Raw genomic sequence first — 42,514 nt, 5'->3', positions numbered from 1 at the left:
GTACCCGCGCCCGGAGGTGCACGGCACCCTGCCCGCGCGGGTGGAGAGCCGGGAGAAGGGCGACATTTACGCCTGGCTGGACGAATACGGCCGCTACCGGGTGCGGCTGGACTTTGACCGCAGCATCGGGGAGCAGGGCTACGCCTACCTGTGGCTGCGGATGGCGAAGCCGTACAGCGGCGACACCTACGGCTGGCACACCCCGCTCATCGACGGCGCCGAGGTGGCGGTTGCCTTCAGCAGCGGCGACATCGACCTGCCCTATATCTCCCACGCCATGCACGACTCAGAGCACCCGGACCCGGTCAGCCGGGACAACCACACCCGCAACGTGCTGCGCACGCCGTCGAACAACAAGCTGCGGATGGAGGACAGGCGCGGGGAAGAGCACGTCAAGCTCGCCACGGAGTACGGCAGGACCCAGCTTAACGCCGGCCACCTGGTGGATAACCGGGAGGAACAGCGGGGCGCGGGCGCCGAGCTGCGCACCGACGAGTACGGGGTCCTCCGCGCCGGAAAGGGGCTGTTCATCAGCGCCGACGGCCAGCCGAAGGCGCAGGGCGAGGTGCTGGATATGGAGGCCGCCCTGAAGGAGATTGAGCAGCTTCAGGAACGGATGGCGCAGCTGGAGATGGCCGCAGAGCAGGCCAGGGCCCTGAAGGCCGATATTGACAGCCAGCGGGCGATGTTTGCGGAACGGCTGAAGCCGCTCAACCAGGCGCTGCTGCTCTCGGCACCGGAGGGGATGGCGCTGGCCAGCGGGGAGCACATGCAGCTGGCGGCCGCGCGGAACGTGGCGATTAACGCCGGTGGCGACATCAGCGTCGGGGTGATGGGCAGCATGACGGGGCTGGCGGGCGAAAAGCTGGGGCTGTTTGCCCGCACGGGGCAGCTGAGCCTGAAGTCGGGTGAAGGCCCGGTGGAGATGCAGGCGCAGAACGGAAAAATGCAGCTGTTTGCGCAGAAGAAGCTGACGGTGACCTCGACGGAGGACGTGCTGTTCGCGGGGAAAAAGCGGGTGACGCTGATTGGCGGCGGAAGCTACCTGCGGCTGGAGGCGGGGAAAATAGAGTACGGGACGGTGGGAAGCTATATCCGGCGGGTGCCGCGGACGTTTTTTTCGAAGCGCAATGAAATGTCCTTCCCGGCAGTGGCGGGTGGAGGAATATGCCTCAGCTGTTTAATGAAAGCTGTGATGAATGGAACCGCTTTTATTGTAAGGGAAAAGTAGTGGGGGAAAAGTAGTGGATAACAGTTCATATAACTTTGTTATGAGAAATTTAATCTCTTATCCTTTCAGTTCATTGTTTGCTCTTGTTGATGGGTTGCAATATGAGCGTCATTATGGTGAAGAGTTGAAATTTGAAAGAAACGTCGCAATGCCTTTTTTTAATACCTGGCCTGATTCACGTATTGCATTTGCGGGGCCATGGTTATTGCGGCTCAATACATCAGTGTTTCTCAGGGAGAGGATAAATGAGTTGTCATCAGCTTTGCCGTCAGTCTCATGGATTGTTTCATCTTTATCGTCAGGAAAGCTTGTAAAGCATATAAGTGAATTTTTAAATCTTCAACTTCCAGATGGACGGAATTCTTTTTTTAGGATTTACGATCCAAGAGTTCTGGCAGATATAAAAATTATTCTCGAAGAGGCTGATTATGATCGGCTTATCTCATGTTGCCATGAATGGGCTTCCTGCTCGAATGGAGTTTTAACTCTGCATAGAGCAAGTACATACAGAGAAGTTAACTGACATTTGGACAAGGAGTGAAGAATGTTGAGATTTACTGAAAAACAGCTTGCGATTTTATCTGAAAAAGAAACGGTAAATTATATAGATAACATATGCAGTATAATACGGAAAAATGCCCCCTCTCTTTCTGATAATGAGCAATTACCGATAATTTTGAAAGATGCAGATGAATTTGTTACTTTTCATGAATTTAAAGATAAGGGTGTTAGAAATGATTTTCTAATCCTAAGTGCTTTTGAGCCTTATTTTTACAAAACGGAAGAGATGCAGAGCTGGTTATTACATGGAAAGGAGAGTGTTGAAAGGGAATATATTAAGTATCGACAAATTAGTGATAATGTATTTAACAGACTAACGAGAGGCACTCATGAGTGATACAGGGGTAATATATCCTACGCCTTCAGGAAGGATAGGCATTTTCCCGCGAACTGGAAGAGGGCGTCTTGGTGGGATTATAAGCATTATCCAAGATATGGAAGTAAGGCGTGCTGCATATTTGAGCGAAATGGAGAAAGTGGAAGCTGAATCAAAATCCTTGATCAAGGAATTAAGTGAAGAAGGATGTGAGCAGTGTGTTTATACAAAGGGCGAAGTAACGTTACAGAATATTATTGGATGGTCAGAAGTAAGCATTGCTTATCAATATTATATCTGTCATTTTCCGATATATTTTCAGATTATGAAAGTAATGGAATGGACTTATGGTGTTGCATTTGATGGGTTTAGTCCAAAAGAATGTGTATTAAAAGAAACAAAAGCTAATTATGATCAGTTTTTCGATGAATATGGGGAAATGAAGTTTTTTATGAATTTGAAATATGGAAAGGAAGGTCCGTTTTTGAAGCAGGCAAAAGCACAAAATGCTGTTGCATTAGAAGGGATGCCGCCAGGAAGATTAGAATGGTACTTTATGCAGCCTATAAGCTATGCTCATGCCAAAAAGATTTTTTTGATGAATGGATTTAAAATTGATGTTTTCCATAAATCAATGCCTTCTAACTTTATAACGGAAATATTTCCTGAGTTTAAATGAGGTGCAGTGTTTATGTTTTATAAAATGCAATTTATTTTCTATAGGAAAAATGAGGCAAGTGCTATAGAAATATTTGATGAAGTATCTAAGTTCATCAATTTAATACCAAATTGGCCAGAAAAGCCCGCGGAATGGTTAATCGCACATCCGATGAATGAAATGATAGCTATTAAAAGTGAAAGAGTCACAGCAGAAGCTTTGAAGTATGTAGACACTCTTATGAATGAAGATGATGTATTTAATTTTGTGTTGGCCGATAAAAACAAAGATGACAGCGTGTTAACTATATGGGTGATGAATACGCCAGCGGTCTCAACTAAAAGATATTATTTGACGCTTACAATGAAATCATTATCGGGAACTCATGACAAAAATACATTTATTAATTTCATAATGCGCATTTTAACAATAAATGCTTGGGAGTTTAAGTTTGTATTGCTAGATACTGAACAATATGATCTAAGAATGAGATCTGTATTTGATGATAGATTATCAGTGGGGTGGATGTTATACTTACCAAAAATAATTAATAGAGATTGTTTGTTAAACGCATCAGAGGTTATTTATTGTAATAACAATCCCGGGACTCTTATTATTTCTAAAGATAATTTCAATGGAAATTTAACTGATGACATTAACATAGCAAATAATATTGAGATAGAACTCTCGTCGCATGGTGAACTACCTAAAATTAGTGAACTCTAACAGGCTCCCTGAGCGAATAATTCCGCTGAAGGATTGAGTTCACCACCGCCAGGGACAGTATATCCGGAAACGGGGGCCTTTTACGCCCGCATCCGCCACGAGCGGACGCTTAACGGCGCTGCCCGCATACACCTCTTCAGCAACGCCTCGCGCCTCGCGGGACTCCCGGCTGCACGTCTCCCTGTGGGGAATGCCCTACGCTGAAAACTACTGCTACCGTCCGGTGGCGTACCCGCGCCCGGAGGTGCACGGCACCCTGCCCGCGCGGGTGGAGAGCCGGGAGAAGGGCGACACCTGTGCCTGGCTGGACGAGCACGGCCGCTACCGGGTGCGGCTGGACTTTGACCGCAGCACCGGGGAGCAGGGCTACGCCTACCTGTGGCTGCGGATGGCAAAGCCGTACGGCGGCGACACCTACGGCTGGCACACCCCGCTCATCGACGGCGCCGAGGTGGCGGTTGCCTTCAGCAGCGGCGACATCGACCTGCCCTATATCTCCCACGCCATGCACGACTCAGAGCACCCGGACCCGGTCAGCCGGGACAACCACACCCGCAACGTGCTGCGCACGCCGGCGAACAACAAGCTGCGGATGGAGGACAGAAGGCAGGAAGAGCACGTCAAGCTCGCCACGGAGTACGGCAAAACCCAGCTTAACGCCGGCCACCTGGTGGATAACCGGGAGGAACAGCGGGGCGCGGGCGCCGAGCTGCGCACCGACGAGTACGGGGTCCTCCGCGCCGGAAAGGGGCTGTTCATCAGCGCCGACGGCCAGCCGAAGGCGCAGGGCGAGGTGCTGGATATGGACGCCGCCCTGAAGGAGATTGAGCAGCTTCAGGAACGGATGGCGCAGCTGGAGATGGCCGCAGAGCAGGCCAGGGCCCTGAAGGCCGATATTGACAGCCAGCGGGCGATGTTCGCGGAGCGGCTGAAGCCGCTCAACCAGGCGCTGCTGCTCTCGGCGCCGGAGGGGATGGCGCTGGCCAGCGGGGAGCACGTGCAGCTTACCGCCGCGAAGAACGTGGCGATTAACGCCGGGGGCGACGTCAGCGTCGGCGCGATGGGCAGCATGACGGCGCTGGCGGGCGAAAAGCTGGGGCTGTTTGCCCGCACGGGGCAGCTGAGCCTGAAGTCGGGCGAAGGCCCGGTGGAGATGCAGGCGCAGAACGGGAAGCTGCAGCTGTTTGCGCAGAAGAAGCTGACGGTAAGCTCCACGGAAGACGTGCTGTTTGCCGGGAAAAAGCGGGTGACGCTGATAGGGGGCGGAAGCTACCTGCGGCTGGAGGCGGGAAGGATAGAGTACGGGACGGTGGCGAGCTATATCCGGCGGGCGCCGAGGACGCTTTTTGCGAAGCGCAATGAGCTGCCGTTCCCCGCCGTAGCAGGCGGCGGGATATGCCTCAGCTGTCTGATGAAGGCCGCGATGAACGGCGACACGTTCGTTGTCAGGGGGCGGGAATGACCGGTCTCAGCGTCGGGTATGCCGTCCGGCAGCTTATCCATGCGACGAATATCTCACTCTATGCCCTGGTGGATGGCCTCCAGTATGAGCGCTGCTTTGGCGAGCCGCTCTTTTTTCAGCAACATATCACTGCCCCCCTGTTTGACCAACCGCCGGATTCCCGGATTGCCTTTGCCGGTCCCTGGCTCATCCGGATTGGTGATATGACCGGTTCTCAGGAAAAGCTCGCAGTCCTTGAGGCCGCGTTGCCCTCGGTATCGTGGCTGGCGACAGCAACAGCCGCGCAGACGCTGGTTATTCATCTGCAGCAAAACATGAATATCGTTCTGCCCGACGGGCAGGCCGCCCTGCTGCGCCTGCAGGACCCGCGCGTTCTGCTCAGGCTCGCCGGCACGCTCGACAGTCAGCAGCATCACAGGCTGACCGCCCCCGTTCAGGAGTGGACAACCACGGTGGACGGGAAGCCCTGGTCATTTAAACAAAGGACGTTTTTATGCTGAACCTGTCGCAGGCCCAGTGCGCGGGCATGGAAAAAATGGCGGATGAGGATTTTGTCCACGATACCGCCCGGCGGCTGAGAAAGAAATTTCCGGTGATGGATGAGGACGACAATACCTTTCACGCCCGCCTGAACGCAGCGCTCGCATATGCGAATACGTTACCGCTGAAGGAAAAAAATGTGCGGCGCGATTTTCTGATGCTGGAGGCGATTTATCCGGGTTTTTACCTGAAGCCGGAAGTGGACAGGTGGCTGAAAACGCCCAACGGTAACTCTCCGGACCAGCGTCTGGAGGATTTTAAGCATGTGGTGATAAACAGGGAAAGGAGAGGACGCTGATGGCATGGATTTTTGGTACGGGAGGCAGCGCCGCAGGCAGCGTCGGAGCCGCAGGTGGCGCGGTGGGCGCTCCCCGCTATCCGGGAGCAAAAAGCGACAGTGGGTGGGACGACGACGACATGTCTGACCCGTCATTCAGCGGTGCACGCGCCGGAGGAAGCGGAGGATTCACTTATCAGGGAAAACCTTACGACCCGGCCCTGAACGAGCCGATGGTGGTCAGCGCGGAAACCCACGGTGATTTCTGGGAAGACGATATGGATCATACCGAGGCCGTAAGTTATGAGGGGATTGAAATCAAAACCGGCGCACGGTCTGAAACAAATGAAGCGCGCTGCCAGATGTGTCCGCCGGAGGGTAAAGTCATGCCGATGGTCAGGCGCTGCGCGCGCTGGAGCAGGGTAACGATAAGCTACCAGACGCGCATCTGCGGCACGTTTTATAATCCTGAGACGCGGCAGATACAGGAGTTTAAATACTGCGGCGTATCGTTTGACGGCTGGAAGGATAAGCTGTGCCAGTTCTGGGAGGCAAAGGCGCGGTATGATCAGTTTTTTAATGTTGATGGGACCAAGAAGCGTTGGTGGACTGGTAATGTTAGCGCAATAAATCAAGCTTCTAGACATCAAGCCGTTGCAACAGTAAATCAGCCCTTAAAGGTCATCTGGATATTTATGCAGCCTTTAAGCGAAAAGTATTTTTCAGCACTATTTACTCCCTTTAAAGACATTACAACTAGGTGGATGCCATGAATACTTTATACAATACGGAAATAAATGTTTACTTCGAAAACGATGATGATATTCAAGTTAACGGATGTCTTAATGGCATGTTTGAAATTTCACAAGAAATGGAAAAGCTTCTAGAGAAAAGGAAAACATGGTTTTTCTCTGGCCACTCGAAAAAAGACGCCTTAGAAAATATAGCCTTTGATGATAACGGGCCAACTAAAAATGCAATTACCATAGTCAGCAAGCATTATAAAAAAAACAAACCACTAATTAATGAGAGTCTTTGGGATGGCGAGCAATATGGCGAATCTTGCTCTATTTCTCATTATATGATGTTCATTCTTAACCCTAAAAAAGGAATGTTTGTTATTGGCATGGATGAAAAGATGGAAAACACTGAAAAAATGATTTCCATGGTGATGTTTTTGGCGCGCACAAGAAACAAAGCATATGTGGCGGTAGACTCAAAGGGTTATAAACTCAATAAGTATAACGTATTTCCAGACAGAATTTATGTAGGGTGGATGCTGTATATTCCACACGTTGTTTTACCAAACTTGGTGCCACAAGCAGCTAAAGTTATTCCTGTTATGGATGGTGATAAACAGAAAGGTACTATAGTTATATCAACCGAAGATATTTTTGATGGCTCAAATAAAGAGCATATTGCCAAGGCAAATGATCTTGAAATTAGACTTTTGGATCTTGGTTTGTTACCGCTTATGACCGAACTGTGATAAAACATAAAATAAAATATCAAAATGTTATATAGAAAAATTAAGGTCACCAAAGCGTACCAGCCAGCAGCGTCACAGGCTGACCGCCCCCGTTCAGGAGTGGACAACCACGGTGGACGGGAAGCCCTGGTCGTTTAAACAAAGGACGTTTTTATGCTGAACCTGTCGCAGGCCCAGTGCGCGGGCATGGAAAAAATGGCGGATGAGGATTTTGTCCACGATACCGCCCGGCGGCTGAGAAAGAAATTTCCGGTGATGGATGAGGACGACAATACCTTTCACGCCCGCCTGAACGCAGCGCTCGCATATGCGAATACGTTACCGCTGAAGGAAAAAAATGTGCGGCGCGATTTTCTGATGCTGGAGGCGATTTATCCGGGTTTTTACCTGAAGCCGGAAGTGGACAGGTGGCTGAAAACGCCCAACGGTAACTCTCCGGACCAGCGTCTGGAGGATTTTAAGCATGTGGTGATAAACAGGGAAAGGAGAGGACGCTGATGGCATGGATTTTTGGTACGGGAGGCAGTGCCGCAGGCAGCGTCGGAGCCGCAGGTGGCGCGGTGGGCGCTCCCCGCTATCCGGGAGCAAAAAGTGACGGTGGTTGGGACGACGACGACATGCCTGATCCGTCATTCAGCGGTGCACGCGCCGGAGGAAGCGGAGGATTCACTTATCAGGGAAAACCTTACGACCCGGCCCTGAACGAGCCGATGGTGGTCAGCGCGGAAACCCACGGTGATTTCTGGGAAGACGATATGGATCATACCGAGGCCGTAAGCTATGAGGGGATTGAAATCAACGCCGGCGCGCGGTCTGAAACGAATGAAGCGCGCTGCCAGATGTGTCCGCCGGAGGGTAAAGTCATGCCGATGGTCAGGCGCTGCGCGCGCTGGAGCAGGGTAACGATAAGCTACCAGACGCGCATCTGCGGCACGTTTTATAATCCTGAGACGCGGCAGATACAGGAGTTTAAATACTGCGGCGTATCGTTTGACGGCTGGAAGGATAAGCTGTGCCAGTTCCGGGAGGCAAAGGCGCGGTATGATCAGTTTTTTAGGGCGGATGGCTCGAGGAAACCTTGGTGGACTGGTAACCAAAGTGCAATAAATCAAGCTTCCCGCCATCAGGCTGTTGCAACAGTAAATCAGCCATTAAAAGTTCTCTGGATATTTATGCAACCTGTAAGCTATGAATATTTCAAAAAAATATTCAAAGACTACAAGGATATTATTACGAGGTGGCAACCATGATTGAATTTTTTAACACGTCAATAAATATGCATGCAGTGAAAGAATGCAACATAACAATAGATGATTGTTTGAATGAACTATACAGAGGCACATTAGTAGTTAGAAAGTTAACACGATATGACGAAAAATGGTACTTAACGGGCCACTCAAGAAAAGATGCTTCAAAGCATGTCGTATTTAATGAAGGCAAGTCTAACCAAAATATCTTAGATGTTTTTGAGCGGCATTATAAAAAGAATCATCCTTTAGTTAATGAATCCATATGGAACGGTCAACCAGATGGACTATCTTGCTCGATATCTCATTTTATGAAGTTTATAGACAATCCTAAAAAATTAAATTTTATTATAGATATTGATCAGAGGGTTGCAAGTGCGGCAGACATGATTGATTCATTGGTGCTATTAGCTAGCGGAAAAAACAAAGCATGGATAAAGGTTGATTCAAAAGGCTATTGGCGTCATGATCGCAATGTTTTTCCTGACAGGATATATATAGGATGGATGTTATACATACCCCATATAGTCCGGTCTGAATTAATCCCCGAAGCAGCAAAAATCATACCGATTTTCGATGATAATAAGCAAAAAGGAACAATTATAGTTTCAACAGAAGAAATATTCGATGGAAGCAATAAAAATCACATCGAAAAAGCTAATGATATAGAAATAAGACTTCTGGATCTTGGGCTTTTACCACTAATGACGGAACTTTAGTTTCATACGCCGTATGAAATTATCGCCCAGTGCGGGAAACGGACTTGAAGATCATCCGGTGCGTTCAGTCTAACCTACAGTGATGGCTGACCGCCCCCGTTCATGAGTGGACTACCACAGTGGACGGGAAGCCCTGGTCATTTAAACAAAGGACGTTTTTATGCTGAACCTGTCGCAGGCCCAGTGCGCGGGCATGGAAAAAATGGCGGATGAGGATTTCGTCCACGATACCGCCCGGCGGCTGAGAAAGAAATTTCCGGTGATGGATGAGGACGACAATACCTTTCACGCCCGCCTGAGCGCAGCGCTCGCCTGGGCGAACACGCTGCCGTTGAAGGAAAAAAATGTGCGGCGCGATTTTCTGATGCTGGAGGCGATTTATCCGGGTTTTTACCTGAAGCCGGAAGTGGACAGGTGGCTGAAAACGCCCAACGGTAACTCTCCGGACCAGCGTCTGGAGGATTTTAAGCATGTGGTGATAAACAGGGAAAGGAGAGGACGCTGATGGCATGGATTTTTGGTACGGGAAGCAGTGCTGCAGGCAGCGTCGGAACCGCAGGTGGCGCGGTGGGCGCTCCCCGCTATCCGGGAGCAAAAAGTGACGGTGGTTGGGACAACGACATGCCTGATCCGTCATTCAGCGGTGCACGCGCCGGAGGAAGCGGAGGATTCACTTATCAGGGAAAACCTTACGACCCGGCCCTGGACGACCCAATGGAGGTCAGCGCGGAAACCCACGGTGATTTCTGGGAAGACGATATGGATCATACCGAGGCCGTAAGTTATGAGGGGATTGAAATCAAAACCGGCGCACGGTCTGAAACAAATGAAGCACGCTGCCAGATGTGTCCGCCGGAGGGTAAAGTCATGCCGATGGTCAGGCGCTGCGCGCGCTGGAGCAGGGTAACGATAAGCTACCAGACGCGCATCTGCGGCACGTTTTATAATCCTGAGACGCGGCAGATACAGGAGTTTAAATACTGCGGCGTATCGTTTGACGGCTGGAAGGATAAGCTGTGCCAGTTCCGGGAGGCCAAGGCGCGGTATGATCAGTTTTTTGATGTTTTTGGTGATCCCAAGGGCTGGTGGAAAGGTTATCGAAGTGGCCTAAATCAAGGTTCTCGCCATCAAGCTGTTGCGACGGTTAATCCACCTTTAAAGGTTGTATGGTTTTTTATGCAACCTGTAAGTTATCGATATTTTTCGAAAATGTTTAAAGACTTTAAAGATATAATAACAAGGTATAAGCCATGATGAGAATATCAGTGAGTGTTTACTATGAAGATACTCGATCTCCAGATGTTACACTATGTCTCGATGAGTTGTTTTATGTTTCTGAGTTAATAGATACATTATTAGAAAAAAAGAAAAAATGGTATGAGAAAGGATACTCAAGAAAAAAAGCACTTGAACATGTGGTCTTTAACCATATCAAGGCTGGCCCAGAGGTAGTTGAAAGATGGCGTAAACAATTAAAAAAAGACTACCCACTAATAATTGAGGGAATATGGGATGGTGAAACTGATGATAAACTATGCTCAATAAATTATATAAAAAAACACATTGAAGATATAAAAAAAACCAGTTTGGATATTATTATCACCTGTAATCAAAGTGAGATAATTACAAGTAAAGTGATTAAATTCTTATATTCTTTAGTTCATAATAAAAAAAATGCTTATGCATCAATAAATACAAATGGTTACTGGAATAAAATGAATAATGTTTTTCCTGACCGAATTTGTGTGGGGTGGATGTTGTATATTCCTCACGTTATTTTATCAAACCTAGCGCCACAAGCAGATAAAGTTATTCCTGTTATGGATGGTGATAAACAGAAAGGTACCATAGTTTTATCAACTGAAGGTATTTTTGATGGATCAAATAAAGAACATATTTCCAAATCTAATGATCTTGAAATTAGACTTTTGGATCTTGGTTTGTTACCGCTTATGACTGAACTGTGATAAAGCATAAAATAAAATATCAAAATGTTATATAGAAAAATTAAGGTCACCAAAGCGTACCAGCCAGCAGCGTCACAGGCTGACCGCCCCCGTTCAGGAGTGGACAACCACGGTGGACGGGAAGCCCTGGTCATTTAAACAAAGGACGTTTTTATGCTGAATCTGTCGCAGGCCCAGTGCGCGGGCATGGAAAAAATGGCGGATGAGGATTTCGTCCACGATACCGCCCGGCGGCTGAGAAAGAAATTTCCGGTGATGGATGAGGACGACAATACCTTTCACGCCCGCCTGAGCGCAGCGCTCGCCTGGGCGAACACGCTGCCGTTGAAGGAAAAAAATGTGCGGCGCGATTTTCTGATGCTGGAGGCGATTTATCCGGGTTTTTACCTGAAGCCGGAAGTGGACAGGTGGCTGAAAACGCCCAACGGTAACTCTCCGGACCAGCGTCTGGAGGATTTTAAGCATGTGGTGATAAACAGGGAAAGGAGAGGACGCTGATGGCATGGATTTTTGGTACGGGAAGCAGTGCTGCAGGCAGCGTCGGAACCGCAGGTGGCGCGGTGGGCGCTCCCCGCTATCCGGGAGCAAAAAGTGACGGTGGTTGGGACAACGACATGCCTGATCCGTCATTCAGCGGTGCACGCGCCGGAGGAAGCGGAGGATTCACTTATCAGGGAAAACCTTACGACCCGGCCCTGGACGACCCAATGGAGGTCAGCGCGGAAACCCACGGTGATTTCTGGGAAGACGATATGGATCATACCGAGGCCGTAAGTTATGAGGGGATTGAAATCAAAACCGGCGCACGGTCTGAAACGAATGAAGCACGCTGCCAGATGTGTCCGCCGGAGGGTAAAGTCATGCCGATGGTCAGGCGCTGCGCGCGCTGGAGCAGGGTAACGATAAGCTACCAGACGCGCATCTGCGGCACGTTTTATAATCCTGAAACGCGGCAGATACAGGAGTTTAAATACTGCGGCGTATCGTTTGACGGCTGGAAGGATAAGCAGTGCCAGTTCCGGGAGGCCAAGGCGCGGTATGATCAGTTTTTTCGGGCGGATGGTACAAAGAAAGATTGGTGGCGAGGGGATAACAGTGCAATTAATCAAGCCGGGCGTCATCAAGCTGTTGCGACAGTTAATCATCCATTAAAAATCGTCTGGATTTTTATGCAGCCGATGAGTTGCTACTATTTTTCAAAAATCTTCATAAGATTTAAATATATTATTGTTAGATGGGAGCCTTGATTATGGGCACACGTTTTGTAGTAAATTTTGATTTTCGTATCAAAGATGATGACATTAAGCTTTCACAAATAATTGAACACTTTATTTTTATCATAGCACAAATTAATAATTTGTCTCAGATGGAAAAGGATTGGTATGAAACGGGTTTCTCCAGAAAACAAGCTCTCAATCAGGTGGCATTTCAGAATGGAAGTATAACAGATAACACTCGTTTGAAATGGGAACGCCGATATAAAAAAATATGCCAATGTTTGTTGATGGCGTATGGGATGCCAATGATGATGAAAATAGCTGTGGTATCTCTTATAGAAAAATGTTTTATGATGAAAAAAATAGAGTTTCAGTGGAATTAAGTTTAGTTGTAAGTAATGAAGAGAACCTATTGTGTCGATTTATATCCTTCGTATCACATCTCGCTTTATTTTTTGATTGTTCCTATATGAGCATCGATTCAAATGGATACAATCTGTTGCGGCGGAATGTGTTCCCTGACAGACTGGCTGTAGGTTGGATTTTATACATTCCATACATAATCTTGACTGGGTTAATTCCAGAAGCAGTCCGAGTTGTGCCGGTAATGGAGGGCGAGAAACAGAAAGGTACTATCTTTGTATCTACTGAGAATATATTCGATGGTAACAATAAAGAACACATCGGCAAATCTAACGATATTGAAATCAAGCTTCTGGATCTTGGCTTGTTACCACTGATGACAGAGCTTTAATTCTGACAGGCACTGAATGGGCATTTACTGGCGCACGAAGATTGACGATACCCGTACCCGTCTCATCCTCATTGAACCTGAAGCTACGTCAGGAAATAGGCTCCTGTATATGCTGGGCCAGATCATTCACGGCAGCTTCATCGTACTGAGCTCCCATAACGCCGATAGCAACATAACAGAGCGAAACCTGCCATCCAGGTTTCGCTCATCTGTTAATAACCTACAGCGCCAAATCCACCACAATCCGCCCCTCAATCTTGCCGGCGTGCATGCGGGCGAAGATATCGTTGATATTGCTCAGCGGCTCGACGGCGATATTGGCCTTCACCTTGTGGCGGCCGGCGAAGTCCAGCGCCTCCTGCAGATCTTTGCGGGTACCGACGATAGAGCCGCGCACGGTGATGCCGTCCAGCACCATATCAAAGATAGAGAGATCGAATTTGCCCGGCGGCAGGCCATTGAGGACCATCGTGCCGCCCCGGCGCATGGTGCCGATGGCCTGCTCGAACGCCTTCGGCGAGACGGCGGTGACCAGCACGCCGTGGGCGCCGCCGAACTCCTCCTGGAATACCTTCGCCGGATCGACGTTTTTGGCGTTCGCCACCACGCTTGCGCCGAGGCGTTTGGCAAATTCCAGCTTAGCGTCGTCGATATCGACGGCGGCCACGTTGAGACCCATCGCCACCGCGTACTGAATCGCCATGTGGCCGAGACCGCCGATGCCGGAGATCACTACCCAGTCGCCGGGTTTGGTATCCGTCATTTTCAGCCCTTTGTAGACCGTGACGCCCGCGCAGAGGATCGGCGCAACTTCGTTGAACTCCAGGTTATCGGGAATGATGCCGACGTAGTTGGCGTCCGCCAGGCAATACTCGGCAAAGCTGCCGTTAACGGAATAACCGGCGTTCTGCTGAGAGAGACAGAGCGTCTCCCAGCTGTCGAGGCAGTGCTCGCAGTGGCCGCAGGCGGAGTAGAGCCACGGAATGCCGACCCTGTCGCCAAGCTTCAGGTGTTTGACGCCGTCGCCGACGGCGACCACATTGCCCACGCCTTCGTGGCCGGGAATAAACGGCGGGTTAGGCTTCACCGGCCAGTCGCCCTCCGCCGCGTGCAGGTCGGTATGACAGACGCCGGTGGCGGCAATTTTGACCAGCACCTGTCCCGGTCCGACCGAGGGTACCGGCACCTCTTCAATCACTAACGGTTCGCCAAACGACTTCACAACTGCGGCTTTCATGGTGGTTTTAATTTTCATATTCATCATCATGCTCCGTAAACAGGGTGAGGTTTAAAACAGACCTAACGGTTCCACGCTGTAGCTGACCAGCAGGTTCTTGGTATTCTGATAGGCGTCGAGCGCCATCTTGTGGGTCTCACGTCCGACGCCGGACTGCTTGTAGCCGCCGAAGGCCGCATGCGCCGGGTAGATGTGGTAGCAGTTGGTCCAGACGCGTCCCGCCTTGATCCCGCGCCCCATGCGGTAGGCCAGATTGCTGTCGCGGGTCCAGACCCCGGCGCCGAGGCCGAACTGGGTCTGGTTGGCGATAGCCAGCGCTTCCGCTTCATCCTTAAAGGTCGTGACGCCGATCACCGGGCCAAAGATCTCCTCCTGGAAGCTGCGCATCTCGTTGGTGCCTTTGATCAGGGTCGGCTGGATGTAGAAACCGTTATCCAGATCGCCGGCGATCTTCGCGCGATCGCCGCCGGTCAGGATCTGGCCGCCCTCCTCCTTCGCTATCTGGATGTAGGAGAGGATCTTGTCGAACTGCTGGCGGGAAGCCTGGGCGCCGATCATGGTGTCGGTATCAAGAGGATCGCCGCGGCGGATCGCCGCCACTTTGTCCATCACCCGCGCCATGAACCGCTCATAGATGGACTCGTGGATCAGCGCCCGCGACGGGCAGGTGCAGACCTCGCCCTGGTTGAAGAAGCCGAGCACCAGTCCCTCAACAGCTTTATCAATAAACGACTCTTCGCCGTCCATGACGTCGGCAAAGTAGATGTTGGGCGACTTGCCGCCCAGCTCGACGGTGCAGGGAATAATGTTCTCCGCCGCGCAGGCCATGATGTGGCGGCCCACCGGCGTGGAGCCGGTAAAGGCAATCTTGGCGATGCGCTTGCTGGTCGCCAGCGCCTCGCCGGCCTCTTTGCCAAAGCCCTGCACCACGTTGAGCACGCCCGCCGGGAAGATGTCGCCAATCAATTCCAGCAGGAAGGTGATGCTGAGCGGCGTCTGCTCGGCGGGCTTGAGCACCACGCAGTTGCCGGCCGCCAGCGCCGGCGCCAGCTTCCAGGCGGCCATCAGCAGCGGGAAGTTCCAGGGAATGATCTGTCCGACGACGCCCAGCGGTTCGTGAAAGTGATAGGCGACGGTATTTTCGTCGATCTCGGCGGTGCTGCCCTCCTGGGCGCGCAGGCAGCCGGCGAAGTAGCGGAAATGATCCACCGCCAGCGGCAGGTCGGCGTTGAGGGTTTCTCGCACCGGCTTGCCGTTGTCCCAGCTCTCAACCACCGCCAGCAGTTCGAGATTGGCCTCAATGCGGTCGGCAACCTGCAGCAGCAGATTGGCGCGCTGGGCCGCCGGGGTTTTGCCCCAGGCCTCGGCGGCCCGGTGCGCGGCGTCGAGCGCCAGGTTAATGTCGCGGGCATCGGAGCGCGGGAACTGACCAATCTCGCTGCCGTCTACCGGCGAAGTGTTCATAAAGTAATTGCCGCTGAGCGGCTCGATGAACTGGCCGTTGATAAAATTGCCGTAGGTGGCCTTGAGGCTGAACAGGGCACCGGGCTGGCCGGGATGTGCGTAACGCATCGCAAACTCCTTCTGTAGGGTTAAGGAACGGCGGCATATTCATTTTTGCTTTCGCGCGCCTTGAGTAGGGAGTGCATCCGTCGTGCCAGCTTTTTTCGTTCAAAAATAAATTATTATTTATTAATAAGTTAAATAAATTCACGTTCAAGAAACGTGCCCTTCATGAACAAAATATCGCCTTCTGTGTTGCGTATCGCAACACGAATAAAACCTTATGGCTACAATGTCGCAACACTTCCTTTTCAGCCCTGAGGTGAGCAATGCAGGATAACGGTTCAGCCACCCCCGCCGGTCGCGACACGCCGCTGCTGAGCGACTCCTGGTCGCGCAGCCAGCTTTATGGGCTGGAGCGCACGGCGGACGACTTCCCCCGCCTTGCAAAGGGAGAGCTGGTGGATCTGATCGCCAGCAACGCCCGCCTGCAGCAGCTTTCTCAGCCGGTGATGAACGGGCTGGCCCGGCGTATGGCCGATAAACAGGCCGTGGTGGTCCTTTCAGACGCCACCGGCTGGGTAATGCACACCTTCGGTAATCTGCACGCCATGCAGAAAGCGCAGCGCGTGGCGCTGGCGCCCGGCAATCTGTGGAGCGAGTGCGGCCGCGGCACCAACGCCATCGGTACCGCGCTGGCCATTGACGATAGCTGCGAAATCGAAGGTCGCCAGCACTTCCTCGCCAGCAATCAGGACCTCTACTGCGCGGCAATGCCGCTGCAGGCGCCCGACGGCCGCGTTGCCGGCGTGCTGGATGTCTCCGGCCCGGCGCATTTCGCCCACACCGACACCCTGGCGTGGGTGCAGGCCGCCGCGAAGCAGATTGAGTACCTGTGGGTTAAGCAGAGTCTGCACCCGCAGCAGTGGCTGGTGAGCGTGCATCCGCAGCTCGGGAAGCTCGACAGCGCCGAAGAGGGACTGCTGGTGTTCTCCGATAATCTGCTGACTGCCGCCAACCGTCAGGCCCTGATAGCCCTGGGGATAAGCAGTGAGCGGGTCGGCAGCGCGACCTTCAGCCAGCTCTTTCCGACGCTGCAGCAGAGCCCCAACAGCGTGCCGCTGCCGGTTGATAGCCCCCGCCACGGTCGCCTCTATGTCCGCCTGCGGGCGCCGGCGCAGCGCGCGGTCAGCGCCGCGCCGCCCGCTGCCGGACCGGTGTTTCCCTTCTCCGGGGGCCGCGACGGCGAAAAGATGGTGCGCCTGCTCAACGCCGGCGTATCGCTGTGCATTCACGGCGAAACCGGCTGCGGTAAAGAGTTCATCAGCCAGGCCCTGCACCGGCACAGCCGCTGGCGCGAGGGCAAATTCGTCGCCATCAACTGCGCGGCGATTCCGGAGTCGCTGATCGAATCCGAGCTGTTTGGCTACCAGCCGGGCGCCTTTACCGGCGCCAGCAAAAATGGCTATATCGGCAAGATCCGCGAAGCCGACGGCGGCGTGCTGTTCCTCGATGAGATCGGCGATATGCCGCTGGCGCTGCAGACCCGGCTGCTGCGCGTGCTGCAGGAGAAAGAGGTTGCTCCGCTGGGCGGCAGCCGCAGCTGGCCGGTAAACTTCGCGGTAATTTGCGCCACCCACCGCAATCTGGCGCAGCGCGTGGCCGACGGCGAGTTTCGCGAGGATCTGCTCTACCGCCTGCAGGAGTTTGCCATGACCATCCCGCCGCTGCGGCAGTGGCCCGCCCTGCCCGCCTTTATCCAGCGGCTGTGGCACGAGCTGGGAGGCGATGTGCGCGGTATCACCCTAGCCCCGGCGCTGGTCACCACGCTGGCGCGCCACCCCTGGCCGGGCAACGTACGCCAGCTGCGCAGCGTGCTGAAGGTGCTGCTGGCGCTGGCGGATGACCATACGCAGCTGGACAATGACGACCTGCCGGCGGAATACCGTGAGACGGAACACGACGCGGGAGGAGAGCGGCAAAAGCAGGATGAACGGCTGATTGCGGAAACGCTGGCGCGCTATAACGGCAACATCAGTAAAGCGGCGCAGGCGCTGGGCGTCGCGCGCAGTACCCTCTACCGGCGCGGCGCCCGGGCCGGCGGCGAGTAGCTACTCCCGCTCCACCGCCAGGGCTACGCCCTGACCGCCGCCGATGCACAGCGTTGCCAGCCCCCGGCGGGCCTTGCGCTTGATCATCTCATGCACCAGCGATACCAGAATGCGGCAGCCGGAAGCGCCGATCGGGTGGCCGAGGGCAATAGCGCCGCCGTTGACGTTAACCCGGCTCTCGTCCCACTCCAGCTCGCGGCCGACGGAGATTGCCTGGGCGGCAAACGCCTCGTTGGCCTCAATCAAATCCACCTCGCTGAGCTGCCAGCCGACCCGCTCCAGGCAGCGGCGGGTGGCGTACACCGGCGCGATGCCCATCAGGGCGGGATCGACGCCGACGCTGGCGAAGGCGCGAATGCGGGCGAGCACCGGCAGACCAAGCTCCTGCGCTTTGCTTTCGCTCATCATCATCACCGCCGCCGCGCCGTCGTTAATCGAGGAGGCGTTGCCCGCCGTCACCGAGCCGGAGACGTCAAAAGACGGGATCAGGCCCGCCAGCTCTTCGGCGCTGGCGTCGGTGCGGGGCTGCTCATCGGTATCGACCTTTATGCCCCTCTGCGCACTCACAACCGGAACAATTTCATCGCGAAAGCGGCCGGAGTCGATGGCCCGCCGCGCCTTCTGCTGAGAGCTGAGCGCCCAGGCGTCCTGCAGTTCCCGGCTAATGCCGTATTCGCGGGCGAGGTTCTCGGCGGTGACGCCCATGTGGTAGTCGTTGAAGGCGTCCCAGAGGCCGTCGTGAACGAGACTGTCGATAAGCTGGCTGTTGCCGAGCTGGGCGCCGGTGCGGCTGTCGGTCAGCACGTGCGGAGCGCGGCTCATGTTCTCCTGCCCGCCGGCGATCACCACGTCGGCTTCGCCGCACTGAATCGCCTGGGTGGCGAGGTGCAGCGCCTTCAGGCCGGAGCCGCAGACATCGTTGATGGTTATGGCGGAGACCGTATTCGGCAGGCCGCCGCGAATGGCCGACTGGCGGGCGGGATTTTGCCCGGCGCCGGCGGTGAGCACCTGGCCGAGGATCACCTCATCGACCGCCAGCGGATCCAGCCCGCTGCGTTCGACCAGCGCCTTCACCACCACGCTGCCCAGCTCCACGGCGGTAAAAGAGGAGAGCGCCCCCTGGAAGCAGCCTATGGGCGTGCGAACCGCACCTACGATAACGACGTCTTTCATCCCCGACCCCAGCCTGAATTAATCTGGTTATAGTAGAGGATTGTTATCAACTTTTATTTTGCTTGTTTAAAAAAAGTGAATCCTATCACAAAGGAAAAGCGTCTTTATTTAACATTCAATCACTCACCGGCCGCAGACTGTAAAACCCGTCCCCTCCCGCGGCGTAAATATGATAAATTCGCCCTCATTTTTTACTAATCTGGTTTAAAAGTTCAACTAATGTCGAGAATCTGGTCAAAAGACGAGACGCTGTGGAGTTTCGCCTTATATGGTACTGCGGTAGGGGCCGGCACCCTGTTCCTGCCGATTCAGCTCGGCTCCGCCGGCGCGATGGTGCTTCTGATTACCGCCCTCGTGGCATGGCCGCTGACCTACTGGCCCCACCGGGCGCTGTGCCAGTTTATTCTCGCCAGCAATCTGCCGGCCAGCGTCGGTATTACCGGGGCGGTGAGCCACTACTACGGCAAGAAAATCGGCAACCTCATCACTTCGCTCTATTTCATCGCCTTCTTCGTGGTGATCCTTATCTACGCGGTGGCCATCACCAACTCCCTGACCGAACAGCTGGCAAAACAGATGAGCGTGACGCCCGGTATCCGGATGCTGGTCAGCCTCGGCGTGGTGCTGGTGCTGAACCTGATTTTCCTGATGGGCCGCCACGCGACGCTGAAGGTGATGGGATTCCTGGTATTCCCGCTGATTGCCTACTTCCTGTTCCTCTCGCTCTACCTGACCGGCCGCTGGGAGCCCGCGCGCTTTAGCGGCCAGCTCACCCTGAACGCGCACACCCTGCACCAGGTGTGGCTGTCGATTCCGGTGATGGTTTTTGCGTTTAGCCATACCCCGATAATCTCCACCTTCGCCATCGACCGGCGGGAGAAATTCGGCGCGGGCGCTATGGATAAATGCAAAAAAATCATGCGCATTGCCTATCTGATCATCTGCCTGAGCGTGCTGTTCTTCGTTTTCAGCTGCCTGCTGGCGATCCCCGAGAGCTACATTACCCACGCCAAGGATGAGGGCGTCACCATCCTGTCGGCGCTGGCGATGCTGCCCTCGGCGCCGCACTGGCTGGCGGTATCGGGGATTGTGGTGGCGATTGTCGCCATGTCGAAGTCGTTTCTCGGCACCTACTTCGGGGTGATTGAAGGGGCCAGCGAGATCGTTCGCGCCTCGCTCAATCAGCTGGGGGTGCGCAAGAGCCGGGCGTTCAACCGCGCCACCTCGATTGTGCTGGTCTCGGCGGTAACGTTCCTCGTCTGCTGCATTAACCCTAACGCCATGTCGATGATTTACGCCATCAGCGGCCCGCTGATCGCGATGATCCTGTTTATTATGCCGACCGTTTCAACCTATCTGATCCCTTCCCTGCGGCCCTACCGCTCCACCGGCAGCCTGATCACCCTGATCGTGGGCCTGCTCTGCGTCTCGGTGATGTTCCTCGGATAAGGTTACTGCTTTATTCTTCGGGCAACGGCGCTACACTGACGTCGTTGCCATTTAAGAGGAAAGAGCTATGTCCAGCGTTACGCAGTCCGGCCATTGTCAACTTGGAGATCGCGAGGTCTATCGTCTCGGCTACGGGGCTATGCAGCTGGCGGGGCCCGGGGTGTTCGGCCCGCCCAAAGATCCCGACATGGCGGTGAAGGTTCTGCAGGCCGCCGTGGCGGCGGACGTCAACCACATTGATACCTCCGACTTTTACGGCCCCCACGTCACCAACCAGATCATTAAAAAGGCGCTGCATCCCTATGCGGATAACCTGACCATCGTCACCAAGGTCAGCGCCCGCCGCGATGAGCAGGGCAACTGGCTGCCCGCCCTGAGCGCGCCGGAATTGACCCGCGCGGTGGAGGATAACCTGCGTAACCTGGGCCTGGAGGCGCTGGACGTGGTTAACCTGCGCAGCATGCACGGCACCCACGGGCCGGAAGAGGGGCCGCTGGAAGAGCCGCTTGAGACGCTTATCGCGCTCAAGGAGCGCGGGCTTATCCGCCACATCGGCCTGAGTAACGTCACCGCCAGGCAGGTTGCGGACGCGCAGAAAATGACCGATATCGTCTGCGTGCAGAACTTCTATAACGTCGCCAACCGCGGGGACGACGCGCTGATCGACGCCCTGGCGGCGCAGCATATCCCCTACGTGCCTTTCTTCCCGCTGGGCGGTTTTACGCCGCTGGACTCGCAGACCCTGAACGATGTTGCGGCCTCGCTCGACGCCACGCCGATGCAGGTGGCCCTGGCCTGGCTGCTGCAGCGCTCGCCCAACATTCTGCTGATCCCCGGCACCTCGTCGCTGGCGCACCTGGAGCAGAACCTGGCCGCTGCGGCGCTGACGCTGCCGGAATCGGCCCTGAAGGTGCTTAACGCCCTCAGCGATAATCGCGCATAGCGTGTTAATACCGCGACCGGGCGCCCGCCCGGTCAGCCTTTCCGGCCCCGGCGGAAAAGAAAGTGGCAGAAATTTTTCCAGCAGCGAAACTTTTATTAGCGTTCTAACGAACTGATAAATGACAACACACTTTTGCTACTGGAGCCTACCATGAAACATCGCCTCTCCCTGCTGTGCGCCGCCGCGGCGCTGACCCTCGCAAGCTTTACCGCCAGCGCGGCGCTGGAAAAGGGCGCCCAGGCGCCGGACTTCACCCTCAAGGCCGCGCTGGGCGGCAAGCCGATGGACTTCTCTCTGCAGCAGGCGCTGAAGAAGGGGCCGGTAGTGCTCTACTTCTTCCCCGCCGCCTTCACCAAAGGCTGTACCCTGGAGGCCCACGATTTTGCCGAAGCCACCGACCAGTTCAATAAGCTCGGCGCCACGGTGGTCGGCGTAACGGCGGGCAATATCGATCAGGTCGATAAATTCTCCGAGGTCGAGTGCCGCAACAAATTTGCCGTCGCCGCCGATCCGGGGGCCAAAGTGGCCGGCGAATACCAGACCCAGATGCAGATGAACGGCAAAACGCTGTCGGACCGTACCTCTTTCGTGATCGCTCCCGACGGCAAAATTCTGCTGAGCTACACCGACCGCAATCCCGACGCGCACATCGAGAAGACGATGGCCGCGGTGAAGCAGTACGCGCAAACGCACTCCTGAGGCACTACGCACAATGCTAACAGCCATGCTCGCCGCCCTGCTGGGCGGCATTATTCTTAACGTCATGCCCTGCGTTTTTCCTATCGTCTCGCTGAAGGCGCTGGGCCTGATGCGCCACGACGGCGACGCGGCCAGCGCCCGCACTGAAGGCATAGGCTTTCTGCTGGGGACGCTGGCGGCGATGATGGTGCTGACGGGCATACTGCTGGCGATCCGCGCCGGCGGCAGCGCCGTCGGCTGGGGCTTTCAGCTGCAGTCGCCGCTGGTTATCGCCGCGCTGGCGCTGGTGATCCTCGGCGCAGCCCTGAATCTGCTCGGCGTCTTTGAGGTCGGCCTCTCGATGCAGCGCGCCGGGGAGATCGCTATCGGGCGCGGGGCATTCCTGCGCTCGGCGCTGACCGGCGCGCTGGCGATCGTCGTCGCCACGCCCTGCTCGGCGCCCTTTATGGCCGGCGCCATCGGCTACGCCCTGGTGCAGCCGCCCGCCGTCGCGCTGGCGATTTTCTTCGCCCTCGCCGTCGGCTTCGCCGCCCCGTTTACGCTTATCTCGCTGTTCCCGGCCCTGGCGCGCCGGCTGCCGCGCCCGGGCCCGTGGATGGGCATCGTTAAGCGCGCGCTGGCCTTTCCGATGTTCGGCGCCTACGCCTGGCTGGTGTGGGTCCTCGCGCAGCAGGCCGGCAGCACCGCGCTGGCAACGCTGCTTGCCGGCTCGGTCATCCTCAGCTTTGCCGCCTGGCTTTACGGCATGGCCCAGCAGCGGCAGATGCTCGGGCGCGGCTACCGGCTGATGTACGCTGCCACCGCGCTGCTGGTGCTGGCGGTAATTGCCCCGCTGCCCGGCGTGATGAAGCCCGCCAACGCGCCGCAGGTCGCAAGGCAGACGCAGGTGCCGATGGTCTGGTCGCCGCAGGCTGTGGCGGAGAACCGCGGCCACGGCCGGGCCATCTTCGTCAATTTTACCGCCTCCTGGTGCATCACCTGCCAGGTGAACGATAAAACGTCGCTGTCGACGGCGGCGGTAAAAAGCGCCCTCGCCCGCACCGGCACGCTGTATATGGTGGCGGACTCCACCAAATTTAACGCCGATATCGACGACGCCATGAGCCAGTTCGGCCAGGGCGGCCTGCCGCTGTACGTGGTCTATCCCGCCGACGGCGGTAAGCCGCAGGTGCTGCCGCAGGTGCTGACCCCGGCGATTGTCGTCAACGCCCTGGACCAGGCTGCGGGGAAAAAGGCGTGAGCCGGGCATGACCGACGCGCGGCTGCCGCAGGCGGCCTGGCCCGAGTACATGGCCCGCGCCCAGGCCGGCGACGGCGAGGCGTATACCCGGCTGCTGCGCGCGCTGGTTCCCACCGTGCGCGCCATCGTCAGCCGGCAGATTGCCAGCCGCGACCTGGTGGAAGACACCGTTCAGGACGTGCTGCTCACGCTGCACCGCATTCGCCACACCTACGATCCGACCTGCCCGTTTATGCCGTGGCTGGTCGCCATTGCCCGGGCGAGGGCTATCGACGCCCTCCGCCGTCAGGGGCGTCAGCGGCGCAGGGAGGTGTCGGCAGATGAAGAAGAGGATGGCTTAACCGCCCCGCCGCAGGCCGATCGCCAGGAGGCCCGCGAGGAGCTGGCCCTCTACCTGAATCAGTTGCCGGACCGCCAGCGTCGGATAGTTGAGCACGTTCATCTGCAGGAGATGACGCTTGCCCAGGCGGCCCGGGAGAATAACCTGACCGTTCCGGCGGTCAAATCACTGCTGCACCGGGCGCTGAATGCGCTGCGCCGCTCAGGAGCGAATCATGACTGACCATAATGCGTTAATTGAACAGCTGGGCCGCGCGGCGAGCCCGGTGACGCGCCCGCAGCGCGTTGAGTGGCGGACGTTGAGCTGGACGCTGGTCGCCCTGCCCTGCGGCTGGCTCGCCAGTCTGCTGGTGCCGCGAGAAAGCACCGACTGGCTGCAGCCCGGCGCGGTGCTGGCCGCGCTGCAGCTGCTGCTGGCCTTTATCACCGGCTTTTTTGCCGTGCGCAATGCGCTGATTATCAGCATTGCCGGCCGCCGGCCGCTGGGCTGGCGGACCTTTGCGCCGCTGCTGCTGCTGTGGGGCGCGACGCTGCTGTTCAGCATCGGCCACGCGCCGCTAACCGGCCACGCGCTAAGCGAAACCCGCTGCTACGCCTTTATGGTGACGGTCAGCGTGCCGATGCTGCTGCTGGCCATCATCTGGATCCGGCGCACCCGCACCCTGACGCCGCTGCGCAGCCTCTCTGCAGCGGGCTGCGGCGTCGGCTGTATGGCCGTCACCCTGCTGTCGTTCTGCCATCCGCTGCACCTGCACCCGGGCGATCTGGCGATGCACGCGGCGGCGTTCGCCACCATCGTGGCGGCGACGGTACTCCTGGGGTGGCGCTGGGTGACCGTCAGGTAAGGCGAAGGTCACCATTTTGTGATTCAGATGTTAGAATCAGCCATTATGCGTAACCCTCAACAGCGAATTTTGCGATGACCGATTTCAAACGACCGCAGCTCGAACTGCCGGACGGCGCCGACAGGCTGCTGCTGCACTCCTGCTGTGCGCCCTGCTCCGGCGAGGTAATGGAGGCAATACAGGCCTCGGGCATTGAATACACGATTTTCTTCTACAACCCGAATATCCATCCGCAGAAGGAGTATCTGATCCGCAAGGAGGAGAACATCCGCTTTGCCGAAAAGCACGGCGTGCCGTTCGTCGATGCCGATTACGATACCGATAACTGGTTTGCGCGGGCCAAAGGCATGGAGTGGGAGCCGGAGCGCGGCGTGCGCTGCACCATGTGCTTCGATATGCGCTTCGAGCGCACCGCGCTCTACGCCCACGAGCACGGCTTCCGGGCGATCAGCAGCTCGCTGGGGATTTCGCGCTGGAAGAACATGCAGCAGATCAACGACTGCGGCCACCGCGCGGCAGAACCCTATCCGGATCTGGTCTACTGGGACTACAACTGGCGCAAGCAGGGCGGCTCATCGCGAATGATTGAGATCAGCAAGCGCGAGCGCTTCTACCAGCAGGAGTACTGCGGCTGCGTTTACTCGCTCAGAGACTCCAACCTGCACCGCAAGTCGCAGGGTCGGGACATTATCCGCATCGGCAAGCTCTACTACGGGGATGAGGCGGAGTAGACGGTCGCTGAGCTGCAATACGCCTAACCTATCGTATTCTGCCCGCCTATTACGTAAGCGGTATCGCTCTATGTTCATAACTTCACGAACCCGGTGAGGCTAAGCCGCTGAACCCTAAAAGTTATCACGAAAAATTTACGATTTCGGCGGCGGGAAAGTGCTACGTTTTCAGGGTCACTTACCGATGGGAATAGAACATGAAAAAATATGCTGTCCTGATGCTTCTCCCGGCCCTGATGGCCGCCCCTGCCGTCCTTGCCGCCCCTCAGGGGACGCTGAGCGTGCATATCCTCAACCAGCAAACCGGCTTGCCCTCGCCGGGCGTGACGGTCACGCTTGAACAGCAGCAGCAGAGCGGCTGGACAACGCTTGCCAGCGGCAAAACCGACGACGATGGCCGCATTAAGTCGCTCTATCCGCAGGATAAAGATATGACGCCGGGCGTCTATCGGGTCACCTTCAAAACCGGGGACTATTTCCACCAGCAGAAAGCGAAGACCTTCTTCCCGGAGGTGCCGGTGCTGTTCAGCGTCTCCCGCACCAACGAGAAGCTGCATATTCCGCTGCTGCTGAGTCAGTACGGATATTCAACCTACCGGGGCAGCTAACGTCGCCGCCTCCGCCTTCGGGCGTTCGCTGAGGCTAAGCAGCGGCTTACCGGCCGCCGCCGCGCCTGCCGCCTCGGTGATGATTTCGCCGTAGTTCTCGCTGTTGGTGATGATGATCGGCGTCGTCAGATCGTAACCGGCGTTGAGAATGGCCTGCCTGTCGAAGGTCAGCAGCAGATCGCCGGGGGCTATCCTGTCGCCCGGCTGGACGTGGGCGGTGAAAGGTTTGCCATCAAGCTTGACGGTATCAATGCCGACGTGGATCAGCAGCTCGATGCCGCTGTCGCTCAGCAGCCCGATAGCGTGTCTGGTTTGGAACAGCGAAGAGACCGTGCCCGCAAACGGCGCGTAAACGCTATTTTCAGCGGGAATAATCGCCACGCCCTGCCCGAGTAGTCCGCTGGCAAAGGTGGTGTCCGGCACCTGCTCAAGCGGCAGCACGCTGCCGGTCATCGGCGACAGCACATCATCTTCGCCGACGTCGAGTCCGGCCGGGGCCGGCTCGCTGCCGGCAGCCGGCAGGCCCGCGACCAGGGTCAGGACGAAGCCCAGGATCAGACCGACGCCGGCGCCGACGATCCCGCCCCACAGCGTAGCGTCAACGCCGCCCGGCGGGATCATCTGCGCAAAAGTGAATATATTGGCAAAGCCCGCCGAATAAACGTGGGTATCGCTTAAGCCGACAATCGCCCCGCCGACGGCGCCGCCGGCGCAGCCAAAAATAAACGGGCGGCGCAGCGGCAGGTTAACCCCGTAGACCGCAGGCTCGGTGATGCCGAAAATGCCCGCCGTAGCCGCCGAGCCCGCCAGCGCTTTCTGCCGCAGATCGCGGCTGCGCAGGAAGATGGCAAAAGCGGCGCCGACCTGGCCCATCACCGCCGGGAGCAGCATCGGCAGCATCGAGTCGTGGCCGAGGACCGCCAGGTTATTGAACATCAGCGGCACCAGCCCCCAGTGCAGACCAAAAATGACGCACACCTGCCAGAGCGCGCCCATCGCCGCGCCGGCCAGCCACGGAGCGAGGGCATAAATCCACTGGTAGCCGTGCGCCAGCTGCTGGCTAAGCCAGGTGGCCACCGGGCCGATGACCAGGAAGGTCAGCGGCACGATCGCGGCGAGACAAATCAGCGGCGCGAAGAAGTTTTTCATCGACGCCGGCAGCAGGCGCGCGCTCTTCTTCTCCAACCAGCAGCAGGCCCAGGCGGCAAGAATAATCGGGATCACCGAGGCGCTGTAGTTGAACCAGATAACCGGCACGCCGAGAAAGGTCTGCGCCGCCGCGCCGGCCTGCTGGCTGGCGCTGAAGGCCTCAAGCATCATCGGATGCACCAGCGCGCCGCCGATGACCATGGTAATAAACGGATTGCCGCCAAACTTAACCCCGGCGGTATAACCGAGCACCAGCGGTAAGAAGTAAAACAGCGCGTCGCTTGCCGCAAACCAGATTTTATAGGTACCGCCGTCGGGGCTCAGCCAGCCGCAGACCAGCGCCAGGGCCAGCAGCCCCTTAAGGATACCGGAGGCGGCGAGGACGCCGATGAAAGGGGTGAAAATGGCCGACACGATGTCGATAAGCTGGCCGAGAAGCGAGGTTTTGTCGCCTTTGTCAGCGGCCGCCGGGGCGCCGTCGCCGAGGCCCGCTTCGCTTCTTACCGCCTGCCAAACGTCGTGAACGTGATTGCCAATCACCACCTGAAACTGGCCGCCGCTCTCCACGACCATAATAACGCCCGGATTCTTCTTCAGCCCTTCGGCATCCGCTTTTTGATTCTCTTTGAGCTTAAAGCGAAGGCGGGTTGCGCAGTGAACCAGACTGACAATATTCTCTTTGCCGCCGACGTGGCCGAGAATATCTTTTGCCAATGCTTGATATTCCATCTCGATTTCCTTACGCAGGAGCGGTAATAGCCGCCCCGGCTGACTGAGTATAAAAATAAAAAAACCCGAGAACGGCGATGTTTAAATCGCCGCGCTCAGGTTTTGCCTGCGACCGCAGTAACAATCCAGAGTTTTAGATTAACGTGCTTCTTTTCTGACTCGCTCTATATGAATGGCGAGAAACATAATCTCTTCGGTGGTTAAATCCCGCTGATAGCTTTTATGCAAATGCCGGGCTATTTTTTCGGCACACAGCCAGGCCTTGCCATAATTATCCCTGACGGCGCTATGCAGCCCGGCGTCATCATCGGGCACCACGGTGCGGGTCAGCATACGCTGGGCGAAGAATTTCAGGTGCGTCACAAAGCGCTGATAGCTGAGGGACTCCTCGTCGTACTCCAGCCGCAGCTGGTACTTCACCAGTTGCAGGATCTCCTGCATCACCCGGGTCACGTGCATCACCTCGGGCATTTCGCTGTTCAGCTGGGCGGTCACCAGATGCAGGGCGATAAACCCCGCTTCATCTTCGGGCAGGTCAACGTCGAGCCGTTTAGCGATGATGGCCAGCGCCTCCTGGCCCAGCGCGAACTCCTTCGGATAGAGGCGGCGGGTTTCCCACAGCAGCACATTTTTGATCGCCAGCCCTTTCTTTTGCCGTTCAATGGCAAACCAGCAGTGATCGGTCAACGTGATGTAGAGGCTCTCCTGCAGCCTGCCGAGGCGCTGCGCCGCCAGCTCAATGATGCGGTCGCAGGTGGTCATCACCTCCAGCGGGATCTGGCTTAGCAGCTCGCCGAGCCGCTGCACCAGCACGTCGCTTTGCAGCGCGAACACTTTTTCCACTTTGTCGGACTCAAGCACATCGCCGACGCGCTTTTGAAAAGCAAGTCCGCGCCCCATGACCACCTGCTCACGGCCGCTTTCATCCTCAACCACCACCACATTATTATTGAGAACCTTGGCGATTTTCATCGGTACCCCAGAAACAAAAAAACCTGACCTCCGGCGAGTGCCGGAAAATCAGGTTTTGCCTGCCGCAGCAGTAACAATCCAATCCTGGCACTCTATCAGTTTCATCACCGGCCTCAATGCGTCGCAGAATAAAACGTGACGCCGATCGATAATGATTTTGTTTTACCACCTCAACAGGCTATCAGAAAGAGACCACCGTTTTGAGTTCGGTAACCCACGCGTCCTGGGTGCGGGAGATCCCGCCCGGATGGTGCCAGTACTGGAGCCCCGGCTGCAGCTCCAGCCACTTCACCGGCCGGAAGCGGTAGTAGAATTCGCCGTTAATCGAGTGGCCCGGCACCGGCGCATAGCCCGGATTGCTGTAGTCGGTAATACCGCTAAGGCCGTTGAGCGCGCGCTGGTTGCGCGAGTAGTGGTTACTCATATCAATGTAGGTCAGACCGAAGCCAATCCAGTCTTCCGGACGGGCGTCAAACAGGCCCCGGTAGCGCAGGGTAGCCGCATATTCGGAGTGAATATAGTTACTGCGCTGATCGGAGAGGCTCATGCTGAACGACGTGCTCAGCCCGCGCAGCGGATCGTCCTTATGGCGGGTTATCTGCTGGTTAAAGCCGGTATACATAAACCAGGTGCGGTTGTGCTCCTTATAGCCGTCCGGATCGTTAGCCCCGGCGCCGCCGGATCTGCCGCTGTAAAGGTCAGTCTGCGGCGCGTTGGTGAACAGCAGGCCGAAGTTATAAATCCCCGGCAGGCCGTTAATCATCGGCTTCGCTTCGACCTCCATCGGCAGCAGGAAGCCTTTACTGCCCCGCGTTGACCAGCTCCAGGCGTGGTTGCGAGTCGCAGCTTTCGGGTTCTGCTCCATGATGCCGCCCTTAAGGGTGACCACCGGCGTGAGCTTATATTCCCACACCGAGCCCCAGGTATGGATCTGCCAGTTGTTCCAGGTCAGCGAGTTGGCCGATTTACCGCCGCACTGAGAGAGCAGCTGGAAATCGCAGGGAATGATCTGGTCGAAGGTCTGCACTTTGTTCATCAAACCGACCCGCCAGGTCAGGCGGCGATCGTCGAAGCTGCGGGCAAAGGTCAGCCAGCCGAGGCGCGTTACCGAGCCGCCGCCCCAGCTCTCCTGGGAAAGATCGTTGAAGTTAACCCTCGGGTCCTGCAGGCGCCGGGTGGTGAGGTCATCGTCATGGTTGCGGTTAACGATATTACCCTCAATGCGCGCATCCGGGATCCCGGTCCACATCTCGAGGTCCTGATTAAAGGTCAGCGAAAACTGGTCAATATAGGCCACGTGCGAGTCGTGGTTATAGCCGCCGCCGCCGTTCCAGGAAATCTCGTGCAAATAACCCAGGTTGTAGGTGAATCCGTTATCGTTAAGAATTTTGCGAATGCCGAGCATTTCCCCCAGAACAGGATCCGGCGGCGGCGTAAAACCCAGAACGGTATTATTCCACTCCGCCTCCTGCGCCAGGGTCAGAGGAGAGGCAGACATTAAGGAAAACAGGCACAGCGCAGTACAGATATTTTTATTTTTCATCATAGTAAAACCTGTGTTTGAGTATTTCAGGCAAAGAGAAGCCGCGGCAATTGTTATTACCTGTATTTATTCGATAGCATGCTGTCGCGAAAATAATCAGCCGCGCGGGAGTGTATTTTCACGAGAATGAAATACGTCTAAAGAAGTGCCACATAAACGACGGGCAAAAAAAAACCTAAGTCCTCCACGGCGAACGATGCCGTGGAGGACTTAGGTTTTGCCTGTCAGACAGTAGCAATCCTGTATATCAACCCGGGGAAACATACCACTATTTTTCCCGGTTGCAAACGGGCTCTGGCGGCTAAATGTAGATTTGTGATGAATATAACAAAAGCATTAAATCTCCGCACAATTAACATAGAGAATAAAGGGGAATTGTCGCCCCGGTATTTACGTCTTTAATCGCCAGCGCGGGGAAATAATGAATGATGCAAGTTGAGAATACGCCGTCTATCTGCGGCCACGTAGCCGGCCCGCTCAATATATTGCAGGGCCTCTGCGGCATGCTGGCGCGCGGTTTCGCCATACCTTTCCGGCCAGCCGTCAGCCAGCAGAGCCAGCGCCTTGAGGACTTTTATCTCCACCTCCCTCATTGCCGCCCCGTCGCGGGCAATGGGGGAGAAAAAGTCATCGAACAGCGCGTCGGCGGCGAGCGGCGCAATGTGGATATTCGGATGCTGGACGGCGTTTTTTTCCGGCTGCAGCTGCGCAAATGTTGAGAGTACCCGGACCCCACGACCGATGACGTCAATGGCGGTACCCGGATCGTTAACCGCCGGGGAGAGCGCGCGGCTGGCGATCTCGGCCATCACGCACAGGCAGAAGCGGGGATCCTGGTTGAAAGAGCGCACCTCGCCGATGCTCAGCGTATCGGACAGCCGGGAGAGCAGATCGCGCTCTTCGCCATCGGTCACAAACATCACCGGTCTGGTCGGATGGACGAAAGTGCCGGGCTGCGCGACAAGATAGACGTGGAGCGCAGTGCCCTTAAGCAGGGACGCCAGCTTATCAATATCCACATGTTCAACATATCCCGTGCTCTGGAGATAGAGCGGAACCGTACCGGCGGGCTGTTTATCGCTCTCAAGCCAGGGATAACCGCCGAGGCACGGCGCCTGCGCGCGCGCCGTAAGCGCCTCGCAGGCGGCCTGCTCAACGCGCGCCGTCGTCTCCCCCACCCGCCCCAGCGACGTTAAGTGCTGGATCCAGCGCAGCAGGGTAATCAGGATGAGCGCGATGACCACCAGGGTCACCGCAAACAGGATCACCCTCCCCCGGTCGCCGTAGGCCCCCATACTCAGCGCGATGATGCCCACCAGGCTGAAGAGAAATGAACCAATAAAAGTCGCCAGCACGTTCTGGGTCGTGGCATCCTCAACCACCAGCCGGGTAGCGCGCGGCGTCACGTTGGTGGTTGCCGAGCCGTAGGCCGCCACCATGATGTTCAGCGAAAAGGTGGTGACCGCCAGCATACTGGACGCCAGAATATTGAGGATGCTGTCGACCGCATCCGCGCCGACCCTGACGGAAAAGGCGGGCGGAATGGCCGATTTGAACACGATGGAGAGCAGCGCGGTGATCGCCGCCGCAATGGCAAACAGCGTCGCCCGGAACCAGATTTTCCGACAGGTTTGTGCCAGAACCCACTGCCAGCGTGACGCCATGTTCGCCTCTTATTGTGATGCTCAGTCAATCACCGCCCCGGCGGGCGGTGCGTTATCCGTCAGCGGACCAGATGCAGGAAGTGCAGGTGCTTCTCATACTGATCGAGAATGTCGTTGATCAACTGCTCCTGGTTCCAGCTCATGACGTCATAGTTCTGGCCGCCCTCTTTAAGATAGACCTCAGCCCGATAATATTTGTGCTGCTCCGACTGCTGATCGTCGTTATCCATGCCCGCCAGCGCAAAGGTGGGTGAACTGTAGCCGCGCAGCCTGACCTCATAGATGAAATTCAGCTCGTTGCCTAAATCGACCTCAATACCGATGCGATCGTCAGCCGAGTCATTAATGTGGCTGACCGTTCCCTGCTTATTCAGCTCCTCCTGCACCAGCACCATGGCGGGCTGGATCACCTCATCCATGAAGCGTTTGACCAGCGAGCGCTTGGGCAGATAGGCAATGTTGCGCAGGCGGCGCTGCCACGGAATAGGGTTGCGCGCCGCCGTCGGCGCAATGGTCGCCATACTGAGGCTTTCGCGCTTGGTTAAGTCGCGCCGCAGCGCCTTGAGCAACCCGTAAATCGCGATCAGCAGGATCACCGAAAACGGCAGCGCGCTGGCGATGGTCACCGTCTGCAGCGCGCTCAGGCCGCCGGCAATCAGCAGCGCGATAGCCACCACGCCCATCAGCGCGGCCCAGAAGATCCGCTGCCAGACCGGCGTATTGCTGGAGCCGCCGGACGCCAGGGTATCCACCACCATCGCCCCAGAGTCGGCGGAGGTGACGAAGAACACGATGACCATCGCCATCGCAATAAACGAGAGCACGCTGGAGAACGGGAAGTGTTCAAGGAAATTAAACAGCGCCAGGGCGGTATCCTGCTGCACCGTCGCAGCAAGGTCGGTCGCACCCTTCGTGGCGATAAGATCGATGGCGCTGTTGCCGAAAACGGTCATCCACAGCAGCGTGAAGCCCGCCGGAACGAACAGCACGCCGGTGACAAATTCGCGGATGGTTCGTCCGCGCGATACGCGGGCGATAAACATGCCGACAAACGGGGACCACGACAGCCACCAGCCCCAGTAGAGCAGGGTCCAGCCCCCCAGCCAGTTGCTGGACTTCGGCTCGTAGGCGTAGAGGTTAAAAGTCTTGCTCACCAGCTCAGAGAGGTAGCCGCCGGTATTCTCGACAAAAGATTTCAGCAGCAGAACGGTGGGGCCGAGGATCAGGATCAGGGCCAGCAGCAGCACCGCCAGCCCGAGGTTCAGCTCGGAGAGGATGCGGATCCCTTTATCGAGGCCGGAGACCACGGAAATGGTCGCCAGGGCGGTAATGACCACAATCAGGATCACCTGTACGGTTTCATTAACCGGCACGCCGAACAGGTGGTTAAGCCCGGCGTTAACCTGCAGCACGCCGTAGCCCAGCGACGTCGCCACGCCAAACACCGTGCCGATGACGGCAAAAATATCCACCGCGTGGCCTATCGGTCCGTGAATGCGTTCACCGATGATCGGATAGAGCGCCGAGCGCAGGGTCAGCGGCAGGCCGTGGCGGTAGCTAAAAAAGGCGAGGATCAGCGCCACGATGGCGTAGATAGCCCAGGCGTGCAGCCCCCAGTGGAAGAAGGTCAGGCGCATCGCCTGCTTGGCCGCCTCCACGGTTTCCGGCGTCCCCACCGGCGGCGACAGGTAGTGCATCACCGGCTCCGCCACGCCGAAGAACATCAGGCCAATGCCCATCCCGGCGGAAAAGAGCATCGCAAACCATGAGTGGTAGCTGAAGTCCGGCTGGGCGTGATCGGGCCCGAGTTTGATATCGCCGTAGCGCGACAGACCGAGGAAGGTCACGCTCAGCAGGATGAGGGCAACGGCAAGTATGTAAAACCAGCTGGCGTTGGTGAAGATTTGCTGCTGCAGGACTTTAAGCCTGCTGTCCGCCTGCTCGGGGAACATGGCGGCAAAAGCGACAAGAAGGAATATTAACAAAGCGGATGTGAAAAAAACCGCTTTGTTAATCTGGCTTACCGGCTTCTTTGCTGCGGTACTGTTCTCACTCATGTTATCAATTCCATTTTTGTGATTAGCGCCAAATAGAGATATATCCTGAGTGTTAAAGCATGGCAAAAAATGTTACATCCTGCAATGTTGTATCATTTGTGCCCACCACCGCGGCGCCCTCAACCGACGAGAATCCCATGTCTGACCGACTTAGCCAGTACCTTGCTATTGATATTCCGCTGATCCAGGCCCCGATGGCCGGGGTCTCCACGCCGGAGCTGGCCGCCGCCGTCAGCAACGCCGGAGCGCTGGGCTCTCTGGGGCTGGGCGCCAGCAGCGTTGCCCGCGCGCAGGAGGCCATCCGCCGCACCCGGGCGCTGACCGACCGCCCTTTCAACGTCAATCTGTTCTGCCACGCGCCGCCCGCCAGGGACGCCGCCGCCGAAGCGGCCTGGGTTGAGGTCCTGCGCCCGCAGTTTGCCCGTTTTCACGCCGAACCGCCCGCCCGGCTCGCGGAGATCTACGCCAGCTTCCGCGGCCACCGGGAAATGCTGGAGATGCTGCTCGCGGAGCGCCCGGCGGTGGTCAGCTTCCACTTCGGCCTGCCCGACGCGCAGACCATTGCCAGCCTGCACGACAGGGGCATTATGCTTGCCGCTACCGCCACCTGCCTCGACGAGGCGCGGCAGATCCGGGCGGCGGGCATTGATATGGTCATCGCCCAGGGCATTGAGGCGGGCGGCCACAGGGGCACGTTCGATCTGAACGACGTGGACTACCAGAGCAGCACGCTGGCGCTGGTGCAGCTGCTCAGGCCCCATCTTGATATTCCGCTCATCGCCGCCGGGGGCATTATGGACGGAGCGGGTATTCATGCCGCCATGACGCTCGGCGCCGACGGCGTCCAGCTGGGCACCGCCTTCCTGCTCTGCCCGGAATCCGCCGCCGACGAGGGCTACCGCCGGGCGCTCTCCGCCCCCGGCGAGCGCCGGACCTGGCTGACCGCCGCCATCTCCGGCCGCCCCGCCCGCTGCGTGGATAACGCCTTTTGCGCGCTGGGCCGCCGCGCCGATCCGCGCGCCATCGCCCCCTATCCGCTGGCCTACGACGCGGGTAAAGCGCTGGCAACCGCCGCCAGAGCGCAGGGTGAGGAGGGCTACGGCGCCCACTGGGCCGGACAGGGCGTCAACCTGCTTCGGGAAATGCCGGCGGCGGCGCTCATCGCCGCCCTGCGCGAAGAGTACCGCCGCGCGGCGGGCCAGCGGAGCGACCGCCCCTGATCGCGCCGGGTCCGCCTGAGGGCGGGCCCGACGCCCGATAAATCCTTAACGTTATGCCGACATCCGCGTAAATCGGACAACCCGCCTCCCTATTCAGACAGACCCCGCCGCCGCTATTTTTCCGCTATTTCGCCTCTGTTACCCTGCCGTTATTCATTTAACGCACGGGATTTATGCCATGGAAAAAACTATTCCAATGCCGTCGGTTGTTTTTCAGAAAATATTTACCGAGCTGTCCACGCTATTTTCCGAAATAGATGAAGCGAGCCTCGCGCCGTTTATTCAGGCGCTGCAACGCGGCAGGCGCCTTTTTTTCTACGGCGCCGGGCGCAGCGGCCTGGCGGTGAAAATGGCCGCCATGCGCTTTATGCACCTCGGCCTGGAGGCGCACGCCGTGGGGGACGTCACCTGCCCCGCCATCGGCGAAGGCGACGTCCTGCTGGTGGCCTCCGGCTCCGGCAGAACGCCGGGGATCCTCAGCGCCGCGCAGCAGGCGCAGGCCGTCGGCGCGGCCGTGCTGGCGATCGTCGCCGATGCCCGCAGCCCGCTCGCAGACTACGCCCAGCAGCAGATCGTGCTGCACGCTGCGGTCAAAGATGCGCATCAGCGCACCGTTTCCGTTCAGTACGCCGGCTCGCTGTTTGAGCAGGCCACCGTTCTTCTTCTCGACGCGCTTTTCCATCTGCTGTGGAAGATGAGCGCTCAGCCCGCGGAAGTGCTGTGGGCCCGCCACGCTAATATGGAGTAAATAATGAAACTACAAGTTGCACTCGACCTGCTGTCCACCGACGCCGCCGTTAACTTATTAAATGATATCGCCCCCTATGTCGATATTATTGAAGTGGGCACCCCGCTGATAAAAATAGAGGGGCTGTCGGTATTGCGTGAAATTAAATCCCGCTGGCCGGATAAATTTTTATTTGCCGACCTGAAAACCATGGACGCCGGCGCGCTGGAGGCCGAACTGGCCTTAAACGCTGGGGCCGATGCCGTTTCCGTGCTGGCGGTTGCCGCCGATGGAACCATCGCAGGGGCAGTAAATGCTGCAAATAAGCTGGGGAAATCGGTGGTCGTCGATCTGATCGGCGTCCCGCCGACGCACCGGCTGGCGCGCATCGACGAGCTGCGGAAGCTCGGCGTCGGAACCGTTGAGCTGCACGCCGGACTGGACGAGCAGGCCCAGGAGGGTTACTCCCTGCCGGCGCTTCTTGCTACTATCGCAGGAACTGACGTGAAATTCGCCGTTGCCGGCGGCATCACCCTCGATACGGTCGATATCGTCGCCGCAGCAGGTGCCGAAACAGCGGTCGTCGGGGGCGGGATCTATAATGCTGCCAACCCGGCAGCTACCGCGAAATCGCTGAAAGAGAAGCTCCTGCAGCTCGCCTGATTGCGCTGATGAAAAGGTCCATCAGCGCGCCGGTGGACCTTTTCTTTTGGCTCTAATGAGGGACAGCTTTGGCAACATCACTGATATCAATCGTCCTCTATCCTGGCTTCAAGCTGCTTGAGGCCACCGGTCCGCTCAGCGTCTTCAACTACGCCAACGCCCGGCTCGCCGCGGCGGGCAAAGCGCCGGGCTATGACGTCGCCTTTGCCGCGTCCGCGCCGGGGCCGGTGATGTCAGATAATCATATCAGCCTGCTGGCAACGGTCCCCCTCGCCTCGCCCGATCTGCTTAACGGGCGGGTTATTCTGCTCGGTTCGCCGGATATCGAGAACGCCGTGGTCGAAAACGGCGAGATCGTTGCCTGGCTGAAAAACAGCGGCCTGCGGGTCAGGGAGCTTGTCGCCCTCTGCTCCGGCTCCTTCTTTCTGGCGGAGGCAGGGCTGCTCAACGGCCTGCGGGCCACTACCCACTGGCGGGTCTCCGATAAGCTGCAGCAGCGCTATCCTGCCGTTAACGTTGACAGCAACGCCATCTTTATCAGGCAGGGCAAAATCTGGACCTCCGCCGGGGTCACCGCGTCAATCGATCTGGCGCTCTCTATCGTCGAGGATGACTTTGGCCGCGAGGTGGCGCTGGACGTGGCCCGGGAACTGGTGGTCTATCTCAAGCGCCAGGGCGGGCAGTCGCAGTTCAGCGCCCTGCTGCAGAGCCAGAATGAGGAGCACTCCCTGGCGGCAAGGCTGCGCGGGCGGGTGCTGGACTCCCCGCAGGAGAGCATCAGCATTCACCGGCTGGCCGCCGCCTTCGCCATGAGCGAGCGCAATTTCATGCGCACGCTGAAAAAGCAGACCGGGCTGTCGCCGACGCAGTTTATTGAGAATGTCCGCCTGGAGCTGGCCCGCCAGTATCTGGAAACCTCGGCGCACGGCCTGAAGCAGGTCGCCTTTGCGGCGGGGTTCAGCTCGCAGGAGCACATGCGCCGCACCTTCAAAAAGCGGATTGGGGTATCGCCTTCCGATTACCGCCAGCGCTTCAGCAGCACCGGCCAGGCGGGCCGCTAGCAGAACAGTTCCCGGGCGTCCTGCACAAATCTTAGCAGCGGCGTACCGGCGGCCCGACGCGGCCAGCACATCTGCAGCGTGGTGGTAGCCTGCGGATCGTCAAGCAGGCAGTAGCCGATATCCGCAAGCATGGCGGAGAGCTGCGTCTCCGGCACCAGGGTCACGCCCATGCCCATCGATACCAGCCCCATCGCCGAAGAGACATCGCGGGTAAAGCGAATATCGCGCGGAACGAATCCGGCCCGCTCGCAGGCCGTCAGCGCCGACCAGCCTAGCCCGACGCCGGGCGGATCTTTTTGGATCAAAAACGGCTCATTGGCCAGCGCCTTCAGCGAAATGCGCCGCCCGGCGAGCGCCGGGTGACTGCGGGGCAGCACCGCCACCAGCGGGCGCGTGGTGGCATTGAGCGAGTGCAGTTCATCGTAGTGCGGGATCGGCGCGCGAAGAATACCGATATCCAGCCCGTCGCCGAGCAGCAGCGTAATCTGTTCGTTAACGCAATGTTCTTCGATGGTGATATCCACCTGCGGATTTTTCTTTCTGTAATGATTAATTAACATCGTGATGCCGGGATCGAGAATCGACGATCCGACATAGCCTATGCGGATGCGCCCCCTGTACCCTCTGCGCAGTCCCTGCGCGCAGCTTTGCAGCTGCTTGAGCGCGCAAAGAACGGCGCGCACCTCCTGCGTCAGGCGCTCGCCTTCGTAGGTCAGGGTGACGCTGCGCCGGTCGCGGGCAAACAGCGCCAGCCCCAGGGATTGCTCCAGCGCTTTGATGTGCAGACTCAGGGCGGGCTGCGCAATGTTAAGGCGCCGGGCCGCACGCCCAAAGTGCAGCTCCTCCGCCAGCGTAAGAAATGATTGTAGCTGTTTAATGTCCACGATCCGTCCTTTGACCATAGCGTATCTGATAATAATTCATTATTAATCTTAGGGTATTTATTATTGGACTCCAACCGCCTCACTCCAGAAACTAGAGAGCAATCAAGATGTTGAATTTGCGGCCAGCACCCGGGGCCGTGCGTCAATGTTATGCCCGGCGCCGCCCTTTCGCGTCGGCCAAGCCTTAGTGAGCAGAGTTCGAGGAGGACTCAATAATGTCTGAAAAGGAAAATAAAGTGATCGATCTGCGCTCGGCGATTGCCGCGCTGAGCCAGTACGACGATGAGCTGATTTACACCGATGAGCCGGTTGATCCGATCGCCGAACTGTCCGGCGTCTACCGCTACGTCGGCGCCCACGGCACCGTCAAACGCCCGACCCGCATCGGCCCGGCGATGATTTTTAATAAGGTCAAAGGCTACGATGATATGCGGGTGCTGATTGGCCTGCTGTCGTCACGCAAGCGCGTCGCCCGCCTGTTTGGCACCGCGCCGGAGAAGCTGGCGTTTATGCTCAAGGACGCCGCCAGCCATCCGATCCCGCCGGTCGTTATCCCTCGCGAAAAAGCGGTTTGCCAGGAGGTCGTCCATCTCGCCTCCGATCCGGATTTCGATATTCTCAAGATCCTGCCCGCCCCCACCAATACCCCTGAAGATGCCGGCCCCTATTTCACCCTGGGCATGTGCTACGCCGCCGATCCGGAAACCGGCGATCACGATGTGACCATCCACCGCCTGTGCGTGCAGAGCAAAGATGAGATCTCAATGTACTTCGTGCCGGGCCGCCATCTCGACGTCTTCCGCCAGAAAGCGGAAGCGGCGGGTAAACCGCTGCCTATCTCCATCAGCATCGGCGTCGATCCCGCCATTGAAATTGGCGCCTGCTTTGAGCCGCCGACTACGCCGCTCGGCTTTGACGAACTCTCCATTGCCGGCAGTCTGCGCCAGCAGGCGGTTGAACTGAGCGACTGCGTGACGGTGAACGCCCGGGCTATCGCCAACGCCGAAGTGGTTATCGAAGGGGAGCTGCTGCCTAACGTGCGGCTTCAGGAAGACCAGAACACCCACACCGGCAAAGCGATGCCGGAGTTTCCGGGCTATACCGGCGCCGCGCAGGCTGCCGTGCCGGTGATCAAAGTGAAGGCCATCACCCACCGCCGCCATCCGATCCTCCAGACCTGCATCGGGCCCAGCGATGAGCACACCAACATGGCCGGGATCCCCACCGAAGCCAGTATTCTGCAGATGGTGGAGCGCGCCCTGCCGGGCTTCGTGCAGAACGTTCACTGCCCGTCGCCGGGCACCGGCAAATACCTCGCGGTGCTGCAGGTGAAAAAGCGCACCCCAGCCGACGAAGGCCGCCAGCGCCAGGCCGCGCTGCTGGCGTTCTCCGCCTTCTCTGAACTCAAGCACGTGATGCTGGTGGACGAGGACGTCGATATCTTCGATATGAACGACGTGATGTGGGCGATGACCACCCGCTATCAGGGCGACGTCAGCACCATCTTTATTCCCGGCGTGCGCTGCCATCCGCTCGACCCGTCCTCCGATCCGGCCTTCAGCCCGTCGGTACGGGCCCACGGTATTGCCTGTAAAGCGATTTTCGACTGCACCGTGCCCTACGATCTGAAGGCTAACTTCCAGCGCAGCGAATTTCTGGAAGTGGACGTAAGCCGCTTTATTCCGGGCTTTATCCAGTAAGGAGGCGCCATGTCAGGGAAAGCGGCAAAGCGCAGGCGCGTTATCGTCGGCATCAGCGGCGCATCCGGCTTTTCGTACGGCGTGCAGGTGCTGCGGCTGCTGCGGCTGCTGGAGGTGGAGAGTCATCTGGTCATTTCAGCGGCGGGACACCTCAATCGCGAACACGAAACCGATCTTAGCGCCGACGACGTGGCCGCGATGGCGGACGAGGTCTATCCGATCCGCGCCGTCGGCGCGGCCATCGCCAGCGGATCCTTTCGCACCGACGGCATGGTGGTGGCGCCCTGCTCAATGCACACCCTGGCCGCCATCGCCAACGGCCTGACGGACAACCTGCTGACGCGGGCAGCCGATGTGGTGCTCAAGGAGCGCCGCCGGCTGGTCCTGATGGTCAGGGAAACGCCCCTGCATGCGGGGCACCTGCGCAACATGCAGTACGTCACCGAAGCCGGCGCCATCGTCTTTCCGCCGGTGCCGGCGATGTACGCACGTCCGCAAAGCGTGGAAGAGATAGTCAGCCACAGCGCCGCCCGGGCGCTGGGGCTGCTCGGTCTCGACTGTGAGGAGCTGCCCCGCTGGGGCGAAACATTGACGTTAACACGCGGGAGAAACGAATCGTGATTATGGGTCCCTATATCAACGGCGCGGCGGTGCTGCTCGGCGGATTAGCCGGCGCCATGCTGAGCACGCGCCTGCCGGAGCGCGTGCGCACCAGTATGCCGCTCATCTTCGGCGCAACGTCGCTGTGCATGGGCATTGTTCTGGTAATGAAAGTGGCGCACATGCCGGTGATGGTGCTCTCCGTCATCCTCGGCGCCCTGCTCGGCGAGCTGGTCTATCTGGAAAAAGGCATTGGCCGGCTGGGCAGCAAGGCCAAAGGACTGGTTGAGATCCTGCTGCGCGTCGAAAAAGTCAGCGACGAGGAGCATGAGAAGTTCCTGCAGAGCTACGTGGCGATCATCGTCCTGTTCTGCGCCAGCGGCACCGGTATTTTCGGCGCGATGAACGAAGGGATGACCGGCGACACCAGCGTCCTTATCGCCAAGTCGTTCCTCGACCTGTTTACCGCCGCCATTTTTGCCACCTCGCTGGGCTTTGCGGTTGCCATTATCGCCTTTCCGCAGCTGATCATTCAGCTGGCGCTGGCCTGGAGCGCAGTGTTTATCCTGCCGCTCACCAACGCACAGATGCAGGCGGACTTCAGCGCCGTCGGCGGCGTGCTGATGGTGGCCACCGGGCTTCGCATCTGCGGCATCAAGCTCTTTCCGGTCGCCAATATGCTGCCCTCACTGGTGCTGGCGATGCCGATATCCGCGATGTGGGTCAGCGTGTTTTAAGCCACTTCATGTCGGGCCCGCCGCTGCAGACCCGACATTTTTCACGCCTTTTATGATAACGTCCTGTAGCCAATCGTAATCCGGTAATGCCACTGCGTCTCCTCAAGCAGCCACTGCGGCTGCACGCTCGGCGTCCAGGAGTCATCGCCGCCGACGCCCATATGCCGGTGGTCGAGGGTTATCCATACGCCCGCTTCCGGGCACATCAGGTGCCAGTGGTCTTTCTCCATCAGCTGCCGGATACCGTAGGGCATAACGGAGAAGTGGAACTTATCGGCAACCTGCCAGCCGCCGTACTTCAGCTCCCGGGTGTCGCAGCGCAGGCCATTTTCGCTGGGGAAAACGTAGGGCGTGCTCATCTCCTCCAGCGGCCGTTTCCAGCGGGAGAAACAGGCGCTGCTGCGGCGATCGGGGTAGTTTTCATGCGGTCCCAGCCCGAGCCATTCGACCGCCTGCGCTTCCGGACGCACCTGGAAAGCGAGACCGATGCGGGCCAGAGGCGGCAGATTGCCCGCCCGCTCGCCGTCGACGGCAATGTGCATCGCGCCCCGGTCGTCCACCACCATTTGCCAGCGGCTGAGGATAGCCAGCTCGCCGCCGGGCCGGTAATAGCGGAACGTGCTGATCACCTCGGCCCGATCGGCATAGAGGCTTGCCTCGCAGCTCACACACTCCGTCTCCAGCTGGTACAGCCCCGCCGCCTTCCAGCGCTCTGACCAGGCGTTGGGATCGATGCGATCCGCCTCGCTGACGCCGATGTCGTTAT

The 42,514-nt window shown here is 57.6% G+C and carries 45 protein-coding genes and 1 pseudogene (1 of these 46 cut by a window edge); 36 read left to right on the top strand and 10 right to left on the bottom strand.

Going from position 1 to position 42,514, the window contains the following annotated elements:
- The 20 genes and pseudogenes from ENGE1_RS14735 to ENGE1_RS29495 form a co-directional block, all read left to right on the top strand.
- A partial coding sequence (locus ENGE1_RS14735; RefSeq protein WP_155731555.1) for a DUF2345 domain-containing protein occupies window positions 1-1,231 on the top strand: 1,231 nt, incomplete at its 5' end.
- A 13-nt stretch (window positions 1,232-1,244) separates the two neighbouring features.
- Window positions 1,245-1,754, top strand: a complete 510-nt coding sequence (locus ENGE1_RS27030) for a DUF4123 domain-containing protein (protein ID WP_146144444.1) — start codon at window positions 1,245-1,247, stop codon at window positions 1,752-1,754.
- Window positions 1,755-1,775: 21 nt separating this feature from the next.
- Complete coding sequence (locus ENGE1_RS14730) at window positions 1,776-2,129, top strand: hypothetical protein (RefSeq protein WP_048255354.1); 354 nt, start codon at window positions 1,776-1,778, stop codon at window positions 2,127-2,129.
- Window positions 2,122-2,787: a restriction endonuclease fold toxin 5 domain-containing protein gene (locus ENGE1_RS14725; RefSeq protein ID WP_073971316.1), complete on the top strand. Its 666-nt coding sequence runs from the start codon at window positions 2,122-2,124 to the stop codon at window positions 2,785-2,787. Before ENGE1_RS14730 ends, ENGE1_RS14725 begins: the two co-directional genes overlap by 8 nt.
- 12 nt (window positions 2,788-2,799) lie before the next feature.
- Window positions 2,800-3,492, top strand: a complete 693-nt coding sequence (locus ENGE1_RS14720; RefSeq protein ID WP_064360644.1) for an Imm52 family immunity protein — start codon at window positions 2,800-2,802, stop codon at window positions 3,490-3,492.
- Between the two features lie 36 nt (window positions 3,493-3,528).
- Window positions 3,529-4,954, top strand: a pseudogene (locus ENGE1_RS14715) (DUF2345 domain-containing protein); the annotation flags it as partial.
- On the top strand, window positions 4,951-5,454 hold the full coding sequence (locus tag ENGE1_RS14710) for a DUF4123 domain-containing protein (protein ID WP_053075618.1): 504 nt from the start codon (window positions 4,951-4,953) through the stop codon (window positions 5,452-5,454). The pseudogene ENGE1_RS14715 and the gene ENGE1_RS14710, both read left to right, overlap by 4 nt.
- Window positions 5,448-5,792 (top strand): hypothetical protein, encoded by a 345-nt coding sequence (locus ENGE1_RS14705; RefSeq protein ID WP_048255418.1) that lies wholly within the window; start codon window positions 5,448-5,450, stop codon window positions 5,790-5,792. Before ENGE1_RS14710 ends, ENGE1_RS14705 begins: the two co-directional genes overlap by 7 nt.
- On the top strand, window positions 5,792-6,544 hold the full coding sequence (locus ENGE1_RS14700) for a Tox-REase-5 domain-containing protein (RefSeq protein ID WP_064360642.1): 753 nt from the start codon (window positions 5,792-5,794) through the stop codon (window positions 6,542-6,544). Before ENGE1_RS14705 ends, ENGE1_RS14700 begins: the two co-directional genes overlap by 1 nt.
- Window positions 6,541-7,260 carry an Imm52 family immunity protein gene (locus ENGE1_RS14695; protein WP_048255397.1) on the top strand — a complete coding sequence of 240 codons (720 nt, stop codon included), beginning with the start codon at window positions 6,541-6,543 and terminating at the stop codon, window positions 7,258-7,260. Before ENGE1_RS14700 ends, ENGE1_RS14695 begins: the two co-directional genes overlap by 4 nt.
- Before the next feature lie 153 nt (window positions 7,261-7,413).
- Entirely contained in the window at window positions 7,414-7,758 is a 345-nt protein-coding gene (locus ENGE1_RS14690; protein ID WP_048255418.1) for a hypothetical protein, read from the top strand.
- Entirely contained in the window at window positions 7,758-8,510 is a 753-nt protein-coding gene (locus tag ENGE1_RS14685; protein ID WP_064360641.1) for a Tox-REase-5 domain-containing protein, read from the top strand. The genes ENGE1_RS14690 and ENGE1_RS14685 overlap by 1 nt, the downstream gene beginning before the upstream one ends.
- Window positions 8,507-9,226, top strand: a complete 720-nt coding sequence (locus ENGE1_RS14680; protein ID WP_048254112.1) for an Imm52 family immunity protein — start codon at window positions 8,507-8,509, stop codon at window positions 9,224-9,226. Before ENGE1_RS14685 ends, ENGE1_RS14680 begins: the two co-directional genes overlap by 4 nt.
- A gap of 160 nt (window positions 9,227-9,386) precedes the next feature.
- Window positions 9,387-9,731 (top strand): hypothetical protein, encoded by a 345-nt coding sequence (locus ENGE1_RS14675; protein WP_064360640.1) that lies wholly within the window; start codon window positions 9,387-9,389, stop codon window positions 9,729-9,731.
- Window positions 9,731-10,480: a Tox-REase-5 domain-containing protein gene (locus ENGE1_RS14670; protein ID WP_048254111.1), complete on the top strand. Its 750-nt coding sequence runs from the start codon at window positions 9,731-9,733 to the stop codon at window positions 10,478-10,480. The genes ENGE1_RS14675 and ENGE1_RS14670 overlap by 1 nt, the downstream gene beginning before the upstream one ends.
- Window positions 10,477-11,193, top strand: a complete 717-nt coding sequence (locus ENGE1_RS27025) for an Imm52 family immunity protein (protein WP_072065306.1) — start codon at window positions 10,477-10,479, stop codon at window positions 11,191-11,193. Before ENGE1_RS14670 ends, ENGE1_RS27025 begins: the two co-directional genes overlap by 4 nt.
- 153 nt (window positions 11,194-11,346) lie before the next feature.
- The gene (locus ENGE1_RS14665; RefSeq protein WP_064360640.1) at window positions 11,347-11,691 is read left to right on the top strand and encodes a hypothetical protein; all 345 of its coding nucleotides are present in this window, start codon (window positions 11,347-11,349) and stop codon (window positions 11,689-11,691) included.
- Complete coding sequence (locus tag ENGE1_RS14660; RefSeq protein WP_064360639.1) at window positions 11,691-12,440, top strand: Tox-REase-5 domain-containing protein; 750 nt, start codon at window positions 11,691-11,693, stop codon at window positions 12,438-12,440. Before ENGE1_RS14665 ends, ENGE1_RS14660 begins: the two co-directional genes overlap by 1 nt.
- 2 nt (window positions 12,441-12,442) lie before the next feature.
- The gene (locus ENGE1_RS28815; RefSeq protein WP_048254108.1) at window positions 12,443-12,793 is read left to right on the top strand and encodes a hypothetical protein; all 351 of its coding nucleotides are present in this window, start codon (window positions 12,443-12,445) and stop codon (window positions 12,791-12,793) included.
- An 86-nt stretch (window positions 12,794-12,879) separates the two neighbouring features.
- Complete coding sequence (locus ENGE1_RS29495) at window positions 12,880-13,164, top strand: Imm52 family immunity protein (protein WP_230682742.1); 285 nt, start codon at window positions 12,880-12,882, stop codon at window positions 13,162-13,164.
- A 220-nt stretch (window positions 13,165-13,384) separates the two neighbouring features.
- Here the strand turns inward: ENGE1_RS29495 and adhP are convergent, their stop codons facing one another.
- Both adhP and exaC read right to left on the bottom strand, forming a co-directional pair.
- Window positions 13,385-14,425, bottom strand: a complete 1,041-nt coding sequence (adhP, locus tag ENGE1_RS14645) for an alcohol dehydrogenase AdhP (RefSeq protein WP_045289082.1) — start codon at window positions 14,423-14,425, stop codon at window positions 13,385-13,387.
- A gap of 27 nt (window positions 14,426-14,452) precedes the next feature.
- On the bottom strand, window positions 14,453-15,973 hold the full coding sequence (exaC, locus tag ENGE1_RS14640) for an acetaldehyde dehydrogenase ExaC (protein ID WP_048254107.1): 1,521 nt from the start codon (window positions 15,971-15,973) through the stop codon (window positions 14,453-14,455).
- 260 nt (window positions 15,974-16,233) lie between these two features.
- On the opposite strand from exaC, the gene ENGE1_RS14635 reads away from it, so the two are divergent.
- Window positions 16,234-18,015, top strand: a complete 1,782-nt coding sequence (locus ENGE1_RS14635) for a sigma-54-dependent Fis family transcriptional regulator (protein ID WP_043082164.1) — start codon at window positions 16,234-16,236, stop codon at window positions 18,013-18,015.
- Here ENGE1_RS14635 and ENGE1_RS14630 read toward each other — a convergent pair whose 3' ends face one another.
- Window positions 18,016-19,188: an acetyl-CoA C-acetyltransferase gene (locus ENGE1_RS14630; protein ID WP_043082163.1), complete on the bottom strand. Its 1,173-nt coding sequence runs from the start codon at window positions 19,186-19,188 to the stop codon at window positions 18,016-18,018.
- Between the two features lie 219 nt (window positions 19,189-19,407).
- Here ENGE1_RS14630 and ENGE1_RS14625 point away from each other — a divergent pair, with 219 nt between their 5' ends.
- The 8 genes from ENGE1_RS14625 (at window position 19,408) to uraH (ending at window position 26,042) form a co-directional block, all read left to right on the top strand.
- On the top strand, window positions 19,408-20,637 hold the full coding sequence (locus ENGE1_RS14625; RefSeq protein ID WP_048254106.1) for an amino acid permease: 1,230 nt from the start codon (window positions 19,408-19,410) through the stop codon (window positions 20,635-20,637).
- A 67-nt stretch (window positions 20,638-20,704) separates the two neighbouring features.
- Window positions 20,705-21,580 (top strand): oxidoreductase, encoded by an 876-nt coding sequence (locus tag ENGE1_RS14620; RefSeq protein WP_048254105.1) that lies wholly within the window; start codon window positions 20,705-20,707, stop codon window positions 21,578-21,580.
- 150 nt (window positions 21,581-21,730) lie between these two features.
- Complete coding sequence (locus tag ENGE1_RS14615; RefSeq protein ID WP_043082159.1) at window positions 21,731-22,279, top strand: peroxiredoxin; 549 nt, start codon at window positions 21,731-21,733, stop codon at window positions 22,277-22,279.
- Between the two features lie 13 nt (window positions 22,280-22,292).
- Complete coding sequence (locus tag ENGE1_RS14610; protein ID WP_048254103.1) at window positions 22,293-23,519, top strand: protein-disulfide reductase DsbD family protein; 1,227 nt, start codon at window positions 22,293-22,295, stop codon at window positions 23,517-23,519.
- A 7-nt stretch (window positions 23,520-23,526) separates the two neighbouring features.
- Window positions 23,527-24,081, top strand: coding sequence for an RNA polymerase sigma factor (locus tag ENGE1_RS14605; RefSeq protein WP_048254102.1), 555 nt, complete (start codon window positions 23,527-23,529; stop codon window positions 24,079-24,081).
- Complete coding sequence (locus tag ENGE1_RS14600) at window positions 24,074-24,703, top strand: DUF1109 domain-containing protein (protein WP_043082155.1); 630 nt, start codon at window positions 24,074-24,076, stop codon at window positions 24,701-24,703. The genes ENGE1_RS14605 and ENGE1_RS14600 overlap by 8 nt, the downstream gene beginning before the upstream one ends.
- A 74-nt stretch (window positions 24,704-24,777) precedes the next feature.
- Window positions 24,778-25,434, top strand: coding sequence for an epoxyqueuosine reductase QueH (locus ENGE1_RS14595; RefSeq protein WP_043082154.1), 657 nt, complete (start codon window positions 24,778-24,780; stop codon window positions 25,432-25,434).
- A 197-nt stretch (window positions 25,435-25,631) separates the two neighbouring features.
- Window positions 25,632-26,042 carry a hydroxyisourate hydrolase gene (gene uraH, locus ENGE1_RS14590; RefSeq protein WP_048254101.1) on the top strand — a complete coding sequence of 137 codons (411 nt, stop codon included), beginning with the start codon at window positions 25,632-25,634 and terminating at the stop codon, window positions 26,040-26,042.
- On the opposite strand, the gene bglF is transcribed toward uraH, so the two are convergent.
- From bglF to ENGE1_RS14565, 5 genes are all read right to left on the bottom strand, one after another.
- On the bottom strand, window positions 26,022-27,920 hold the full coding sequence (bglF, locus tag ENGE1_RS14585; protein ID WP_048254100.1) for a PTS beta-glucoside transporter subunit IIABC: 1,899 nt from the start codon (window positions 27,918-27,920) through the stop codon (window positions 26,022-26,024). The genes uraH and bglF overlap by 21 nt on opposite strands.
- Before the next feature lie 138 nt (window positions 27,921-28,058).
- Window positions 28,059-28,892: a BglG family transcription antiterminator LicT gene (gene licT, locus ENGE1_RS14580; protein WP_048254099.1), complete on the bottom strand. Its 834-nt coding sequence runs from the start codon at window positions 28,890-28,892 to the stop codon at window positions 28,059-28,061.
- Window positions 28,893-29,073: 181 nt separating this feature from the next.
- Window positions 29,074-30,390 (bottom strand): carbohydrate porin, encoded by a 1,317-nt coding sequence (locus tag ENGE1_RS14575; protein ID WP_225823435.1) that lies wholly within the window; start codon window positions 30,388-30,390, stop codon window positions 29,074-29,076.
- A gap of 443 nt (window positions 30,391-30,833) precedes the next feature.
- Complete coding sequence (locus ENGE1_RS14570; protein WP_048254098.1) at window positions 30,834-32,099, bottom strand: DUF2254 domain-containing protein; 1,266 nt, start codon at window positions 32,097-32,099, stop codon at window positions 30,834-30,836.
- Window positions 32,100-32,158: 59 nt separating this feature from the next.
- Complete coding sequence (locus ENGE1_RS14565) at window positions 32,159-34,156, bottom strand: BCCT family transporter (protein WP_043082150.1); 1,998 nt, start codon at window positions 34,154-34,156, stop codon at window positions 32,159-32,161.
- Between the two features lie 137 nt (window positions 34,157-34,293).
- Between ENGE1_RS14565 and ENGE1_RS14560 the strand changes: the two genes are divergently transcribed.
- From ENGE1_RS14560 to ENGE1_RS14545, 4 genes are all read left to right on the top strand, one after another.
- A complete protein-coding gene (locus ENGE1_RS14560) occupies window positions 34,294-35,376 on the top strand; it encodes an NAD(P)H-dependent flavin oxidoreductase (protein WP_048254118.1) in 1,083 nt (360 codons plus the stop codon).
- A gap of 178 nt (window positions 35,377-35,554) precedes the next feature.
- Window positions 35,555-36,124 carry a 6-phospho-3-hexuloisomerase gene (gene hxlB, locus ENGE1_RS14555; protein WP_086499150.1) on the top strand — a complete coding sequence of 190 codons (570 nt, stop codon included), beginning with the start codon at window positions 35,555-35,557 and terminating at the stop codon, window positions 36,122-36,124.
- Window positions 36,125-36,127: 3 nt separating this feature from the next.
- Window positions 36,128-36,766, top strand: coding sequence for a 3-hexulose-6-phosphate synthase (gene hxlA / locus ENGE1_RS14550; RefSeq protein ID WP_048254097.1), 639 nt, complete (start codon window positions 36,128-36,130; stop codon window positions 36,764-36,766).
- A 68-nt stretch (window positions 36,767-36,834) separates the two neighbouring features.
- Window positions 36,835-37,827, top strand: a complete 993-nt coding sequence (locus ENGE1_RS14545) for a GlxA family transcriptional regulator (RefSeq protein ID WP_048254096.1) — start codon at window positions 36,835-36,837, stop codon at window positions 37,825-37,827.
- Here ENGE1_RS14545 and ENGE1_RS14540 read toward each other — a convergent pair.
- Window positions 37,824-38,711: a LysR substrate-binding domain-containing protein gene (locus ENGE1_RS14540; RefSeq protein ID WP_048254117.1), complete on the bottom strand. Its 888-nt coding sequence runs from the start codon at window positions 38,709-38,711 to the stop codon at window positions 37,824-37,826. The genes ENGE1_RS14545 and ENGE1_RS14540 overlap by 4 nt on opposite strands.
- Window positions 38,712-38,926: 215 nt before the next feature.
- Here ENGE1_RS14540 and ENGE1_RS14535 point away from each other — a divergent pair, with 215 nt between their 5' ends.
- Genes ENGE1_RS14535 through ENGE1_RS14525 form a run of 3 tightly spaced genes read left to right on the top strand, consistent with a single transcriptional unit; the run spans window position 38,927 to window position 41,748 of the window.
- Window positions 38,927-40,411, top strand: coding sequence for a UbiD family decarboxylase (locus tag ENGE1_RS14535; protein ID WP_043082146.1), 1,485 nt, complete (start codon window positions 38,927-38,929; stop codon window positions 40,409-40,411).
- 9 nt (window positions 40,412-40,420) lie between these two features.
- The gene (locus ENGE1_RS14530; protein ID WP_048254095.1) at window positions 40,421-41,032 is read left to right on the top strand and encodes a UbiX family flavin prenyltransferase; all 612 of its coding nucleotides are present in this window, start codon (window positions 40,421-40,423) and stop codon (window positions 41,030-41,032) included.
- Complete coding sequence (locus ENGE1_RS14525) at window positions 41,029-41,748, top strand: DUF554 domain-containing protein (RefSeq protein WP_043082144.1); 720 nt, start codon at window positions 41,029-41,031, stop codon at window positions 41,746-41,748. Before ENGE1_RS14530 ends, ENGE1_RS14525 begins: the two co-directional genes overlap by 4 nt.
- A gap of 50 nt (window positions 41,749-41,798) precedes the next feature.
- Here ENGE1_RS14525 and ENGE1_RS14520 read toward each other — a convergent pair whose 3' ends face one another.
- Window positions 41,799-42,514, bottom strand: partial view of a beta-galactosidase gene (locus ENGE1_RS14520; protein ID WP_048254094.1) — the final stretch only. It continues 2,392 nt past the right edge of the window; 716 of the gene's 3,108 nt are visible here — the last part of the coding sequence; its start codon lies beyond the right edge, outside the window; it ends in the stop codon at window positions 41,799-41,801.

Source organism: Pluralibacter gergoviae ATCC 33028 = NBRC 105706 (genome assembly GCF_001598855.1).
GTDB lineage: Bacteria > Pseudomonadota > Gammaproteobacteria > Enterobacterales > Enterobacteriaceae > Pluralibacter > Pluralibacter gergoviae.
Note: the sequence above shows the minus strand (reverse complement) of the source record. Positions and strands in the feature narration are given on the sequence as shown.

Bases quoted from the DNA above. Each gene is read 5' to 3' on its own strand.
- ENGE1_RS14730 (WP_048255354.1), top strand. From the start codon at position 1,776: ATGTTGAGATTTACTGAAAAACAGCTTGCGATTTTATCTGAAAAAGAA.
- ENGE1_RS14725 (WP_073971316.1), top strand. From the start codon at position 2,122: ATGAGTGATACAGGGGTAATATATCCTACGCCTTCAGGAAGGATAGGC.
- ENGE1_RS14720 (WP_064360644.1), top strand. From the start codon at position 2,800: ATGTTTTATAAAATGCAATTTATTTTCTATAGGAAAAATGAGGCAAGT.
- ENGE1_RS14710 (WP_053075618.1), top strand. From the start codon at position 4,951: ATGACCGGTCTCAGCGTCGGGTATGCCGTCCGGCAGCTTATCCATGCG.
- ENGE1_RS14705 (WP_048255418.1), top strand. From the start codon at position 5,448: ATGCTGAACCTGTCGCAGGCCCAGTGCGCGGGCATGGAAAAAATGGCG.
- ENGE1_RS14700 (WP_064360642.1), top strand. From the start codon at position 5,792: ATGGCATGGATTTTTGGTACGGGAGGCAGCGCCGCAGGCAGCGTCGGA.
- ENGE1_RS14695 (WP_048255397.1), top strand. From the start codon at position 6,541: ATGAATACTTTATACAATACGGAAATAAATGTTTACTTCGAAAACGAT.
- ENGE1_RS14690 (WP_048255418.1), top strand. From the start codon at position 7,414: ATGCTGAACCTGTCGCAGGCCCAGTGCGCGGGCATGGAAAAAATGGCG.
- ENGE1_RS14685 (WP_064360641.1), top strand. From the start codon at position 7,758: ATGGCATGGATTTTTGGTACGGGAGGCAGTGCCGCAGGCAGCGTCGGA.
- ENGE1_RS14680 (WP_048254112.1), top strand. From the start codon at position 8,507: ATGATTGAATTTTTTAACACGTCAATAAATATGCATGCAGTGAAAGAA.
- ENGE1_RS14675 (WP_064360640.1), top strand. From the start codon at position 9,387: ATGCTGAACCTGTCGCAGGCCCAGTGCGCGGGCATGGAAAAAATGGCG.
- ENGE1_RS14670 (WP_048254111.1), top strand. From the start codon at position 9,731: ATGGCATGGATTTTTGGTACGGGAAGCAGTGCTGCAGGCAGCGTCGGA.
- ENGE1_RS27025 (WP_072065306.1), top strand. From the start codon at position 10,477: ATGATGAGAATATCAGTGAGTGTTTACTATGAAGATACTCGATCTCCA.
- ENGE1_RS14665 (WP_064360640.1), top strand. From the start codon at position 11,347: ATGCTGAATCTGTCGCAGGCCCAGTGCGCGGGCATGGAAAAAATGGCG.
- ENGE1_RS14660 (WP_064360639.1), top strand. From the start codon at position 11,691: ATGGCATGGATTTTTGGTACGGGAAGCAGTGCTGCAGGCAGCGTCGGA.
- ENGE1_RS28815 (WP_048254108.1), top strand. From the start codon at position 12,443: ATGGGCACACGTTTTGTAGTAAATTTTGATTTTCGTATCAAAGATGAT.
- ENGE1_RS29495 (WP_230682742.1), top strand. From the start codon at position 12,880: ATGAGCATCGATTCAAATGGATACAATCTGTTGCGGCGGAATGTGTTC.
- adhP (WP_045289082.1), bottom strand. From the start codon at position 14,425: ATGAATATGAAAATTAAAACCACCATGAAAGCCGCAGTTGTGAAGTCG.
- exaC (WP_048254107.1), bottom strand. From the start codon at position 15,973: ATGCGTTACGCACATCCCGGCCAGCCCGGTGCCCTGTTCAGCCTCAAG.
- ENGE1_RS14635 (WP_043082164.1), top strand. From the start codon at position 16,234: ATGCAGGATAACGGTTCAGCCACCCCCGCCGGTCGCGACACGCCGCTG.
- ENGE1_RS14630 (WP_043082163.1), bottom strand. From the start codon at position 19,188: ATGAAAGACGTCGTTATCGTAGGTGCGGTTCGCACGCCCATAGGCTGC.
- ENGE1_RS14625 (WP_048254106.1), top strand. From the start codon at position 19,408: ATGTCGAGAATCTGGTCAAAAGACGAGACGCTGTGGAGTTTCGCCTTA.
- ENGE1_RS14620 (WP_048254105.1), top strand. From the start codon at position 20,705: ATGTCCAGCGTTACGCAGTCCGGCCATTGTCAACTTGGAGATCGCGAG.
- ENGE1_RS14615 (WP_043082159.1), top strand. From the start codon at position 21,731: ATGAAACATCGCCTCTCCCTGCTGTGCGCCGCCGCGGCGCTGACCCTC.
- ENGE1_RS14610 (WP_048254103.1), top strand. From the start codon at position 22,293: ATGCTAACAGCCATGCTCGCCGCCCTGCTGGGCGGCATTATTCTTAAC.
- ENGE1_RS14605 (WP_048254102.1), top strand. From the start codon at position 23,527: ATGACCGACGCGCGGCTGCCGCAGGCGGCCTGGCCCGAGTACATGGCC.
- ENGE1_RS14600 (WP_043082155.1), top strand. From the start codon at position 24,074: ATGACTGACCATAATGCGTTAATTGAACAGCTGGGCCGCGCGGCGAGC.
- ENGE1_RS14595 (WP_043082154.1), top strand. From the start codon at position 24,778: ATGACCGATTTCAAACGACCGCAGCTCGAACTGCCGGACGGCGCCGAC.
- uraH (WP_048254101.1), top strand. From the start codon at position 25,632: ATGAAAAAATATGCTGTCCTGATGCTTCTCCCGGCCCTGATGGCCGCC.
- bglF (WP_048254100.1), bottom strand. From the start codon at position 27,920: ATGGAATATCAAGCATTGGCAAAAGATATTCTCGGCCACGTCGGCGGC.
- licT (WP_048254099.1), bottom strand. From the start codon at position 28,892: ATGAAAATCGCCAAGGTTCTCAATAATAATGTGGTGGTGGTTGAGGAT.
- ENGE1_RS14575 (WP_225823435.1), bottom strand. From the start codon at position 30,390: ATGTCTGCCTCTCCTCTGACCCTGGCGCAGGAGGCGGAGTGGAATAAT.
- ENGE1_RS14570 (WP_048254098.1), bottom strand. From the start codon at position 32,099: ATGGCGTCACGCTGGCAGTGGGTTCTGGCACAAACCTGTCGGAAAATC.
- ENGE1_RS14565 (WP_043082150.1), bottom strand. From the start codon at position 34,156: ATGAGTGAGAACAGTACCGCAGCAAAGAAGCCGGTAAGCCAGATTAAC.
- ENGE1_RS14560 (WP_048254118.1), top strand. From the start codon at position 34,294: ATGTCTGACCGACTTAGCCAGTACCTTGCTATTGATATTCCGCTGATC.
- hxlB (WP_086499150.1), top strand. From the start codon at position 35,555: ATGGAAAAAACTATTCCAATGCCGTCGGTTGTTTTTCAGAAAATATTT.
- hxlA (WP_048254097.1), top strand. From the start codon at position 36,128: ATGAAACTACAAGTTGCACTCGACCTGCTGTCCACCGACGCCGCCGTT.
- ENGE1_RS14535 (WP_043082146.1), top strand. From the start codon at position 38,927: ATGTCTGAAAAGGAAAATAAAGTGATCGATCTGCGCTCGGCGATTGCC.
- ENGE1_RS14530 (WP_048254095.1), top strand. From the start codon at position 40,421: ATGTCAGGGAAAGCGGCAAAGCGCAGGCGCGTTATCGTCGGCATCAGC.